General features: G+C 39.2%; 52 protein-coding genes. 20 read left to right on the forward strand and 32 right to left on the reverse strand.

What is annotated here, in order from left to right:
• From R7Q41_RS19695 to R7Q41_RS19740, 10 genes are all read right to left on the reverse strand, one after another.
• Positions 1-251, reverse strand: a 251-nt coding sequence (locus tag R7Q41_RS19695) for a transposase (RefSeq protein ID WP_206937370.1), incomplete at its 3' end; no start/stop codon positions are given.
• A 34-nt stretch (positions 252-285) separates the two neighbouring features.
• Complete coding sequence (locus R7Q41_RS19700) at positions 286-801, reverse strand: SMI1/KNR4 family protein (RefSeq protein ID WP_203347280.1); 516 nt, start codon at positions 799-801, stop codon at positions 286-288.
• Positions 802-1,152: 351 nt separating this feature from the next.
• A complete protein-coding gene (locus R7Q41_RS19705) occupies positions 1,153-1,560 on the reverse strand; it encodes a hypothetical protein (protein WP_025767067.1) in 408 nt (135 codons plus the stop codon).
• 75 nt (positions 1,561-1,635) lie between these two features.
• A complete protein-coding gene (locus R7Q41_RS19710) occupies positions 1,636-2,022 on the reverse strand; it encodes a hypothetical protein (RefSeq protein ID WP_025634012.1) in 387 nt (128 codons plus the stop codon).
• 2 nt (positions 2,023-2,024) lie between these two features.
• Positions 2,025-2,432, reverse strand: a complete 408-nt coding sequence (locus tag R7Q41_RS19715; RefSeq protein ID WP_025634011.1) for a hypothetical protein — start codon at positions 2,430-2,432, stop codon at positions 2,025-2,027.
• Positions 2,429-3,784, reverse strand: a complete 1,356-nt coding sequence (locus R7Q41_RS19720; protein ID WP_025767068.1) for a hypothetical protein — start codon at positions 3,782-3,784, stop codon at positions 2,429-2,431. The genes R7Q41_RS19715 and R7Q41_RS19720 overlap by 4 nt, the downstream gene beginning before the upstream one ends.
• A 52-nt stretch (positions 3,785-3,836) precedes the next feature.
• Positions 3,837-5,477 carry a DotG/IcmE/VirB10 family protein gene (locus tag R7Q41_RS19725; protein WP_203347292.1) on the reverse strand — a complete coding sequence of 547 codons (1,641 nt, stop codon included), beginning with the start codon at positions 5,475-5,477 and terminating at the stop codon, positions 3,837-3,839.
• Between the two features lie 12 nt (positions 5,478-5,489).
• Positions 5,490-6,566 (reverse strand): DotH/IcmK family type IV secretion protein, encoded by a 1,077-nt coding sequence (locus tag R7Q41_RS19730; RefSeq protein WP_025634007.1) that lies wholly within the window; start codon positions 6,564-6,566, stop codon positions 5,490-5,492.
• A gap of 59 nt (positions 6,567-6,625) precedes the next feature.
• Positions 6,626-9,340, reverse strand: coding sequence for a type IV secretion system DNA-binding domain-containing protein (locus R7Q41_RS19735; protein WP_025634006.1), 2,715 nt, complete (start codon positions 9,338-9,340; stop codon positions 6,626-6,628).
• A gap of 1 nt (position 9,341) precedes the next feature.
• The gene (locus R7Q41_RS19740) at positions 9,342-10,964 is read right to left on the reverse strand and encodes a hypothetical protein (protein WP_025634005.1); all 1,623 of its coding nucleotides are present in this window, start codon (positions 10,962-10,964) and stop codon (positions 9,342-9,344) included.
• Positions 10,965-11,672: 708 nt separating this feature from the next.
• Between R7Q41_RS19740 and R7Q41_RS19745 the strand changes: the two genes are divergently transcribed.
• The 6 genes from R7Q41_RS19745 to R7Q41_RS19770 are packed head-to-tail and all read left to right on the forward strand — an operon-like array spanning position 11,673 to position 15,392.
• Positions 11,673-12,035 (forward strand): hypothetical protein, encoded by a 363-nt coding sequence (locus R7Q41_RS19745; protein WP_025634000.1) that lies wholly within the window; start codon positions 11,673-11,675, stop codon positions 12,033-12,035.
• A 5-nt stretch (positions 12,036-12,040) separates the two neighbouring features.
• On the forward strand, positions 12,041-12,418 hold the full coding sequence (locus R7Q41_RS19750; RefSeq protein ID WP_025633999.1) for a hypothetical protein: 378 nt from the start codon (positions 12,041-12,043) through the stop codon (positions 12,416-12,418).
• A 9-nt stretch (positions 12,419-12,427) separates the two neighbouring features.
• The gene (locus R7Q41_RS19755) at positions 12,428-13,117 is read left to right on the forward strand and encodes a DotI/IcmL family type IV secretion protein (RefSeq protein WP_025633997.1); all 690 of its coding nucleotides are present in this window, start codon (positions 12,428-12,430) and stop codon (positions 13,115-13,117) included.
• Positions 13,114-13,734 carry a DotI/IcmL/TraM family protein gene (locus R7Q41_RS19760; RefSeq protein ID WP_025633995.1) on the forward strand — a complete coding sequence of 207 codons (621 nt, stop codon included), beginning with the start codon at positions 13,114-13,116 and terminating at the stop codon, positions 13,732-13,734. The genes R7Q41_RS19755 and R7Q41_RS19760 overlap by 4 nt, the downstream gene beginning before the upstream one ends.
• Positions 13,731-14,609: a hypothetical protein gene (locus R7Q41_RS19765; RefSeq protein ID WP_025633994.1), complete on the forward strand. Its 879-nt coding sequence runs from the start codon at positions 13,731-13,733 to the stop codon at positions 14,607-14,609. The genes R7Q41_RS19760 and R7Q41_RS19765 overlap by 4 nt, the downstream gene beginning before the upstream one ends.
• Positions 14,610-14,615: 6 nt before the next feature.
• On the forward strand, positions 14,616-15,392 hold the full coding sequence (locus R7Q41_RS19770) for a TfoX/Sxy family DNA transformation protein (RefSeq protein WP_025633992.1): 777 nt from the start codon (positions 14,616-14,618) through the stop codon (positions 15,390-15,392).
• Between the two features lie 199 nt (positions 15,393-15,591).
• Here R7Q41_RS19770 and R7Q41_RS19775 read toward each other — a convergent pair whose 3' ends face one another.
• The gene (locus tag R7Q41_RS19775; RefSeq protein WP_025633991.1) at positions 15,592-17,835 is read right to left on the reverse strand and encodes an ATP-dependent helicase; all 2,244 of its coding nucleotides are present in this window, start codon (positions 17,833-17,835) and stop codon (positions 15,592-15,594) included.
• A 118-nt stretch (positions 17,836-17,953) separates the two neighbouring features.
• On the opposite strand from R7Q41_RS19775, the gene R7Q41_RS19780 reads away from it, so the two are divergent.
• The 4 genes from R7Q41_RS19780 (at position 17,954) to R7Q41_RS19795 (ending at position 22,100) form a co-directional block, all read left to right on the forward strand.
• Positions 17,954-18,559 carry a transglycosylase SLT domain-containing protein gene (locus R7Q41_RS19780; protein WP_025633990.1) on the forward strand — a complete coding sequence of 202 codons (606 nt, stop codon included), beginning with the start codon at positions 17,954-17,956 and terminating at the stop codon, positions 18,557-18,559.
• A gap of 2 nt (positions 18,560-18,561) precedes the next feature.
• Positions 18,562-21,177 (forward strand): DNA topoisomerase, encoded by a 2,616-nt coding sequence (locus tag R7Q41_RS19785; RefSeq protein ID WP_025633988.1) that lies wholly within the window; start codon positions 18,562-18,564, stop codon positions 21,175-21,177.
• 15 nt (positions 21,178-21,192) lie between these two features.
• Positions 21,193-21,714, forward strand: a complete 522-nt coding sequence (locus R7Q41_RS19790) for a hypothetical protein (RefSeq protein WP_025633985.1) — start codon at positions 21,193-21,195, stop codon at positions 21,712-21,714.
• A 74-nt stretch (positions 21,715-21,788) separates the two neighbouring features.
• Positions 21,789-22,100, forward strand: a complete 312-nt coding sequence (locus R7Q41_RS19795) for a hypothetical protein (protein WP_025633984.1) — start codon at positions 21,789-21,791, stop codon at positions 22,098-22,100.
• A 635-nt stretch (positions 22,101-22,735) separates the two neighbouring features.
• Here R7Q41_RS19795 and R7Q41_RS19800 read toward each other — a convergent pair.
• From R7Q41_RS19800 to R7Q41_RS19810, 3 genes are all read right to left on the reverse strand, one after another.
• A complete protein-coding gene (locus tag R7Q41_RS19800) occupies positions 22,736-23,620 on the reverse strand; it encodes a hypothetical protein (RefSeq protein ID WP_025633983.1) in 885 nt (294 codons plus the stop codon).
• Positions 23,621-23,855: 235 nt separating this feature from the next.
• Complete coding sequence (locus tag R7Q41_RS19805) at positions 23,856-24,287, reverse strand: hypothetical protein (RefSeq protein WP_025633982.1); 432 nt, start codon at positions 24,285-24,287, stop codon at positions 23,856-23,858.
• The gene (locus R7Q41_RS19810; protein ID WP_025633980.1) at positions 24,277-25,209 is read right to left on the reverse strand and encodes a hypothetical protein; all 933 of its coding nucleotides are present in this window, start codon (positions 25,207-25,209) and stop codon (positions 24,277-24,279) included. Before R7Q41_RS19810 ends, R7Q41_RS19805 begins: the two co-directional genes overlap by 11 nt.
• Positions 25,210-25,878: 669 nt before the next feature.
• Here R7Q41_RS19810 and R7Q41_RS19815 point away from each other — a divergent pair.
• Both R7Q41_RS19815 and R7Q41_RS19820 read left to right on the forward strand, forming a co-directional pair.
• A complete protein-coding gene (locus R7Q41_RS19815) occupies positions 25,879-26,583 on the forward strand; it encodes a S24 family peptidase (protein ID WP_054574980.1) in 705 nt (234 codons plus the stop codon).
• Entirely contained in the window at positions 26,573-27,862 is a 1,290-nt protein-coding gene (locus R7Q41_RS19820; RefSeq protein ID WP_025633977.1) for a hypothetical protein, read from the forward strand. The genes R7Q41_RS19815 and R7Q41_RS19820 overlap by 11 nt, the downstream gene beginning before the upstream one ends.
• 107 nt (positions 27,863-27,969) lie before the next feature.
• Here the strand turns inward: R7Q41_RS19820 and R7Q41_RS19825 are convergent, their stop codons facing one another.
• On the reverse strand, positions 27,970-29,220 hold the full coding sequence (locus R7Q41_RS19825; RefSeq protein WP_025633975.1) for a hypothetical protein: 1,251 nt from the start codon (positions 29,218-29,220) through the stop codon (positions 27,970-27,972).
• A gap of 474 nt (positions 29,221-29,694) precedes the next feature.
• Between R7Q41_RS19825 and R7Q41_RS19830 the strand changes: the two genes are divergently transcribed.
• On the forward strand, positions 29,695-29,949 hold the full coding sequence (locus R7Q41_RS19830; RefSeq protein ID WP_203347291.1) for a hypothetical protein: 255 nt from the start codon (positions 29,695-29,697) through the stop codon (positions 29,947-29,949).
• 214 nt (positions 29,950-30,163) lie between these two features.
• On the opposite strand, the gene R7Q41_RS19835 is transcribed toward R7Q41_RS19830, so the two are convergent.
• The 10 genes from R7Q41_RS19835 to R7Q41_RS19880 all read right to left on the reverse strand — a co-directional run bounded on the left by R7Q41_RS19835 (position 30,164) and on the right by R7Q41_RS19880 (position 41,597).
• The gene (locus tag R7Q41_RS19835) at positions 30,164-30,961 is read right to left on the reverse strand and encodes a hypothetical protein (RefSeq protein WP_025633971.1); all 798 of its coding nucleotides are present in this window, start codon (positions 30,959-30,961) and stop codon (positions 30,164-30,166) included.
• Positions 30,962-30,997: 36 nt separating this feature from the next.
• Positions 30,998-32,503 carry a 3'-5' exonuclease gene (locus tag R7Q41_RS19840; protein ID WP_025633969.1) on the reverse strand — a complete coding sequence of 502 codons (1,506 nt, stop codon included), beginning with the start codon at positions 32,501-32,503 and terminating at the stop codon, positions 30,998-31,000.
• Between the two features lie 121 nt (positions 32,504-32,624).
• Complete coding sequence (locus tag R7Q41_RS19845; protein WP_077202322.1) at positions 32,625-34,097, reverse strand: S8 family peptidase; 1,473 nt, start codon at positions 34,095-34,097, stop codon at positions 32,625-32,627.
• Positions 34,098-34,108: 11 nt separating this feature from the next.
• Positions 34,109-35,011, reverse strand: coding sequence for a hypothetical protein (locus tag R7Q41_RS19850; protein ID WP_025633967.1), 903 nt, complete (start codon positions 35,009-35,011; stop codon positions 34,109-34,111).
• 136 nt (positions 35,012-35,147) lie between these two features.
• On the reverse strand, positions 35,148-35,699 hold the full coding sequence (locus R7Q41_RS19855; protein WP_025633965.1) for a hypothetical protein: 552 nt from the start codon (positions 35,697-35,699) through the stop codon (positions 35,148-35,150).
• Between the two features lie 40 nt (positions 35,700-35,739).
• Entirely contained in the window at positions 35,740-36,738 is a 999-nt protein-coding gene (recA, locus tag R7Q41_RS19860; protein ID WP_044129452.1) for a recombinase RecA, read from the reverse strand.
• Positions 36,739-37,104: 366 nt separating this feature from the next.
• A complete protein-coding gene (locus R7Q41_RS19865; protein ID WP_138058891.1) occupies positions 37,105-37,980 on the reverse strand; it encodes a hypothetical protein in 876 nt (291 codons plus the stop codon).
• Positions 37,929-38,381, reverse strand: a complete 453-nt coding sequence (locus tag R7Q41_RS19870) for a hypothetical protein (RefSeq protein WP_138058892.1) — start codon at positions 38,379-38,381, stop codon at positions 37,929-37,931. The genes R7Q41_RS19865 and R7Q41_RS19870 overlap by 52 nt, the downstream gene beginning before the upstream one ends.
• Positions 38,371-38,691 (reverse strand): hypothetical protein, encoded by a 321-nt coding sequence (locus R7Q41_RS19875; RefSeq protein WP_025633960.1) that lies wholly within the window; start codon positions 38,689-38,691, stop codon positions 38,371-38,373. The genes R7Q41_RS19870 and R7Q41_RS19875 overlap by 11 nt, the downstream gene beginning before the upstream one ends.
• A gap of 44 nt (positions 38,692-38,735) precedes the next feature.
• The gene (locus tag R7Q41_RS19880; RefSeq protein WP_203347290.1) at positions 38,736-41,597 is read right to left on the reverse strand and encodes a hypothetical protein; all 2,862 of its coding nucleotides are present in this window, start codon (positions 41,595-41,597) and stop codon (positions 38,736-38,738) included.
• 189 nt (positions 41,598-41,786) lie between these two features.
• Here R7Q41_RS19880 and R7Q41_RS19885 point away from each other — a divergent pair, with 189 nt between their 5' ends.
• The gene (locus R7Q41_RS19885) at positions 41,787-42,467 is read left to right on the forward strand and encodes a hypothetical protein (RefSeq protein WP_025633958.1); all 681 of its coding nucleotides are present in this window, start codon (positions 41,787-41,789) and stop codon (positions 42,465-42,467) included.
• Between the two features lie 281 nt (positions 42,468-42,748).
• On the opposite strand, the gene R7Q41_RS19890 is transcribed toward R7Q41_RS19885, so the two are convergent.
• Both R7Q41_RS19890 and R7Q41_RS19895 read right to left on the reverse strand, forming a co-directional pair.
• On the reverse strand, positions 42,749-43,000 hold the full coding sequence (locus R7Q41_RS19890) for a hypothetical protein (RefSeq protein WP_025633956.1): 252 nt from the start codon (positions 42,998-43,000) through the stop codon (positions 42,749-42,751).
• 296 nt (positions 43,001-43,296) lie between these two features.
• A complete protein-coding gene (locus R7Q41_RS19895; protein ID WP_025633953.1) occupies positions 43,297-43,590 on the reverse strand; it encodes a hypothetical protein in 294 nt (97 codons plus the stop codon).
• 254 nt (positions 43,591-43,844) lie between these two features.
• Between R7Q41_RS19895 and R7Q41_RS19900 the strand changes: the two genes are divergently transcribed.
• The 3 genes from R7Q41_RS19900 to R7Q41_RS19910 all read left to right on the forward strand — a co-directional run bounded on the left by R7Q41_RS19900 (position 43,845) and on the right by R7Q41_RS19910 (position 47,770).
• Positions 43,845-45,089, forward strand: a complete 1,245-nt coding sequence (locus tag R7Q41_RS19900) for a ParA family protein (RefSeq protein WP_025633952.1) — start codon at positions 43,845-43,847, stop codon at positions 45,087-45,089.
• 10 nt (positions 45,090-45,099) lie between these two features.
• Positions 45,100-46,146, forward strand: coding sequence for a ParB N-terminal domain-containing protein (locus tag R7Q41_RS19905; protein ID WP_025633951.1), 1,047 nt, complete (start codon positions 45,100-45,102; stop codon positions 46,144-46,146).
• A gap of 352 nt (positions 46,147-46,498) precedes the next feature.
• Positions 46,499-47,770, forward strand: a complete 1,272-nt coding sequence (locus R7Q41_RS19910; protein WP_025633950.1) for a phospholipase D family protein — start codon at positions 46,499-46,501, stop codon at positions 47,768-47,770.
• 62 nt (positions 47,771-47,832) lie between these two features.
• Here the strand turns inward: R7Q41_RS19910 and R7Q41_RS19915 are convergent, their stop codons facing one another.
• From R7Q41_RS19915 to R7Q41_RS19925, 3 genes are all read right to left on the reverse strand, one after another.
• Positions 47,833-48,726 carry a DUF4435 domain-containing protein gene (locus R7Q41_RS19915; RefSeq protein WP_025633948.1) on the reverse strand — a complete coding sequence of 298 codons (894 nt, stop codon included), beginning with the start codon at positions 48,724-48,726 and terminating at the stop codon, positions 47,833-47,835.
• A 2-nt stretch (positions 48,727-48,728) separates the two neighbouring features.
• Complete coding sequence (locus R7Q41_RS19920) at positions 48,729-49,847, reverse strand: AAA family ATPase (protein WP_025633946.1); 1,119 nt, start codon at positions 49,845-49,847, stop codon at positions 48,729-48,731.
• A 155-nt stretch (positions 49,848-50,002) separates the two neighbouring features.
• Positions 50,003-50,638, reverse strand: a complete 636-nt coding sequence (locus R7Q41_RS19925) for a hypothetical protein (RefSeq protein ID WP_025633944.1) — start codon at positions 50,636-50,638, stop codon at positions 50,003-50,005.
• A 210-nt stretch (positions 50,639-50,848) separates the two neighbouring features.
• On the opposite strand from R7Q41_RS19925, the gene R7Q41_RS19930 reads away from it, so the two are divergent.
• Positions 50,849-51,544: a hypothetical protein gene (locus R7Q41_RS19930; protein WP_025633943.1), complete on the forward strand. Its 696-nt coding sequence runs from the start codon at positions 50,849-50,851 to the stop codon at positions 51,542-51,544.
• A gap of 243 nt (positions 51,545-51,787) precedes the next feature.
• Here the strand turns inward: R7Q41_RS19930 and R7Q41_RS19935 are convergent, their stop codons facing one another.
• Together R7Q41_RS19935 and R7Q41_RS19940 are read right to left on the reverse strand one after the other, a co-directional pair.
• Positions 51,788-52,258 (reverse strand): hypothetical protein, encoded by a 471-nt coding sequence (locus R7Q41_RS19935; protein ID WP_025633942.1) that lies wholly within the window; start codon positions 52,256-52,258, stop codon positions 51,788-51,790.
• Positions 52,259-52,265: 7 nt separating this feature from the next.
• On the reverse strand, positions 52,266-55,973 hold the full coding sequence (locus R7Q41_RS19940) for a hypothetical protein (RefSeq protein ID WP_139351517.1): 3,708 nt from the start codon (positions 55,971-55,973) through the stop codon (positions 52,266-52,268).
• Positions 55,974-56,120: 147 nt separating this feature from the next.
• Between R7Q41_RS19940 and R7Q41_RS19945 the strand changes: the two genes are divergently transcribed.
• On the forward strand, positions 56,121-57,272 hold the full coding sequence (locus tag R7Q41_RS19945) for a DGQHR domain-containing protein (protein ID WP_077202323.1): 1,152 nt from the start codon (positions 56,121-56,123) through the stop codon (positions 57,270-57,272).
• Positions 57,269-57,610, forward strand: a complete 342-nt coding sequence (locus R7Q41_RS19950) for a hypothetical protein (RefSeq protein WP_042776211.1) — start codon at positions 57,269-57,271, stop codon at positions 57,608-57,610. Before R7Q41_RS19945 ends, R7Q41_RS19950 begins: the two co-directional genes overlap by 4 nt.
• Positions 57,611-57,671 lie beyond the last annotated feature (61 nt).

A 57,671-nucleotide genomic window follows, 5' to 3' on the forward strand; every position in this document is an offset into this window, starting at 1 on the left:
CGTTCAAATACGCCAGCATCCCGCCACTCCTGAAATCGGCGATGAGCAGAGCTTGACGAGCATATACCGGTGGCATTCAGCGCATTCCACTGGCAACCCGTCCTGAGTACGAAGAAGATGGCGTTCATTGCAGCGCGATTATCAACCCGCTTGCGGTGCGTACCCAGAGGATGGTGAGTTTTATGCTCCGGGATGAGAGGAGCCATTTTCTCCCAGAGTTCATCACTGATTTGCCACTTGTTGCCTGCCATACGTTGCCCTCAGAAATTATCGTTATTCATTATATTATACGATAATTCCTTTTGGGATAGGCTCTAAATCCTTCTTGAAGTTAGAAATTAATTCAGCTAGAGAATCGGCAAGCTTTAAAGCGACCTTGTAGTCATAATCTATGAGAATTACCTGTCCGAAACTACCTTCCTCTGTTGGACTTAAATCAACGCAAATTAAACAAGATGAACAGTCATCCGCAATTGGGATTCTACTTTTGCCGAAGGTATACTCTTTATCTATACCTTTATCGGTATAACTGAGTACGTTTCCATCACCATCATGGCTATAGTTTTCTACAAGGCTTGAGGTCTGTCCGATAGAGAGTAAAGCGACGCCATAAGCAAAATTTGCTTGCTTCTCGGGGTCCTGCCCTTTAGATGTTTTGTACAGTTCAACTAAATCTTGTGGTAGCTCTCTACCCACATTACAGCGAAGCAAATTTATTTCTTCTTCCGACGCTGGCTCTAAGAACGCATCAGCAACTAGTGGTGCTTTATTAAGTATTTCTTTTCTTACTTGCTCGAACATTAATTTTCCCTCGTTTTCATTGTAATCTTCGGGTTTGAAAGAATAAGCTTCAAAATCGAAGCGATGGTATTAATCTATTTCTTCTGCACTGCTCCAACTCAAATACCAGAAGTCTTAGTTAGAATGAGTACTAGTTATGCGGAACATAGGAAACTCGTATTACCCCTATTAATTAGAGGTAATGCGAAATGCGGTTAACTTGAGCGAGTATGAGCAAAGAAAGAGCCGTTTCCTAACTTCTAAATTTCTCTGTTTCATGGGCATATTTGGGTCGGAGAGTTTTGACTGCTCATCACCGTGTTGCGCGCATTAGTGTAAAACTGGTAGATTAGAATTTTAATAAAATAAATGTTACATCTCTAGATTTTGAACGAATAACCCTTCACGATTCTTATACTTGTTAACGGCTCTTATATCAGTAGAAACGTAATCACCACCTTTATTATCAACTTGTCTAATCTCGTATCCTCCGCAATGAACAGAAATATTCGCTTCTATTGAATGCTCATTTTTTGTTTCACCATTTACTTTCTTTGCTGACGAAACCCATTGGAAGCAAAACCTATCTTGATTATCTAAATATTCCGTAAGAGCAACTGATGTCCCTTTATCCACTTCGAAATAATCAATTGATAATATCTTGGATATGCCAGGATATTGGTAAGATGGGTTCTCTACTGTTGGTTCACTTAGTTCGGTTTGATTAGCACAGCCAGCAATAACTGATAATGTCGATGCCATAAGTAGTATTTTCTTCATTTTTGTTCCTTGTAGATGATAAAATTAGCCCCACGATCTATTAACGCTTTCGATAGTGGGGTTGTGTATGTTTATCTAATTGTTTACGTTTTGAAGGTCACGATAATCAACAGACTCATCAGCACTTGAGATGCTTGCTGCCTCACCGAACATTGCTATGTAAGCACTTGGGAAAGTCAAAGCGGCCCCTGCTATACCACAGATTAGAACGAATTTTCCTACGCCCTTACTTTGTGGTGAGCTTTCTCGGCTATTCCATGCCCAGGTTGCAAGGCTAATGACAATCATTGCAATACCAATCCATAAGCCTATGGTATATGTAGCACTACCACCTGCAGCTGAAATTGCATCCACGTTTTTTGCAGCTTGCTCTAGCTTTGTTTCATTGGCTGCCATCGTAGTTACAGAGGTTAGTGCTAGAGCGATACCCAGGGCACCGGACCATTTCGTTAGTTTATTCATAGTTACTCCGTGCTATCTCCTTCATCGAAGATATAAGTTGTGTTAGAAGAGAGGTTTGCCCGACCAGATGAGTCGAGTGTTATTGGGTCCACTGTGTCACTAAAGGTAAATACCTCACCCACTAGATCTAAACCACCGTGGAAAGTTAATAATGCGCCAGCTATTGAGAAGGATATTGGCCATAGAACAGAAACATCATTATCCGCTTTGTTTGCTTTGTACCAACCGATGAAACCAAACACGACAAGACCGAGGCCAAGTACTGCTCTCAAATTCCAGAGAACTGCAATCCAAAGTCGAACATGTTTAATTACATTTATTCCGCCATCTGCAATGGTGGAGTTATGCGTTTCTGAAGCGAATGAACTACTGGATAATGTGTAAACAAACATCCAATACCACTTTTTCATCGAAGCGCTCCAATACAGTAAGTATCTGAACAGATTGTTCCGTCAGCCGAGATTTCTCTAACAGTTCCAATGAAGTCGTAGTATTTTCCTTTTTCTACGGAAATAGTTCTTTCGCCAGAGGTCTTGGTAAGATTTACGACTAGCGCACTGTTTAGGTCCTGCGACTTAGTGATCATTGCGTAGTCAGGAAGAAGAATTCGCCCATCCTTGTATGTTACTCCCGTACTTGGAACTACCATTTTTGGCGCTTCTATTGGCTGTACTACAGTCGAGCTAGATGCTATTGCCATCGTTGGCTGTACTACTTTGCTATTTACTTCTGTATTTTTACCAATATGTTGGGTGGTAGTCTTAGCAACCTGTACTGCCGTTGGCTTTGTAATCGATTCTTTAGCAGGTTTTACAACTTTCTTTTTAGACTGCTGAGAGCGTCGAAGGTTGGCTAGTTCAGTCGGCGTGTACTCCTGGCGTTCTTTATCAATAAAGTATTTGCTGCCAATAAGTAAAACTCCGTCTTCTCCCTCACCTTTAATGTTGGTGACTTTATGGTTGCCAATTTTTGATTTGAACGGCTCACTTTTGTAAAGAGTGATGTAATGTGGAGAGTTATCGGATCTATCTGGTGCACGTACAGCAAAAACCCCCTCAGCAATCTCATCCACAACGTTGAATTCTTTTAAGCGTTTACGCTCACTACTTCGCGCTGCTTTCGTATGTCCGTTTGAAAGGCTATTGTTTAATTTAGCAAACTCGCCTTCAAATGAATTTACATCGCTTTCCAATTTATCCAATCTATTGGTTAAACTAACGTTAAAAGTTTCTTGAGCAGAATTAAATTGATGATATGGCTTCAATCTCATTGTAATTGAGTCATCAATTTGTTGCTGTAAGGTCGAACTGATCGTCTGTGTAATATTCTGTGACGCAGCTTTCGAGGTTGACTTCACAATCTCACTTTTTTGCTTACCAAATTCATCCTTTACTTTGCTAGGAATGTCTATTTTAGTAATGATTGATTGAGCGATTTCTTGTCTTTGTAATTCAGTGATAGCACCAAACTCTTCAGACTTAGTAATCACATCTATTTCAGTCTTAATGAGTTCAGGCAATGATTGCCTGAGAGCGGTGATCTCACGCTCAAGATTTCTCTCTAGCTTTTGTATTTCTTCTACTTTGGAAGGGCCTCCAAAATCTGGTATCAAACCCATTTTATGTGCAGCTAAACTAGCACCACCAACAAGCAAAGTAGCTCCTACGACATAAACGAGTAACTTTACTTTTGGCTTTGCTGAGCTGCTTTGGCTTTTATTCGCTTTGCCAGCATTTGCGTCTTGAGCTTCGTTATCGCTCATGATGATCGCTCCTTGTTTTTAATTGAATAATGTATTATATAAAAGATCTAAATTAATTCCATAAACGAGTTTTGTTGTCACTCGGGATTGATACATTTTGCCCAATATTCGATTTGCGAATTTCAGAGCTTAGGTCAGTTTCTTCGGAATTAACTTCTGTTAGTCTATTTTGCTCCGCCATCATCTTGAGAAGATCGCTCTGATTCGGAGTTTGAATTTCATCCGTTTCTTGTACTTGATTCTCAAACAATAAGTACATAGTTTGACCTTTCGGTATCTCTACCTGAACAGGTCTTCTCGCATTATCGTATAGGATAGGTAAAAAGCCTTGTGCAGCTTTGGCGATACTATAAACAATTCTGTCTCTCGTATTATCAATCGCACCTGTCGAAGTTGTTGTTTCCCCATTTGATGTTGTCACTGTCGTATCAATGAGTGAATCCAAAAAACCTGTCATAAACAAACCAGCAAACATGCCACCAAACCTCTGGATGTAATGGTGGTCTACTTCACCTTCTATAAGCGCCTTTTCAGTTTCAGCAGATAATACCCAAGCTTTTACAGGGATTTGTTTCCCATCTCTAATAACAGACGTTACAGTTAAGGCAACACCTGGAGCTTGTTCTATAAGCTCCATTTCACCGAACGCAATACTACCTTCTGCTTTTCCGGTTAATAAACGAATTCTGATTGGGCCAGGAATGTCTGAGTCGATAGGCAAGGTGGTACGGGCATAAACCAACTCACCTGCATCAAATACTATAGACTCTTGGTCTACTTCAACTGGTGGCTGTCTATATTTTTCATTAGAGGTTTCTTTTTCATTGTCCGTATACCCAACTGTGTTTTCTTTCTTATAATAATTAGGATGAATCCCCATTTGAGTCTGACCTCCATCAGAACGATACAATGCTGAGGCCACTTCTTGTTCTGCATCACTCGGGTCAAAAACGAACTGTGATGTTTTACTATAAATGTCAGCCTTCTTACTATAAGTGATTTTGTACTTTTCGCCTGTATCTGGTGCGTAAGGGAGACCTGAAAATAATGCTTGTGCACCTTCTGATATCTTTTTTTGTCGCTCAGCTTCTAATTGTATCAACCGCTGTCGCTCAGCATCGGCTTTGTCGTTTCGATTCTTTATTTCTTGAGCCTTTAAACTCATTTTAGTCGTTGCTAGTTCGTTTCGGAGATCTTCTAGCTGGCTTGAAGTTTCTATATCTTGTTTAGGCAACGGTAATTTTACGTCTCTACCTGCACTATTCTCTTCTGTATCTGAATTTGTCTTTTTAGACTCAGCATCTTTGCCAGACTTAACTTCTTGCCCCAGGGGATCAACCTCCTGCGACTTAGGCTTGTCAACTTCGGTTTTTGTATCTGGTCCCGTTGCTGATTCTTGTACGCGAGTTTTACTGATATGGCTCTCGCCATTAGTAGCAGCCTGTTTACGCGCGTTCTTCTCCCTTTCTTCGGTTTCTTTAGCGATAGGTGAATTTTCAGGAACACTGATTGTCCCATCAGTTGAGTTCTTAATCACATCGTCAGTTTTAACGACAGGTCTACCCGCTGTTTTATCACCTTTGCCCGAAAGGTCTTCTGTAACTTGATTGGAAGCCATATAGATTGCGTATCCAATCCCTCCGGCGGCTACTACAAACAAACCTACAACGATTGCTATTTTTTTTAATTTCATCGGTGAGAAGCCTTATAGTTCACTTGTATCCACAAACGCTTTTACTTTCTGTCGACCATCGCTAAACCAATAGAATGAACGGGGGTAAAGCTTGTAAAGGTTGTAATCACCGACACTTCCCTCTCTTACCAAAGAGCTACCTTTGCTTCTTAAAATGGCTGTTGTTCTGATATAAACAAATTCATTATATAAATAGGCTTGGCCATTGATTCCTTGCAATTTAGTTTCTTTGGCACCAGGCACACCTGTTGTCGTACCTGAAAGAAAAGAAAAGAATTCTGGACCAGCTTTATCAAGATCTACACTTGAAGTAGAACGGTATTGTATTGGCTTGGCGTTCGGGCCAATTAGTGGAATGATCACTTGTCTTCGAGAATTGTAGTAATCTGTTTTTTCAGAACTAATCATGAAAGGAATAGTTGTATCTAAACCCTTCAGCTGAAACCAGCCCGAATGAGTTACTCCAGGTAAACGAGCTTCCAAGCTATATGCGTTACCGGGTGTTTTTCCAGCCTCGAAGGCTCCCTGAGCTCCTAGCTTAACATATACAATAGGCCAAGGAGCTCCTGTCTGGTCGAAAAATGAAATAGACCCAGGGAAGCCAGGGTACACCTGCAAAATTAACTCCTGAGGTAGTGAAGGATCGAATTTAATCGTATCAATTAGACTTTCCGGGGGCCTTACTAAAAGTTTATTTTCTGCAATTAGCCTCTGCCTTTCTATTTTACGCATCCTTTCAATAAAAGCAGGGTCGGAGTTCATTTTCTCACTTTTAATGATGTCATTCTTTTTATTCTCAGCCCTCAGTATCTCAAGTCTGTCTCTATTTTGGTAATTACTCTGGAGTTTCGAGTATTCTAGATCTGTTATGTACGTCTGAATTGCATTTTGTTCATACACCTCAAGTTCACGCATGTTAATCAATATATTTTCTATACTTCCATATTTCTTTAACAATGCATCCGCAATTGCAGCATGACTAACTTGGTTAGTTTGATTAGCTTGAGAAAACGCCGACAATGACAACACCACCGCACTTACTGTTAAGCGGAAATAGGCTTTCAGAGAGGAGATGTTTCTTGAGTGCATTGGTAATCCTTGAAGTTTAACAAGCGTAAATATATTTCATTTGTGTATTAAAAACAACCCTACTCAGACAAACCTAACGATTGTAGTGTTTTCTCTACAATATCACTGACTTCTTCGTCGCCGAGAGGCTCTGATTGGAGTTCTTCTTTAGGATATTCCAATATGTCCTTGACTTGATTGATCGCCGCCTCTGTGGCTCTTTCAGCATTAGGCTCATCTAAACCAGCTAACAAATTTATATCTATAGTAGTACCAGAGATAGTGCCTTTATTGTTCTCCTGAGCGCTTTCAAGAAATGGATCTGATAGGTTAGATGAAACATATCTACTGTTATAAGCGATATCCAACTCGCCGTATGCATCATTGTCAAAATTAGCAAGGTCTACTTCGGAGGTCTCTTCGTTCGTACCTAAATCTTGAGTGGATAAATATGCTGGTGGCGAAACAACTTCTTCGCTAGTACTGTGCTCAAAGGGACCTTCGGCATAGAAGTTGTTGTACTGCATAATTGAATCAAAATCGTGTTCTTCTTCTGGCCAATCCTCATCACTATAGGTGTTTTCAAAGTCATTAAAATCGAGCTCATCATTAAAGGCTGAAACTTCTTCATTATAAGCCTCCATAGAGCCCATAATCTGTACTTCAGCATCTGTTTGTGCAAGACCAACAAGCTCTTCATCGAATACATCTACTGATGATTCTTCAGGTCGTATTTCTTCGACTTCTTCAATGGCGCTCTCCGTTATCAACGTTGCGTCTTCTTTAATTATCCCTAAACCAATAGCCATCATCATTTGTTTAGAGATGTTTTCAGTGAGGTTTAATGCTCTTACTTCAGTTAGATTATTTTTTAGCTCTAAGAACTCCAACATTTCGACATTGCTATCGATATAATCGTTGGCCTGTTGAACATATTCATTGGATTTTACTAACTGCTGCCTCTTAGCCGTTTCTACCTCATCGTCAGAAGGCTCAAGCACCTGAGCAAAATAGTTCAAACGAGAAGTTTCTACATCTGGGAAGTCGAGTTTTAATGCTCGGAATGGGTATACATCACCACCAAAAATGTATAAGCCTTCTCCAGGTTCAGCACTAGCAAGCATCTTAGCGTTTACAGTATCTTTTTCTTCTACTCGGACATCATCGTTATCATGGACCGCCCCAGCCAAATTATTCTCTATTCTATCCTGACGGGAACCAAATACCTTGCCAGTTCGACCAAGCGCCAACTGTAACGATTCACCATGGTCTTCATTTTTAAGAATGAATTTATTGTTTAAGTTGCCCATTAGTGCTTCATATTCATCCCGGCCGCAAACCTTCTGGAACATTCCGGCTGTCTGAGCTCCAAAAAGAACGTGAAAACCATATGAACGAACCAAGGCAACAATCATGTAAAAACCTTTAACCGCATACATTCCGTACTCATCAAAGAAAAGTCGTACAGGATATCTAGCACTGGAAGGTCTATTGTCTACTGTAGTAATTCGAGAACCTTGTAGCTTATAGCCAGCAGCTCTCATTAAAATAGGCCGTAATCCCTGCAATAGAAGCCTACCCAATGCTGCAACGGAATCTGGGTTTTTGGCAATGGAAGGAAGCAGAACTAATAATACTCGCCCCCCTAAGCATACATCCGTCATATTTACTTCCGAAAGTTTTGTCACGAATATATGCCCCATGGTTTCACTCAAGTCAGCCATGGTTTCACTAATCATCATCACACAATATGTGTGCTGTTCATCTGCTTTACTATTAAGATCAAGGTTGTCTATCTGTTCCTCAGTCATATCAAATATGGCATCACTAATAGAAGGCAAGGTTTTTAAATACTGCTGGAGTGGTTGTCGGTACTTTAAAGGCACATCTTTTCGCGCTGCCTTTTTGAGCATAGTTTTAATGACAAGAAAGTTTCGAACCACTTCGATGTTTAAATCTAAGCCTTCCACATCCCTTTCGTAAGCAAGATACTGATATGCTCCCCCAATCATAGTAGAACTACGACCTTCCCAAAAAGAGCTATCCCCTCCATCCGTTTCACGCCCTAACCCCATGGTTATAGTCTTCATCTGGTCAGGGGTTCCCGCATTTAGAATATTCATGTTATTCGAAATGCGATCGTCGTCGTGCATGTTAGTAGTATCTAAGGAGTCCATGGGAGTCAGAAAATTGAGAACCAACAAATCGTGGAGTCTATCTAATCGTTTCAAGATAGCGAAAATTGTCCAAAACAATTTTATATCCGCCTTACCATCAACTATGACTGCTGATGTTCCTCCTGGCTGGAGAAGTGCTTGAAATAGCAATGTCAGTATAAGTACAGTTTTACCCGAGCCCGTACTGCCCATGACGAGTGTATGTCTTGTTTCCATATCCGGGTTGGATACGAGTAACCTACGTAGAAAAAATTCAAACCCGAATATTAATGTACCGTTTCCTCTTTTACGCTGGGGAATAAGATGGCCAGCTTTAACTGCGTCTTTTAACGACTCCTTTTTTGAAATAAACTGCTCCCACTCCGGCGCGTCAAAAGGATATTCATGCTTCTCTCTTGAGTTTGTAAGCTTCAGACAAATTGCAAATGCAAAAATAAAGTCCCCATTTTGAGGGAACATAAACAAAGCAATCCCGCATGCAGCAATTAATAAAGGAAATGACACATTTACTGCTGACTGTATTCGCATCCACATAGTGCGAGAATCACGATGAAAGAGCTCTGGGTTATTCAGTTCAGGGTTTGTGTTTAGAACCGACTGCTTCTTAAAACTGGCCATACTAATCAACTTCCTTGTACTGCTTCATTAACTCAGGAATATCCTCATAAGGGTCATTGAAGACTTTCTCATCCTTTTCTATATCGACACCTAGTGACTTTAGAATCTGTTTTGCCTCATTCTCTCGGCCATCAGCCTTTTTCTCTATCTCGCTGAGATCAAATAATCTACTAAATTCATCCTCATCCATGTTCAGGAGGTCTTCTCCTTTCTTACCTGCTGTTAATATTCTCTCTGCATTAATGTGAAGGTCTTGCACTGCTCCTAGGACACTTGGAATTGTCATTCGAAATCCGGCTTTTCTTTCCATAAGAAAATGCGAGCGAGTACCACTTGCTTCTAAGAAAGGTGTTTCTCTGCCGATAGACTGCAATACCATTCCTAAATTTCGGTCATGCTTAGTTACCCAAGTAAACTCGTTTCCTGCAATACGGTTTACATCTTTAAAGAGAAGCATCAACGCCCAGATTACAGTAGTAGAATAAGCATGCTTCTTTGTTACCATTGCATAGAGGATTTCTTCGAATGTACGGGTTGTCTTTCCATCCATTTTTTCCTTAAGCTGTGTAAGAACCTTTCTTTCAATACCGTTAAATAAAAGTATTGTGTCTTCGATACTGCCAGCGTAAGGGACGCCATCATTCAATAAAGTTGTTGGACGAAAGCCACCTATTATCGCTCCTCCTCTCTTAAACTTATCCGCTTCATTACCCTGTTTATCTACATATTCAATTGGAATGGTTTTCCCATTATCATCAAACAACCGTGCTAGTTTATCTTCCGAATGTAGTTGTTGCGGTAAAGGACAGAGGAGAAGCCTCTCTAAGCTGATAGTCGCTGTTCGAGAGCAAAACTCTATTGTTGAGTCTTTCGGGTTCTCGCAGTAATAGAAGTAACAAATAGGCCTAAAATTGCTAACAAACCCCGTTTCTTTTTGCATTTCTTTGTCACGTTCTATTTCATCTAATGTGACACCCAAAGGAGGATTTGCTGTGAGCATTTCGTAAGGAGATACACCCATAGCGTATCGGTTTTCATAGTCAGAGCGATTTTCGAAATTGTAATCATGTGAATAGTCACAAGGGTTTTCACCCTCTAAACGTTCTTTATATTTAGGAAACATCCAGCCAATGGAATATCCCATCAATTTATCGTAGAAGTTGGGCGGTACTATACGTTTTAAATGAGGATGAACCTTGGAAGCAGCCCGTATCATTGATTCAACGTTGTGTTCTTTTCTGGTTTTAGAGCGTATTGAATATTCTTTACAACCTAAGTAGATCAGAGCTAAAGCGAAGGGCCATTTAAGTATATTTCCGAAAATAGAGTCGTAAGCTCCAATATACTCGGGTGTAATCATCGTATAATGCAATTCTAATATTTGATATAGCCCCTCCTTAAACCCCCATCCTTGAAATCCTGTTAGCCAAGAGGTAGTTACAACCACGAGGTTCTCAAAAGCAAAAAATGTAAACATCTGAGCTATCTTTAGCATTCTCCACACAAAAGCAAGTATGTGGAAAAAGTGCGCGTAAACCCCGTAACCCATACCTATTGCTAATGCTAGAGCTAGGGCGACTGAAGCATTCAACTCTGATTCTTTTTCTGGCGTACGCTGACTCATAACTTAGGAATCCTTAAAAATTATGTTTGTGTCATCAATACGTCGCTCTTTAAGAATCATTTTTAGAGAATCATACTTTCCTTTGGTCAATGGAATGGGTAACACAAGCCGTGCCCTTAGACCTTTTCGATGAAGTATAAAGTTTACGGTTATGACGAAGTAGTAATAGAGGAAGACAACACATCCGAAAGTCGTTAAAACTTTTGCCGAAAAGTTCTTGTCGGAAGCTGTTAACGATTGCATAGCTTGAGTTATTTCGAAGGTTAAGACGATACTGATCACACAAAATATGACCGAAGCTCCGACAATCGCTTGCCCTACTAAATGTGACTTAAGTACTGGATGTATCGTTCTGAACTGTTTCCACATTCCGATATATGTGACGAATAAACTAAGTACCGGAGCAAGAAGAGAAACTCCACCTGAAACAGGCATTAAGAGTAATGAAAGATACTGTAGAAATATTAAAGTTAACATTTTTGCACCGTTGCTTTTAATCCATTTAAGGCATATATTTTTCACATCATAGCAAATTTATCAACGGATGGAATGGTTTTAGCTAAACGAAAACAACCAAATCTAACATCTCGGTCAACCCTCAAAATCAAATCAACCAAACAACCAAACAACCAAAAATATGGCATTGCTTTTCATCCGTAAAAGACATATATTTTTGTGATTATAAAATATGTCATAGGTAGTAGTAGTTTGGAGTCACTGTTAGGAAGCAACGTCATTTTGTTTTCTCAAAAAGAAAAAGAAACTTTATGCATTATCTCGAATGTCGAATATGGACGCCGTGTTGCTGAGTTACAACTATCTTCGGCTGATAGCTACAAACCTGTTTTGAGTATTCTTGTCTCTATTGTCGATAGTAACCATCCAGAGTTGGACACCCTCGATCGCTGCTTCCTTGTTAACTCATCAATCTCTACAGATTCCATTGAATTAACAGAGCTTTTAGAAAAGTTTAAAAGCTCAACCCAGTCATACCAACAAACGATAGAGATTGATGGTGTTGAATTTTCCTATCTGCGCAAGGAAATAGAAAGGTTACAACTAATAGGATAAATGTAATGGAAAACGAAGAGTCTGTTGGCTTTAAATCAGTTACCCAATCTGCCGAGTTAATTATCCATGCAGGGTCTTCTCCCATCCCAGGAGAAGTCAGAAGCCGCCTAGAAAAGATACCAAGTATAAAGCCAAGACCAGCGCGCAGAATAATGGGTGTGAAATTGGCTGAATTGGGTGTCAATAGAAACCCTTATGTTGCAAATAGAGCAACTAAGGCTTTACTTGCACTGACTTCAATTACGTGGGGCCTCACCCTGCTTTTATTGACTGGTTCGCTGGTTAATTTTTACCTGCTTGAAAGAATAAATATCAGCGCTACCTCCCATGACGCAAGGATTGAGCCTACTGGCAAGCCTGTACGCATCGGTAACTTGGATTAGAGGAAGGATATGTTTCGCTCATCCGTAATTAAGAATCATCGAGGGCTCCTATCTGGTTTCGTAGTGCTGGTGGTCATTATCTATTTCTTAGAGTTTGCACTAAACACTCTTACAACAAATAAATCTGGTTACTACAAGATCCCCACTTACAACGATAAGGGCATTACCCGAATAGTTCCTCAGGTCCCATTAAGTGACCGTCTTTTTTCTGACTCTGAAGTTATGGATTTTGTAACTGAAGCTATGTACAACACACTCTCTCTATCTTTCGATAGTTATGAATTGTCTATGACAGAATCAGCATTACTATTCTTTACTACTTCTGGCTGGAAGTCATTCTCAAGCGCAGTTCAAGAAGCAGAAATTTTATCAACCATTTTCTCTAATAAAGAAATTATTGAGTTTTACCCTACCCGAGCGCCTTTTATGGAATACAGTGGCACAGTTGACGGGAAAATTGATGGAAGATTCACAAAAGATGCCTACTGGGTATGGCGAGTTAAAGTTCAGGGCAAGATTATGAAAAAATCTTTGAAGGTTAAAGACGCAACTGAAACTGAGCTCGAGGCTATTCAGAATCAAAGGCACCAGGCCGCTAATGTAACTTTCTGGCTTGATTTACAACGTGTGCCAAAGGGTAAGGGGGCAAGTGCAGTTAAGATCATAAGTTCTTCTAATTGGGATGTTGATTGGTTATGAATATTCCACGACTTATTCGCATACTTAAATTCGACTGGCCATTTGTGCTTGCTATCGTTTTATCTGTTTTAGCTATTTTTAAACTTTCCGAATTCAATGAAGAACTATTAGGGAACCCGGATAGAGTTTTTCTTTATTCTGATGGTAATGGTGGTTACACAAGGGCCTTTGTATCACGTGACCCACGCTATACAGACGAGAAGGTTGTCAGGTTTCTTCGTCGTATGGTGAGCTCATGCTATACCGTCGATTATAAAACCGCTCAACACCTAATGAACGGTGAACGCGATAACGATTATGCCAACTGTATTGAAAAGCACTTTGCGCCAATAGCCGCCACATCACTGTTCAATGTTTATCCTACTGACCCTATGATTGAGGCGATTCTTATGTCAGAAGGTAAGGCTAACGTTGTTGTTCCTTACGATCCTATCGTTACCTTAAAGAACAAACCTGGTAAGCCTTTAGTTTGGGTAGTTGAGGTTCCGATAATGGTAACAGTCCAATCGGTATCAGGAGACCAAACAACCTCATTCATTGCTCACTACACAGTTCTACCTGAACCTAGAGCGGATAACGCAAGTTCATTACTCATCGACAGGGTGGTTTTTAGATGAACGTTAAAGACCTATTCAATTTTATTAGTACAGCTTTGGGGAAGACTCCGTTAACAGGAAGACAAAGTTCGAAGTCTACTGAGGATAGCTTTGTTAAAGGGGATACCTTTAGTTGCCAATCAATACCCTCCAGCGAGGTTAACCGTAACCACGATGCCGTGTTTGAAACAGATAAACGTCATAATTTAATCTATGACAATTTTAAGTCTGTCCAGCGATCTCCATACTACGCTCTGGTTTTATTTTTCTTAGCTATTGTTGCATTTTTATACGCCTTGAACCTGTTCATAGATACCACAAAGATTACTTCAACAAACTACTTTATTGCATCAACGACAAGTGATACTGCTGTATACCCAATACCCACAGATAAGCATATCTTGCCGACTAAGGACCAAGAAAGAAACCCTGGCGAAACTTACTCTGAAGAAGAGTCAGAAGTATTAGTTCGTGAATATCTAGTTGATAGCCTTAAAGACTGTTTTTCAATGAACTACTTAAATGCAGCAACAGTACTGTCTAGGTGCAAGTCCAACCATTTGGACTCTGAAACAGACACCCAAGACATATTTATTGAGCTTCTAAGAGCAAGTAACTATATAAATATAATGAAGAAATACCAGACTTCTGCATTACTCCACGTAGACACAAGCTCTATTAAACTTTTGAACAAAGCAATAGCTCAGCGTGAAGCCGTACCTGGCAGCGGCGTTATGCGTAGCCGCGCTGTCTGGATTTACCAACTTAAGATGCATTATACGATGGAGAAAGTTTCTGTCTCTTCTCCCACCTTGTGGCAAGTTGAGATGATCAGAGAATCTGCTTTCAACAAAGAGTTCCCTGTTTCTATCTTCAAAATACGCGATATCGAGTGAGTGAACATGAAAAGTCAAAATAAAGAGCTTCAAGTTAACCCGAGAAACTTTCAACCGTCTTTGTTGCAAAAAAATTTACATAAATCACGCAAAGGAAAGTCAAAAACTAAAAAAGCGTTGGCAAAAGCTCCAAACTACTATAGAGACCTTTTTCAGCCAATTGAAGGGGTCTTTAGCCGACCTTCATTTGGCGAGTTTCAATTCACTTACTGTGGATACATGATAGCTAACCAGCGTGAGGGTGTTCTCAATATCTATGTACCACAAGAAACAGACTCCCCATTACTAGAGTCACTCGAATCATACGGGTTTTATCTATGTAAAAAGTACCCTATTTCTGTACCCAATAGCTCTAGATCCTCAAGACTTCTTATGAAGCGCTATCTTTCAGAAAAAGTATCAGATCAGCAAGCTGTGGAGACAATAATGCAGTTAAAGATCATGCTAAATGCAGCAATAAAAAAACAACAACAAAGTGAGGATTTAGATATATCGGCAATGCCTAGCCTCAGTCCTACAATATTTAAGTCACTAAAAGATATCGGTATAAATAAGCAATCAGAGTTAAGGAAGGCAGACTTAAATGTTTTGTTCCATAAGATCAAAAGTGGAAACTCGAAGAGCTATAAAGGGGTACGCTTGTTATTTCAGCTACATTGCTTAAGAGAGGATACTCAAGTTCCTTACTTATCTAACGATACCAAACAACGCTTAGTTGATTCTTATAATTTTTTCGCCAAAATTAGAGGATACGCCCCTCTGACTTATATGTTTTACAGCTAGAAAATAACCTTGCATTAGTTTCTTTCGACATGCAATTAAACCATCAGTTACAAGGTAACCAGTCGCTCATTAGGCCTCTATTTATTAGTTAGTTTCAAACAGCAATAGATGTTGAATGTATGTAATTCTCCACAAAACATATGGTGACGTTAGCTAGGTATCGTTCACCATACTACAAGTGCTGATTCCCTCATTAACCCTATATTTTAAATCCTTCGATTCTAGTTTCCTTTACCTCTACTGTTAGCTTGGGGTGTGGTAACTGTCCTCTAGCCAGCATTTGAATAGGATTTCCTGTTCGTTTTGTAGTGGTTTCTTTATTACTTTTTTCATACGCTACTTTGGGTGATATTGAAGACTCCCAGTAAAGAAGGTCTACTGGAAGAGCGCATAGAAATTGTAGAGGTTTCCGTGTCTTGAACTCACCGTGAACTAAGCGCCTTTGTGCATATGAGTAAATTAGATCCTTTTCTGCACGAGTGGTGGCCACATAGAATAGCCTAAGCTCTTCATGAACATTGTCTTTCTCATTACCTTTGAAGTGTGCTTCTTCTTCGCAGCCAATGACATATACACGCTTAAACTCTAAGCCCTTACTAGCGTGTTCTGTCATTAACTGAACCGCACTAGCCCCTTGCTCACCAGAATCCACCAGCATGTTAAGTTCTTTGATACAATCATGTAAGTGTCCATGAACCTCAGTGAAAGCAAAAAGGCGCTTTGTTAAGGTAATGACGTTTTGCTCTCTTTTATTAACTTCTGAGATTACTTCTGCTGTCATCTCTTGAGTTTTATACTTCTTCTTAGCGTTATCTATAATTTTGGGTTTGAACAGCTCGACCCAGATTTGATGCAAACCTTCCTCTAAGCCAGAAAGTACTTCTCCCCACTTATTTCTCAGTTCAGAATCACTAAGTTCATAGTTATTTATTTTTGCTAAGTCAGTGATTGAACCGCATTCGAACAATGCTTCTTTGATAATTGAGTGGCACTCCAACAAAGAGGCAAATCCAAGCTTTCTATCTTGAGATTTTACAGTTCCATACGTGGTCATGTACTTACAGTATTCAATAACTGTTAGGTTTTTATCAATGAGCTTTTGGCGCATAGTTACGCCCTTAGTTTTAAGGCTTGCTGCATCAATGACACGTGAAGCAGCCATAACATCCTTCTCATTAGCACAGAAACGTAGGAATGCACTCCAGTCCTTTACTTCTTTACTATCAAAGAAATCCTTGTCGCCAACAACTCGGTATTCTACCCCATGCTCAATAAGTTGAGCTTCAATTGGGTCTTTGATTACTTTTGAACGATACAGAATGGCAATTTCTTCTGGTTTTAATTCACCAGATTCGATAGCCTGTTTAATCTCATTGGCTGTCGTAATTGCCTCATCCTTGTCATTGGCAAATTGTCGGGCAATTGGCTTATCACCCTGAATATTTGCCATTGCTATCATATGTCCGTCTGTAACCTTTTGGTCTTCATGCATTAAGTCAGCAATAGCATTGGCCACATTTACAACTTGTTCAGTTGATCGAAAGTTCTCTCCCATCTGAACAATCTTCATGTCTCCGAATTCTTTTTGAGCATTTAGTAACTGACCGACATCTGCAGCCCTGAAAGCATAAATACTTTGTTTTTCATCACCAACCATAGTTAGGTTATTGCCTTGACCAACAATAAGTTTTAACAATAAGCCTTGGACTGGGTTAGCATCCTGATGCTCATCGGCAAGTACTGCTTTAAACTGGTTTTGCAACCAGGTTCTAAAACCTACATCATGTGTGAGAATTTTTACCGCATGGACGAGAATGTGGTCGTAATCAATAGCATTCAGCTCAATCATTCGTCTGTAGTAGACCTTCCAGATACAAACGCAATGGCTTAACAAGGCTTTCTCATCAAAAGTCAGATTTGGGTTGGTTTTGGACTGGTGCTCGAACTCAGACTTAGGACCACGACCATAGGACAAGGATAGCCCCATGAAGTTTTGAACATACTTTGCACCACCGTGCTCTTTTAAGAACTCATAGTCTGAGTTCGATAATGTTTTCTTAGCTGACTCATTTATTAGTGTAAGGGACTCAGTTTCATCCAAGATAACTAAGTCACTCGATGTATAACCGCACTTTACAAAATATGGGTGTTGCTTTTTGATGGCAGGTTTTATGACTTGGTTTAGTGCAAAGGAGTGCCAGTTACAGATAACAGCTTGATAAGCTTTGATACCTATACGTAAGTAAAGACGCTCTAACATTTCCGCAGCAGCTTTCTTGGTAAAGGTTATGGCACAAAGTCGACAGGGTTCCAAGCCTGACTCAATGAATGTCGCGGCCTTCTCCACAATAACGCGAGTCTTACCACTACCTGCCCCCGCATTAATCATGCAAGGTACTCCAGTCGTGTTGACTCCTTCATACTGACTCGCGGTTAATTTCATTCTCATCCCTCCCATTTAAGTGTTTATATATGGTATTTTAATTCAACCTCAAAGTCAACTTTAGTCTATTGTTTTTTGTTGCTAAATGATATATTTCATTTAACGGAGGATTGCGTCTATGTTTGAATTTTTGGGTGTAACAGCAGCTGACGGTCTTGAGCAACTTAAAGAACCGGAAAGGTCTTATTACGAATATGTAATAGAGCATGGCGACACGGGGCTGTACAAAGCCATGCCGTGGAAAAGTAAACGAGATTTACTTCTTACTTACAAAGGTGAGATTGAAGAGTGTACTTTAATCTCTAGCAAGCTAAACAATATACATCCTAAATACATACGTACAATCATGAGAAGCGAGAATGGTTGGCCAGGAGCTGACCAGAAAGCCAAGAACGGTTCTGGTGATTTAGGAATAATACAAGTTAACCCTAAGGTTTGGGATCAAGAGTTTCGTAAGCTTGGTGTGACTATAAACTGGGAAGACGTCAGAGATGATGTATGTGCAAATCTATTTATTGGTGGTGTCATTCTGGCCAGAAGATTAAACGCAACGAATGACATTTTTAAAGGCCTCGCTAACTACCATCGATATGCAACTTCAGACAATAAATATTTTCATTACTCGTACCGCCTGAAAGCAATGAAGCACTTTGCTGATATTGAATCTGAGTATGGTCGTTGGATTTCTCACCGAATACACGCAGTCAATAAACTAGGAGAATAGCCATGTGGGTCGCTATTGCAGAGAAGTCTTCTCAAGCTGAAAAGATCGCATCAGCTTTGAATCTTAGAAAGCAAGGTGGATTATATTCAGGCTTCTACAAAGGGCAAGAACTGATCCTTTGGTATGCCGCAGGTCACTTCCTCGAACTGTCTCCCCCTACAGAGCAAATACAGAACTTCAGTTGGAACGATCCACGTACTCACGAACGCATCCCTCGCAAGGTTCCTTATAAAGTTTGTCCGGACATACCAGCTCGTGACGGATACCCGGCAAGAAAACCAGGAGAGCGAATCCAATTACTTAAACAGTATGTCGACAAAGCGACTTTAGTCATTGGTGCTACAGACCCAGACCGAGAAGGTGAAGTCATATACCGTAGCATTTTAGATTTCCTTAAATACGATGGCCCATTAAAACGAGTTTGGTTAACAAAGGGGTTATCCAAGGATGCAATACAAACCTCTTTCGATGAAATGGTCGATGCATCTCAATACTACGGCGAATATTTAGCTGGGTCTAGTCGTCGTATGGCAGATTACGCAGCCATGGTTCTAACTGCCACCTACACTTATTACTCAAGAAGGGGAATGCTTGGAAAGTACCTAGGCTCAGGGGATAAGAAAAGCTCAACGACATCTGTTGGTCGAGTTCAGTCGACTGTTGTAGGTTTTACTTACCATCGTCATCAAGAAAGAGCAAACTTTAAATCTGTAACTCACTTTCGTCCGGTACCGCTGATCAGGTGTAACGGCGCTGTAAGTTTTGAAGGCCGATACCTTCCAGAGATAAAAGACTCCGACTATGACTCCCCTATCCCTGGCGTAAAGTGGGATGAAAAAAATCTAGCATCCAAAATATCGCCTGATATGTCTGAGGAAGAAGTCGAGGAGTTAACCATAAACAATAGACCTAAACCTCTTTATATCGACAAATCTATTATGATGGATTTTACGGAAAGGCTTAAGCAAGCGTGCATATTGGATTTAGATATAAATGAAAGTATGGCGACTTCTGCCCCACCAAAGCCTTTATCACTGACCAAACTACAGAGTCTGATTAGCAACGCTAGTGCCACTGATGTCCTCAATGCAGCACAACGCCTATACGATTCTGGTTTTATCACTTACCCAAGAGGTGAAGAACAAGAGATTTCTGACAAAGATTACAACCCTAGGGATATTGCGGACAAATGTACTCAACTAGCAAAATGGGACCAATTTGGCCAAGCCGCCCTTAAAATCGCTGCCATTCAAACGGGACAAGACGATACCTGCGCAAGTTTCAAACCAAGCTGCTATACGCCAGGAGATAAAATACACGATGCTCTAGCTCCTGTTGTTATACCTAAACCAGGAGAGCTACAGGGGCTAGATCTTCAGGTCTTTGAAGAAATTACGTCGCATTACTTGCAAGCACATTTACCTCCATCAAAATATTTAGTTCAAGAAGGGGTTTTAAAATTCGATACCCATGGGCTTTTTGGAGAACCGGTATCTAGTTTCAAGATCACAAAGCGATCTTGTATAGAAACTGGGTGGGAACATTACTTTAAAGGTAAAGAGACCGTCCAAACTATCAGCTTAAACGATTTAGACAAAAGCAATGTTTCAATTCCAGATGTTGAGCTAAAGGAGTCTACTACAACTAAGCCCCCTCTCTTCACTGAGGCCTCACTACTTTTTGCGATGTACCATGCGGCAAAATTCGAGCCTAATCCTATTCTTAGGAATTCACTCAAAGAATCAAAAGGCATTGGGACACCAGCTACTAGGCCAACTCAAATCGCAACTATCTTAATGCGTGAGTTCGTAGCGTATACTAGCAAGGGTAAAAACCCTTCGATTGATATCACCCCAAAAGGGATTGAATTGTATAAGGCACTACCTGATTCATATAAAAGCCCTGGTACTACTGCCAAATGGGAACTCAAACTTTCTGACATGAGTAAACTCCCTCAACGAGAAGCAGAAGCAGCGTCTCTGGAATTTATAAACACTCAAATTGAAAATACTGAAAAGCTAATAGGTTTCCTGAATAAAAACCTGTTTGATAAAACACCAAGAGACGGTGTGAATCCTAACATGCCACTTTCAAACCAAACCAAAGATAAACTTCAGAAGCGTTGTAAAGGGCTCGGACTACCAATGCCCAGACAGGCCTTAGCAAGTGAGGCTAAAGCGAGGCAATGGCTACGAGAGCACCCTTGGTTGGTAACTGACGCTATGCGAAGAAAGATTTCACAAATATGCTCTTTCAAAAAGATCCAGCCGCCAGCGCTTAAAATGACTGACTTTGGTAAAGCTCTAGAATTTATAAAAGTTCACGAAGATGATGTCCCAAGTACTCCATCTAAAAAGTTTCTTGATTACGCAAAACAGTTGGAATCGAAGACTGGCCTGAAAATTCCTTCTCAAGCGATTAGTAACGCCAAATTACTATCTAAATATGTAGAAGAGGCAAAACGTATTAAGAAACCAAGTAAAAAGACTATTGCTGCTATTAACGAGCTGGCTAAAAAGCTAAACGTTAGGGTTCCTGCTAGTGAATTAGAAAATGACGAAAGAGCAAAAAACATACTTAGCCGTATGAAAGCAATGATTGCTACAGCATCAAAATAAGGGGTTCAAGTAGATATGATGAATGATATTCTCAAAAGGTATAATATTCTCGAAAAGTATAAACAGGCGTTCCTAACTTCTGACTTTTATAATGACCAAAAAGTTTTAGCACCGGATGATTTAGTCCCGATGATAAGAGGGTTTCTCCATGCTAATGGGGAAGATTTATTAGTGGACAATCACACTAATATCTCTGCGTTCGCCAAGTCAGTCTTTGCGGAGACCAACCAGGAAAAGTTCGAAAGCTTCTTAACCGAACTAAAGTTACTTGTAGACGAGCTTAATTTAGACTTTAGAGGTTCTGCCGACATACCTAACTATGACAATCTCTCTATTACGCTTAGCTTCGACACAGCAAGCGAAGACCAGATTGATAGATTGATCCGTTTCGTCAGAAATAACCTCACGAATAATTTCCGAGCATCAGGCCAATACCCTTTAGCTGTATGGAAAGCTTTCATTATCTCCTCAGATTGCTGGTCGGTAGAGTTCCGATTCTCACCGAGATGGGAATTTAAAGAAGATATCCAAGGATAGAAGATTTAGAGTTAATGGTGTTAAATGCTGGAGGACATTATCAGTATTGGCAAATCAACTAACTAGGAAGATCTATGCACAAGGTGACTACGATATTAAAAACAAACATTGGGAACGTGGAAGGTTACTTAGATGAGAGCGGTAGCCTGTTTATTCTGAACCCGCCTAAGATTGAAAATCGCAAGCTTGCTCACTTCCTCCCAACACCTTCACAACGTTCAAAAGATGATGTGGAACAAAACCCGAATAACTACCTAAAGGTCGAGGAACCGAGTGAGTTCGAAGGGGTTTGGGAAGTGAGTGGACCAAATGTAGGAAAAGGGGATGCGTTCACACCTTATCCTTTTATGTTTAAGAGAGTAAGCCCCCCATCTGAAGGTAGTTAATACGGCACAACTATATTTTGGGTGGTTTCTTAATTGTCAAGATAAATATTTTTAGGTGCGGTTATTTCTAAATCGAATTAACAAACCGTAATTTGGACTTATAGACAGGGTCTTATTCAGTTAGTTAGTGTTCACTGACTGATATTTTGAATTTTGCTATTTATCCACAAATGATCCTCGAACTGCACCTTGATAAACTTTTTTTATCGCACTATCTTGATACCCGTGAGCTCAAGTAGTTCAGTGCATGGAAGCAAATAGTAGCTGTGCTTAGTTTCTTTCGTGATATTAAACTGGAGCTCAAAATCACTTAAACCCCACCATAGGCAGGGTTTAAGAGAGAAGCCAAATCGAGTAGCTGCAACTACTCATTATGGCTGCTGGGTATCATTCTCGACACCTGACACACGAGACTATAGATCACCAGTAGCCTATTTGGCAATTTTCTTGTTCAATAGTTAATGGTGATTAATATGTACCCACAAAGGTTTATCTATCTGATTATGAGAGTATGGAAAGCAATGGTCTCGGTATTCAAACTCAATCCACACATATGTATCAAAGGGTTAATGTATCTAGTCGAGTTTTTTAGAGACTAATCCATTTGTATGTACACACTTCTTAAGGTGTGTACATTATTTAGACAAAAATGTTAAGTCCGTGTGCTCTAACTTCTTATACACATTTGGGTATTGGGCTCGAGAAATCTTTAAGTTTAAAAGACCTTGGGCTATTTCATCACTTTTAAATTCGGAGAGGTCAAGTTTACTTTGCAAATATCTACCATAATCAAACATTCTATTTACCTTAGCTTGTAATACTCCCAGCTCAACTAGTTGATATTCCGCATCTTCTCTCCAACTAGGCCTACGGCTCGACTGCTTATTCTCATATTCATTTTCTACTCTAGCGGATAAGTACTGAGTCTTACTTAGTATTTTTGCCATTACCAGAACAACATCTATGTCTGCGTTTTCCATGCATTTTGTGAATATGGCTGTTGTATTGGCCAAATCTAGTTTCGGTGGTACAGGCTTCTTACCTGTTCTTTTCGGCATACCTTTCCAAAATTCAATTGATTCGGTGTAGAAGCTAGCCATCTCAGTTGTGTATTTAGTTAAGTCAGACAGAGTTTGAGGTAACAATGCTCTTGCTGCTAAAAGTTGGCTCTCTCGATTCTGTTCTTCGTGATATTTAGCTGCATAAACCGCCAATAAGCTTGCTGTAAAAGCAATCATTGCTGCATTCAGAGTTTGCCAATGAGACCAAACTTCTTGGACATATGACCAATTTCCACCACCATCAAACCATGGCTTTAATATCATCATCACGAAATACACCCCGATCAAAATACAACCAAAGGTAGAAAAGTATACTCTTACAAAAGTATCCAAGAGAGTTTTGGGAGACCCCATTCTTTTCTGTATTGAGCTAAGAAATTCAGTACTGATACCGATAACTTTGCGAAGATAATTGGCCCCATCACGAAGCTTCTCTACCCCAGATAGTTCTTTATCCATGTTGTACCACTCCTAGTAAACAATTTTTTAAAGCTTAAGGTTACCAAATTGTACTCGTTTCTATGCATAATGAGCGCGATACTCAACCACAGTCAACTAAGAGGTTCATAGTTTCGTGTCTATGCTCTAGATAGCCGATTAGGTTGAGGAGCTCTCGGAAGGAATTAGACCAAGCGTAAGTAGTAAGCTTACGCTTGTTAGAAGAGTTCTTAGTGAGGATTAGAGACGTTCTTGGTCAATGAGTTGCTCTAACGTATTTCAAATGTATTCCCGTAGGAGTGATATTGGTTAAATCTCGACTGTATACATACCCATACTTTTGTAAGAGGTCAATTGAGTGATACGTCCAGCCAGCGGCAAAGGCTACACCAGCCAAGGCAAAATAAACACAGATTTTATTAGCTAGCTGCATTGCGCTTTGAGAGTAAACTTCATTAATTTTTTTTCCGCACAACATAGCTTTTGGGGCCATAAAAAAAATACAACCTAACGCCCCTAATAATCCAATCGGCACCCACAGAGTTAGAACGGATAGCTGAACAGTGTCAGCTTTATTCAATAGTTCAAGATAGTCTCTATAGACTACATAAGATGGATAGCCCCAACAAATTATCCCAAACAAAAGAACAAAGATACCAGCCAAACGTAATCTTGTTTTATGTGACATTCTCAAGCATCCTTACGACTTGATTAGAAACTTTGTATTCACCCCAAACAACCTCAATTAAGACATATGTTGCTGTAACAAATAGCGCACCAACCATTACGGGAGCTCCCAGAGCTGCCGTAGCAAATAACAGAACTTCACCAGCTGCTGTTTGCAACATGAATTTGAACATATCGGCACCTACATTGCCAAACCAATCCACTAAGTGATAGTCGTCTTTAAAAACTAAGTCGCTGGTGGCTAGACTAGCGGACACCACAAAGGTTAAGGCACCCGCACCCTTGAAGTTTGCAGTTCTAGATTGAGGACTAAAGCCTGCTTGCACCGACTTAAATGAATTTAGAGGGTACTTCTTACCATTCATATTAAGCCGAGTACCATTGACAAACGCATGCCGTAGCACTTTGCCATTCTCGTTTGTCCCTGAAAATGCGACAAATAATTTACCTCGACTTTCTACCAAATCAGCTTTAACGCCTAGATCGCCAAACTGTTTAGCAATTGATATCGCATTAAACATAGGCTCTGTGTGATTGAACCAAGACTTAGCGGTGTTAATGCTCAAGGCGATAGCAGCGACATCCTTACCAGACTCCAGCCAAACGTTATGTAATATTTTATGTGCATCCTCTAAATCTGTAATTAACACATGCTGGTGGTTTTTAGCCATTTCATCCCCAAGTGAACACTGTAATCCTATTGAGTCACTGAGAAGCTGAGGAGCATTCAATCCTAGAGAAGTAGGTCCTAACCCTGCTTTTTCTCTATCTCTAAGAACCCTCTCACGATTTTCTGCCCATCTTTTTTCATCGCTTGCTGAAGGAGTTAATTCAGCTCTACGCTCTCGTTGCTGACGAGCGAAGAGCTCTTTTGTGGTTTCTCGTCTTTCTTCTGGGGTAACAGGGGCAGATTCATATCTCATAGGATCATACTTACACTATAAAAATATGATTATATCAATATTTTCAATACGTTATCATTATCAACAATGCCGATTTACGCTTTAACTGCCAGAAAAGCCATTATGGCTAGTTAAATGTTCACATTGAAACCTAAATCACATCAACTTGAACTCAAGTAGAAAGCTTTTAAAGAATAGTTCCCAAATTGGTATGTAATTTATGATATCGATACTATTCATCTCAGACCACTGAGTTGCTTTAATGTGTATGGTAACCGATCGCTGATGGATAGTAGTCCTTCCATAATGGCACATTCTCGTGTTGAACAACTTTCCTATAGTGGAATACCTTACCCTGCTCGTTGCACCAATTTTTTAGATACATCTCAGGTAAAAAGTGATTGTCTTTTTTTACGCTCAATGAAGCCTCCATTTTCTCTTTTAACGCTGCATTATGGTGCTACAAAACCTTACCATACCACCGGGCTTATACCTTACTACTCGAATCTATAGTGCAATTACAGTGTCTCTCCTTGCTCATGAATCGTATACTCAAAAACCTATGGTTCACAGATGTGCACCAGGCCATCTAACCATCCCAATAGCTCATGCTCTTCCTTACATTGCACCAGTACATAGCTGGATATATAATTACTGTATATACATACAGCAGTCAGACGTGTTTTTAAAATGGGTGTTTTACAAATATTTGATCAGTCAATAAATTGCGGCATAACAGGCTTTGAAGACCCAACAAGCGGGAGTGTCCGTAAATCCCTGTCATTGTCAAAACAGCTAGTTCATCATCCTAGCGCAACCAAATTAACTGTTGCTCATCAAGATGTACCTTACTTCGGTATTTCAGATGGCGATTACCTGCTTGTTGACTCAAGCCTACAACCTGAAGCAAACGACTGTATTTTGGTTGAATACCTTGGCGAAAACGCTCTTGTGTCATTTCAAGAGATACAAAAGCAAGAAGATATTGTAGTTCAAGGCGTTGTATCTGCTCGTTTTCATTGGTACAGAAAAGGCCATTCGATACCTATACATAACTCATTGAAAGAGTTCGACCTTCATGAGTTATTAATACCTCCTGAGCAACAACATACATGTGTATTGATGCGTGCAAACGGTAAGTCTATGTTACCAATCATTGATAACGGAGATTTGCTACTCCTTAACCGCAGCCTCTCATTTAAAGAAGATCATCCCGTTATCATGGCTTTAAATGGTGAATTGGTATGTAAGAGGTTGAACAAAAGACTGAAAAAAGCATACAGCGACAACCCAAAGTTCAGATCTGTTTATCTATCATCAAGTGACGAAATTCGCATTTACGGCTGTGTCTCTATGGCTATCCGAATTTACCGGAGAGAACTTCGTGGCCGTTAAATCATTCGCACTAATAGACGGAACGGGATTTTATGCGCACAGTAGTGCTCAATTTCATCCTGGTTTAAAAGGGAAACCAGTACTCGTGTCAGCAGGCCAAGGTATTAGTATTGCCGGAGCAAATATAAAGGAATTTGGGATACCCAAGTTCTCTCCTATTTGGGAAATCGACTCTAAAGTTGCCATGCATCATGGCGCAATATTTAAGTGTAATTTTAATACCTTAGGGCAGATATCTAGGAACTTTAAGCAATCACTTATAGATGTTTCCGAGGGGCTACCCATTTTTCATTACAGCGTCGATGAATCTTGGGTGGAGACTACGGAGCTACTGAAGAATGGCATTGACCTGGAAAGCGAAGCTTGGCGTTGGCGTGAACACATTTGGAAAACAACGGGGGTTCCTACAGGAGTCGGGATTGGTCCTAGTTTAACTCTTTCAAAACTGGCTTCGTTTGCAGCCAAAAAACTTCAGGGTAGTAACGGTGTATTTGTCATTAGTAAAGACAATTTGATTCAGACATTAGAAAAGGTACCTGTTTCAGAGGTTTGGAACGTAGGCAGGAAGCTATCTAAACACTTTTCTCATATGGGCATTTATAGCGCGTTAGATTTAGCTCGCCAAGATCCTAAAAAAATGCAAAAAGCCTTTTCGATTTCCGTCGCCAACACGGTCCATGAGTTAAATGGCACACCTGTCTACAATTGGAACGACACACGACCTAAGAAGCAACAAATTTGGTCCACCAGCTCATACCGGGACCGCTTACAATCAAGGGAGTCCATAATGTCGGAATTATCTCTTCACCTTGCAGAAGCATTTTTTAAGTTACGAGCGCAAAAATCAGAAGCCCTGGCTATAACAGCATTTGTGTCCACATCCATACATGACGATCCTCAGGAGCAGTTTAAGGCTAGCCGGAGCATACACTTAAGTTACGGTGTATGCGATACCTCTGTAGGTCTAAAGACGTTGAGAGCTATTCAGGGTGACCTTATTCCTACTCAACCGACAAAAACGCGCATTTATAAAGTTGGAGTTGGCCTTACTAGTTTAATCGACGCAGAGCACAAGCAAGCAGATCTATTTGAACATGATGTTAATAACCATAAATTAAGCAAAGCAATCGACTGCATTAATACGCGCTTTGGGAAAGGAACAATAGAATTTGGAGCACGTACAAAGCGGTACTCAGAGCGACCAGGGAATGTAAAGTTGCTAGAGCTGGAGAATTATTTCAGCGATTTTAATGAGCTACTTGAGGTTAAGTGTATCTGAATGTATTGGGTTGTGTGAATTAGTGAGAATGCAATCTGTCAGTTTGGTCTCCTGAGGGTGATAAAATCTGACAGGTTGTTCTATATTGCTTCTGCCCTATTACGAGTTTAAGCATTAAGGTAACGCTTTTTCTGCTTTTCAATCATTTCTTTATACAGTTTAAATCCGCGACGAATGCTCTCATCGGAAAAGCCAATGCCATACCCTAGGTCAGAAAGTTCAGCAGCGAGGTTTTGTTCCAACTCCGTGTAGGTTAGTTTTTTAGGGTTGATTGAACGGTCTTGGTGTAAAATCATTCCACAAAGGTAGTTTTTAATCTTACTGCGTGGAGGAGAATTAAGGTTGTTGGACTGATACAAACTTATTGTTTCATCTATTTTCCTGCCCCCGATAGATTCTAGCAGCTTGTTTAGATTAATAATCTCTTCTATTGAAGTAGCGCATTGTATTTCAGCTCGGATATTATTTGCTTGAGAGGCATATAGGGATTGTTTAAACCATGCCGTTACCCACTTTATCTCATTGTCGGAAAGAGGCCTAGAAACATCAACACTCATATTGACCCAATCAATAAGTTCCACTTTGTCTGATGAACCGCAAAACTCAAGAGCCATCCAAGCAGAGAGGTGCTCTTCTTCAACTGTAAATTGTCTTTCCTCATTTGCTAACGTCCGAGATAAAGCTTCCTTTGGAACCAGTTTTTTTCTGGTAGAGTTATCCAAACCAAAAGACTCACGATAGAACTGATGAAGCGTATATGGCGCACTGTAAAAACAAAGCCCTTCACTCTTTTTCTCAAAAGGGAGGTGGAAGTAGTGCAAGGCTTCTCTATAATCATAAATACTAAAGAAAAGTGTTGGCGAATACCTGTGATAAAAGGTGTTTTTATATTCTCGAATAGGAGACAATGCGGTGACAAATTGCTCATCAATCATCTGAGCAATGCTAACCAAATCAGGTGATATTGTTTGCAGCTCTTGCTCTAAATTCTCACCCTCCCAATTCTCAGCCTCTAATGCCCTTTCTACTTCATGCTGTAAACACAGAGTGATATCTTTAACCCAAAATCGATCGGAATGGTTTAGATCAAAATAATAGTCGCTAAACACAAATGCATGAAAAGGACCATCGATGATCTTGTCTGGTTCTATGTCACTTACTGAGAATGCAGTTTCAAGCTCAACCCTTTCTAAACATGTTTTAGATGCATCCAGAAGAAGACCGTATGCTTGTTTATAAATTGCTACATCTTCAGGATAAAGCTCGCATATTGCTTCTCTGTAAGCCTCTTGGCAAATAAAGTCACAACAACTGCTTTCTGAACTTCTTTTAAATCCGGCAATTAGCTCTCTAGACACAACCTACACTTCCAACAAAAAAACAAGTTCAAACCTAATCTAATTTACCTTTTTTTTCAATGACTCCTATCGAGTTACTGATCCGTTAGGTTATGACTTTTCTAACACCAAACTGGAAATTAATTCTTTATATTCAATATGTTCTGTTTAATGGAATCTATGTATATCACAGACACATTTCACACCCATAATCTCAACGAATTGTCAAGGTCAAGAATTAATGCGTTTGTGCTACTGTCCACGGCTTTTCCATAAGATAAATTGGTTTCATTCATTCAAGGTAAATCATTGCAATTTAAGGAGAACTAATGAAATCAAATGTGCTCCCCTTTAAGGGAAAGCGAACGTCTAAACTTGAGACAGGTCAAGAACCACAAGTTACTGTACAAGAGCTCGCGCCCAGAGAGTTGTTTGATATGGCTTTTGGCGATGAGCAAGGGCGAACAAGGCTAAGAGAAATGAAGCGGAGGGAATATGGGTTTAGTAAATAATCAAAGTACTGAGTATGAGAAGTACATCGACGAACAAGAAAAGCTAGTCGGTTTAATCAGAGTGACTGGGGCAAGGATGTACGGCTATGGGTATGACGATGCTGTAGAAGACTGCCAAGACAGAATCAACATGCTTGAAAATGAACGTGAGTTGTTGGAAATCACGGTACATGAACAAGAGGAAAAGTTAAGACAAGTAGGCTCTCATTTAGGTGCCGGGCTCAGTAAGCTTAGGTAATCAGGTCTAACGCTGAACGCACCCCAAAAGCTATGCCATCCAGTCCATATTATTTTTTAGTCAGTTGGTCATTAAGTGAGAAGACCAACTGACTAATTTGGAAAAGTTCGAATTACACTTTGCGAGTCTACTTAACTAATTGAGGGAATTTCAATCATTATGCTCTTGTTATAGCAATCACCTAAGATAAAAAAACCAAGTAATAAATCAGCACTTACTGCCTACCAGTGCTCTCTTTATAGTCTGGGAACCTTTCCTGATATTGTTTTGCAATAGAATGATAGCTATCTTTTTCTGTGACAGCCCGGCCCCCTTCTAAAAACAAAATATGCCTCACAGGTATACGTTCACTGAGTAATTCTTCTAGTTTACTAACATCGAAACTTTTGCCCAATTTGCATTTGCAAACCGTATTTACTAGGCCCCCCATTGTGGATACCTTTTGCCACTCACGAGCAAGGGTATCAATATCATTATCAGTCCAAACTTTCGGATTAGGAGGTGTACCATTATGGTAGAATGCAAGATGATGGAGAATACAGGTAGACCCCTTAGGATTTCGGTCACCTATAGGTGTACCATTTGGTTTGCTGGAATAAAACTGCTCCCATACAACAAATCCTTGTTTGTTAGGTGCTACCTGACGGGCTATCTGAGATGAAAAGTGAGAGATAGGTGGTTGATAATTAGGTTTCAGATAGTCCCAATTTGGCCGATCACTTTTTGCTTCAAACAAACATAGTTTCCCGACTCCCTTGTCATAATCAATCAATAAAACACAAGCATCAACGCCCCATGCTTGCTCTTCATTTGATTTCAACTTCTGTGAAAATGCAGCTGATTTTAACGGTAGCCTAGCATTAATCCTATTACGAATTTCTGCAGTTAGGACAGATGTATATTCATTTTCACTAGAAATGATACCTATACTAAAATCGGTTCGAAGATCAACATCAACCTGATTGATCAACTTTTCTATCAACTCTCTCGTTTCTCTGTCAAATAGTGCCATTTACTTACTTCTCCTAATTTACTCATCTCGATAGAATTATGATTGGCGTCTCTTTTTAAAACGGCCTGAGCTACTTCTTTTGTTCTTTTGAAACTCTCTTGCCAGTTCAAAAATGTTTTGTGAGCAACGTTGTACAGAATGAAACGGATGGGATTCTACGAATCGTAACTTGGCTCTTGTGATGGCGACATACATTAGATTCAACTCATCTCGAATTTCGTCTTCTGTACGCTCGATTAATTTCAATTGGTCACAAAAATCATCCCCTAGCACCACCTGGTCAAACTCTAGGCCTTTCGTTCTGTGGCAAGTTCCTACGACAACTTCAGCAGCCTCAATATTATCCACTTTAGAACGCTTCAAGTTCTCATAAATATCAAACAAACCAGTATCATATTTAGAGACAAGTCTGAGGATTCTAGCCATATCGATGTTTTTCGTTTTTTTTGCAACTTCTACGAAATCTTCGAATGTAGTAAAATCACGCTTAAAGTCACGTGAGCGTATTTTATCGTACTGCTCTAGCTTCAAGTAGAGTAAATCAAAGAGCTCGTTAAATGGATAGTTATTAAAACCTCCAGTCCAGTAAATGCTCTTGCCACGTTCGTCAGCTTCTATCGCGACTTCAATCGTTAATACGATCGTACGGTTGATATAGGCTATCTGGAGATTTTCATCTAAATCGTTTTCTGAAGTTAAAACAGACTCGATAATGCCATTATCGGTCCCCTTAAGCCGTTCATGAACACCAAGTTGGTTCAGAAAGGCATTGGCATATGTAGCAACCTGTTCATTGAAGCGAAATGACTGGGTTAATGAGAAAACTTCGGCTCCACTATTTTCTTGAACTTTCAGTGCATCTTCGGCACCGCGATAACGATAAATTTGTTGCGACTCATCGCCACATACATAGACTCTCATATTAGTTTGAGCTTTCATAAAAGCTCTCACTGCAGGGTTAAGGTCTTGCCCCTCATCTACAAGTAGCACATCAAAATGCTCGCTCAAATCTACTTGGGCAATAGAGAAACCTTTTAGGTAACCATCGTGCGTCATGGGAACCGGACTTTCCAATAACTGCATTTCATTCCAGATTTGCTTGGCACTAGAAACTAGCTGCTCTTGAATATCCAATGATTTTTTATTTTTGGGGTTGTATGGAGCGTGTTTTTTTTCTATTTCTTGGTCTTCACTACAAAAATAGTTTTCTAAAGTAACCATAGTCCCGTTTGCGATGGACCAGTCGCACCTGAGGTGCTTTCTAATCAGCCCCATGCTGAGGTTTTCTGCAAACTTGTGGCGGTAGTATTTTCCTACGAATTGATATGCTAACTGATGGCCAGTGAGTGATAGACAATTGGGAGGTAAATTAGCGGCATCTGCGATCGGACGATTATAAGTAATATAGAGCATTCTTAGCTCTGGATATGCATTCGCGAACAATCTAAATAATGTAGTTTTACCAGTTCCTGCAAGCGCTTTGATCACAGCAAGCCTAACAGGTTTGTATATGACGTTTTGTTGTTCTAACGTTGGTTTCATTCTGCCCCCAAAGCCGTTTTAATATGGTATATTGTGACAGCAAAACAAAAAGCAGTCAACTATCATATATAATAAACCCCGGAAAATATCCAGGGTTTATCAATTAGTTAGATTTCAGTTTCTAGAGATTACATTGGTGAGGTTTTTCGAGATTAGAAACCGTTAGTGGCGTTAATTCATCGCTAAAGCAATGGTACTCATCAACGAAGTTCTTTTCACACATACGGTAGGCAAAGAGCTCATTACCCACATTTGGAAGCATAAGTTTTCCATTTGTAGTGTCTGTAACTAATTCAGCACCTGCCACATCTAATGAATCAAGGCTTGAAACTTTATAAACTTCTATTTTGGTGTTATCGCTAGTGACATGATCATTTAACTTAAACTCCCCCATTGAACAAACATCAATAGAACCACCGAGAGTATCTAAGTAAAACTCTACATCACACTCACCAGCTAGTGGACTTTTTAACGCTACCCCTTCCTCTGACAACTTTCTCATTTGAAGCATTGCCTCATATGCATTCAAAACACCATAGCCGCAATATCCATTGTCACAAGAATAATTAAGAAAACCACTTCCCGCTTCACCGACCATTGGTTTGCCTGTCGATTGTTTAAGAATGGTAATGATTTCTGTAGGAGTTAAATCGGGACTTTCGTTGAGCATTAGTGCAATTGTGCCCGTTACTAGAGGTGTCGAAAGACTCGTTCCAGCCGTTTCGGTGTAGTCCAAAGCTCCATCATTATTCGAATCAACGATTGTCGGCAATGAGAGGCGGTCACCATAAGCAACAATGTCTACGTTAACATCAAAGTTAGAAAACCCAGACTTATATCCATCTAATTGGTTTGAGCCTACTCCGATCACACCGGGACAATCTTTTGGTAACCCTGTTTCATAATTAACGCCTCGATTCCCTTGCGCTGCCACAAAAGTAATCCCCTTATCTTGCGCTACTCGAATCGCGTCTTGAACGTCACCACCACACATTGTGTTCCGCAACGTTAACGACATATTTATAACATCAACTGGCTCTGAAATTAGCGGTACACCAGGAACCTCTTGTCCACTCAGCCACTTGATTGCAGCAGTTAAGTCTTCAACTTTTGCTTCACTACATTTCAGTGCTCGAGCTGCAACCAATTCAACATCAGCTACACCTTTTACGCCATCCCCTTGAGGGTTGGCACCAATTAGTGATGCAACCATATTGCCATGACCTATATCGCAGTGTTCACCACGGTCAGATATCGGTGTGTCAAAATTTGCTGTGTAACCTTCAGTTCCGATAAAACTATATCCATCAACAAAAGGAAGCTCTGGAGTATTTAAAAAGCCTCCATCTATAACACCCACACGTGTCACGTTATTGGTTTTTGCAGTATCTCTGGCCTTAGAAATACTATTCGCCCCTTTAAGTAAGTCTTGGTCTGCCCAATAGGTATTTAACTGTGACTGGTGGTAACCAGTTGAGTCTGACATCGCTAAAGGATCGACTCCTTTAAATAAGATAGGTTCTGCAATGTTCGCATGAGCATAACCGTTAAAAACTGCAGCGCTAATTAGTAGAGATAGGGTGATTTTGTTCATTCTATTTGTCCTTAAATGCTGCAATTGCCGTAAGTAGGGTCAGTTAAATTTTCAACAAACTGAAATTCAGGGTTGAACTTGAAAACTGACAGTTCAGTAAACTGACCGTAGTTCACATTACCTTTAAAGAATGAATAGCCTGTCGAAGAGGCATTGAAATCCACTGCTGGGAGTACACTCAGGCTATTCTCTTTTGCGGCAATCTTGTTCAGATGATCTATGTATTGTTTAGCGCTTGCGTTTAGTTCAGATTCAAAACTTGATAATGGATTAACAAGTAGAGTCTCTATACCACCATTATGCACCTTGCTTACTGCCAACTTGATGTCGTTTAGTTTGTCCAGGTATACCTGCTCATCAAATTCGGGTGTAAATGGGAGCTGACCATGACCCATCAATAAAAAAACCTTTTCATAAGCATGTTGGAGTGATTGTAGCTCCGAAAACTGCTTAATCTCTTCACTGTTATCGATGTACGTTGAAGCGACTTCAAGACGCTCATTAAGACTTGTGTTAACAATATCAAGGCTAAAGTTCGTAGATATTTGCTCGCTGCCATCTTCAAGTGTCAGTGTGAGGCTCAAATCACCTGAAGACTTAAGTAATTCATCTGCTGAAAGAATTAAATTCGATTTATTTACAGACCAATGAATATTTTTTTCATATTCACTTAGAGGAATTTGATTGAGAACCGACTGTGGATCTCTTACAGTAAGAGTGTAGTTATCTGATTTTGAGTTTGTTTCTAATTGGACGGTTATTGACTCCCCATTCTCCACTAGTGATTGAGTTGGATCTGTTACAGTAAGTACAAGTGACTTATCGCCACTACTGCTATTGGTGCCACCACCTTCTCCGCCACCACCACAGCCAGATAGGACTACTAAAATCGAGAGTGCTAAGTAGTTTTTCACTTCAAATCCTTTTTTTTATACGTAAATGACATAGATTAGTTTTCTAAATAAACCAGCGATTTCGCTAGTTTATTGATTGCTCTCAGATTATCCTTATCCAGATTCACGTTTTGAGCTTGCAGTTCAACTTTTGTCGTTAAGTTGAGGACTTAGAATGCTTTTTCATAAGCTTTTCTTTCAAAGCGGGCAATTTTCGCTCAGATGTCTCGTATTCGACAGCTAGTTCCAAGAGCTCATCATTACTAAATCGACTCGTTAACCCAACGATCGCTGCCAAGCCTTTTGACATGGCGCCTTTTTTTCGTGCGTTATCCACAACGCTATTACGAGTACCCAATAATGAATACACCCCTAACTTCGACATACCCAGCTTCAGGAGACGACTCTCCAGAGCATCATAATGCTTCACTTTACAGCGCTGTGACTCTGTAACGCTTAAGATAGGATTGTTTACACTCTGAGATAGAATGTGGATCTGTTGCTCTTTTGGCATTTTCAAAAGAAAATCAACGCATCGAATATGCGATTCCTTTACAGGTTCGTCGGGATTATTTTTGTACTTTTGAATCGCGACTTCATTTGAGCCAAGAAAATAAGCTAATGAGCGTACAGACTGCCCCTTTCTCCGTGATTGCAATTCATCAAAAGGTAATTTGTCTAGATTTTTCTGAAAGTCACTAAATAACATTATGCCTTTATGTTGCGGTTTTCCCGCAACATACCTTAATCTAATTAATCCGAGATAATATCTCTTCAAGAAGGACTTTGTCGTTTTCTAAGGCCTCTGTCGCTGACAATCTGCCCTGCCCAAGCTTAAGGTTTTTGTAAAGGTACCAAGTACCACGTTTGTCTATAATTCGAGCATCTAAGCCTAAATCAAGAACTTCACCGTAGTAATCGAAACCCTTACCAAACAATATTTTGGTTTCAGCTTGTTTAAATGGAGGGGCAAGTTTGTTTTTGACAACCTTAATCCTGGTTTCATTACCCATTGTACAATCGGTGACTTTATAGCTCCCCGTTCTGCGAATATCAATTCGCGTTGTAGCGTAGAACTTTAAAGCATTTCCACCTGTTGTTGTCTCAGGGTTTCCAAAACCACCAATTTTAAAACGAATTTGGTTTATGAAAATAGCCATGGTATTCGTTTTCTTTAGAATACCTGTTAGCTTCCGGCATGCTTGCGACATTAACCTCGAATGAAGGCCCATACTAGCTGCCCCCATCTCTCCTTCTAACTCCATTTTAGGACACATTGCTGCGACACTATCGATAACAATAATGTCTACTGCTCCCGATAGAGCAAGAGTTTCTGCAATAGACAGAGCTTCCTCCGCACTATTGGGCTGCGAAACATACAATTCTTCGCTATTAACGCCAATTAATTTGGCATATCCAGGATCAAGCGCATGCTCAACATCAATGAAGGCACAAATACTTTCTTTCTTTTGTGCTTCAGCAATGACTTCCAATGCCAATGTCGACTTTCCGGAGCTCTCCGGGCCAAAAATTTCATGAATACGACCTCGCGCTAACCCGCCCACTCCTAAAGCTTTATCAAGCTTAGGTGAGCCTGTAGATACGATGTCAAGATTGTTAGTTGTTGCTTCGCCCCCAAGGCTTTGCACAGCACCCTTGCCAAATTGTTTTTCAATTTGCCCTAAAGCAGCAGCAAGAGCCACGCTTTTAGGTGAAGGATTGCTGTTATTGCTAGCTATTGTAACCATAACTACCTCGCTCTGTTTTGTTATATATTATAGTTGAGCAAAGTGTTTGTCAATGGTATTTAATACCATATTAAATCATTTTATAGCTACTGTTTATTTCTGGAATGAGGTACTTCGGTAGGCATATAGGTAAGAATTGTATCCAGATTGATCAGGCTGTCATCTGGCTCCAGATTTCCGGCTTTTGACTCTATCTGACTTGCACTTGCATTATCAATTGGGCTAGGTAATAGCTGAATCCCAAGTACAATGCTAGAACACAGAAACCAAACAATGAGTATCGTCTTTTGCAAATTATCTCTACGCTTGTGCATCTCTAACCCTCCAATTTAATATCATATATTATAGATTGGTTTGTAAATTTTTCTATCTATATTCGGGCTTATATCGATATAGACGCAAAGTTGAGATATAGGGTTGCTCTTCAAACTTACTACGAGCTTTACTAGACCCCAGTCTTTTAGACTTTGGGGTAGACTCAATCGAAACCATAGAACCAATGAGTACCGTTCTCGCTGAATCCATATCGGTAGTTACAACAAATATTGGTAACGAAGCAACTCTTGAATGACTTTTCTCTCCCACTCCTGGTACATATCTAGTGATGTTCGCTTTAATACTTGTTGGACTTGGCGTCCGGTGCACAAGAAACTCCGAATCAGAAATCTCTGCAATTTTCTTAGAAACGATGTCAAAGCTATCAGAACCGTTATCAATGATTTCTTTAGCTAACTCAAGCGCTTCTTCTTTTGAGTATTTCTTTTGGTTACCCCACCCTTTTGATTCGTTATAAAAAACTATTTTTTTAGGTAGCGCCTCTTCTACCACCAGCAAGCGTTCACATTGTTTAAAGTGAACCCTTTGCATGCCTATCTCTGTTAATAATTTTCTTACATAATTCAATGCGGCAGTATTGCTTTTGCATTTACTCGAGGCCTTAGCTTCTTTTACAGCGTCTGAAAATGCCTTTTTGGCATGATTTACTTCTAGTAATTTGGGAACTACATCTTCAGGAATGAAGACCACTCCAGGTAACTGGTTTAACTCTCGTCCTGATTGGTATTCATCGTAAGTGATCGCCGTTATAGCTCTAATGACCGCTTTAATTGGTTTGATGTCAGAGGGATTGTTTAACTGAACGTTAAAGTACGTTTGCTCTAAGGAGTGAGCAAACGCATGAAGTGAGGATTCTAATGACTGAAGTTTTCGTATGACTGGCACACTGTGTAGTGACTTGGACACTCTTCTTCTCTCTCTATCATTTTGGATTGATTTGTTTCAACCCGCTTAGAGCCCCTTTGAGAATAGGTTGCCACCTTATCAAGGAAACCTCTATCGTTAAAAACAAAGTCAACATACTCTTCATACATCGGCAACCCAATTTTATTTTCCCAATATCTATAAGTAACTACTCTACCCCATGGGAAACTTTGGGTTAGTTGGGGCTCACCGAATATCTTAAATAGTTCAGTTTCAGTAGTTAACCCAGGATCAACTAAGTATGCTGGATTATTAGGGATTCTTGTACCACCAGCACCATATTCACCAGTAAAACCAAATACTGGATCAAGACTATCATTTTGAGCACAACCGAAAAGGGAGGCGCTCAACATTACAGCTAACATTAATTTCTTATTCATCATCTTTTCGTTTCGTCATGATATTGAGGGTTTGTTTTACAAAACTAAAATCAGGTACAACTGGCATAAATGCCGCTCTCATATACTGTCGAACTGTTCGATGTATTGAGAACAAGAACCGCCCAATAAAACTATCTATTTCCGATTCATTTAGTTCTTTGTATGTCACCTTAATTTGGAATATTGAGGCGACTACCACGACGCACACTACTGGAATTAACCAGTTAGGAACGAGTGTGTAGTACATATTCAACCCCCAAAAAATAGCCGCTATAACACCAAGTAATGGAAGAAGAGCAATTGCAGCAACCATAGGAAGCCTCCTGTTGTTTTATAATAGGTTACAGCATATACAATTTAAAATCCAATTCCTAAATTCATATCAGTGTCAACCTCTTGTTTAACTTTTTCGTCTACTTGTTTGCACTTGTCTTTTACTGGTCCAGAAAGCTTATTGAGAATTTCATTATTCACAGATGTATCTATAGTGAACTCATTAACTATATTACCAAGCTTGGCTTTAACAACTGCTGGTGGAGTTGCTTCAGCCCTGTCAACAGCTTCTATTTCAGTACTTATGTTAGAATGCAAAGATGGTTTACCTGTCCACGAACTTACCTCAACCTGCCTTAATATCTCAAGAAGGTCCTTGGGGTTTGCAGAGTACGGTAGGCTTAACTGACTACCTTCAAGTTTGGGTTCATTATTATTATCGAAAGTGATATTTAAGAGTTTAATGTGCCCATTGTTCGAGTACTTATGGATAAAGTCTTGTTTAGCTGCAATCTGCACCTCTGTAGATAAATTTCTACCAGCGTCTAAATTCGCTTTATAACCACGATACAGGTCAAACGACTGATGCTCATGTTCAACATAACCTGTTTTTCTAACGACCAAACCTTGATCAATTACTTTACCATCAATGAACTGGTTGAACTCTCCAGCCTTTTTAATCGCGTTTACCAGGAGCTCATCCACATTTAAAGAGGTCTCGGTAACCTTGCCTAATTTCTTGAGAACAGAATCCCTAAACCCTTGGAGCTTGTTAACCAATGAAACCTTAATAACTGGCTGTATACGATCAATATCTCTTAGATCAATACTTTCAGCCTTCATAGCTAACCATTCTTCCGCAAGGCTACGTCTATCTAGAGGCTTGTTTTCATCAAGGTGCCCATAGTTTTGTTTTATTGTAGCCTTGTCTTCAGTGGAAATGTTTTGCCAAACAGTCTCCATAAGGTCCACATACTCGGAGTTTGTGAACATCTTCTTAAATCCCAAGTGTACCGCTTCATGTGCAATAGTCTTTCGAAGTCCTGACTCATATGCGTTATGTTCACTTTGTAGATTCACATGCATTTCACCATTGTGGGCAACCCCAGCGAGTGTAGAGCTGTAACTTTTCAGATCATTACTAAGAAAGTTCATTGAATCTATCGTTTCATGTACACGAATCTTTAAGTAAGGGTGATTAGCCTGAATCTCTTCAAGAATCTTTATTGATTTGGGGATATCCAGCTCAGGATCTACTTGGGAAGTGGGAGCAGCACCTATTGTTCTTAACGTGTCAGGATTATGTTTTATAAAAGAATGTACAGCTTGAGCTTTACCATCACGCTCGAGCTCACTGTAAAGAATAGTTTTACCTTTAAAGCCTTCCTCCCTCAGCTTCTCTATTGCCAACATTTGATCGATAATTTCAGGCTCAGTTACTGCTTCAGGTAAAATGATTGCTCGAACATCTTTTATGGTCAGTTTTTGAATGGGGTCAGCTTTCTCAGAACCTATTGGCGAAAACCTTGTAGCCTCAGCTAGCTGGTATAATTCATTCGATAAACTATCGCTCAAAGCTTCTTGCGAAACAGGTTTGTTTAGCGATAAAGATTCCACTATTCTACTGAATACATCTTCCTTTGCTTTTGATACATCAATACCTTGGTCCACCGATAACTGGGATACTATCCCTTCAAATTTTTTAATAAGGTCCGCATAATACTCAGATGTATGGTTAGTTGGCCCAACAAGCTCACCATCCAGGGTCGCTTGTATTTTACTAAGGTCTTGGTTAGATAAATGTACTAATGCTGCCATCATCTGCGGAATAGTGACATTATTGGAGTTTTCAAGGAAGGCCATAGCTTCATGTTTACTTTTTAGTTCTACACTCGGCTCTAACTTGCATTCTAAGATGTTGTTTAATAACCAAGTATTGAAAGCATCCCTCTCACTGTACTCATCCAACTGCAAATTTAATTGTAATGATAGAGCTTCATGGTCTACTTCTGATTCTTTTGTATATACGTCTAGTAATTTTTCAAGGTGGTACCTTAAGCCCATTAATTCGTTTCGCGGATCTAATTGTTTGTATAGTGTTGTTGCAGTTTCGTCTAGTAACTCAATACTTTCTTTGGAGTCATCGAGCTGCATCTCATTCATAAACGATAAAACTTGTGATTTAACGGCGCTATCAATTTTGTCATTTAATGATTCCCCTTGCTCTAACAAAAACTGTTTAAAGTCTGGTTCAACGCCCTCAAGCTTTTGAGCAGTAGTGAACTTCAAGTACTCTTCAGCAATTTCTACTAAATCTAAATTCTGAATAAATCTTGCACCGGGTAGATTCTTCTTTGGCAAGTCTGCAAATCTTCCCTGGCTATATTGATAAGCTAAAAGTACTTCTGGTCTTTTACAAAGCTCCAGAGCAGACTCTAAACCAATTTCACTAATAGCGTTTTCTAAATTTGTTGAATCAATACCTAGATTATTTAGTGCTTCGAGCATGCCGGGCCACTCTGAAAGACGCTCCATATCCACAGTGAAGTTCGATATTAATGGGTTGTTTAATTTTCCTTGGGGTGTCCAACAATCAGACTGAGTGATCGTATTTTGAAAATCTACGATTAAATCGATACCTTGATTCGATTCAATGAACTCCTGGAAGGTATTCGTTTCTACCTTAAACCCCTCTCCACTTTTGACTTTATCTAAAAGTGAACTTAGGTTTCCATTTAAACTAAAGCTCGCAATGAGAGAGTTCTCATAACCATTTTCATGAGTCACATCCCAATCTTGCTGTTTCAAATGGTGAAGGGTGTAATAGGTATTGGCCATGCCTTGAGGCACTAGTTTTAAGGTATCTACCATCTCATTTGCTAATGGATGATCAAGGCTTAACTCTTTACCTTTAATTGAACCATTAGAAAACTCACCGTGTTCCATTAGGTTGTCTACAATACGCTCTCTATCTCGGGTAATGATATAGCTATAAACCATAATTTTAGACCTTGTTATTTATCCTCAAATGACATATTTACTATATTCCATAATCTTTATAAATTCGATTTATTTCAACTCGCGCGTGTGTTAATGTGGTATTTATACTGTGTAATTATCCTTCAGGTACAGCTCATGAAAATCTCAAATTGGCCATCACTCATTAAATGGATTATCTCTGTTGGACCAAAATCAGCCTCTACAAGTCAGCAATATATTACTTCACTGCAAAGTCGTGACCGAGACGCTTGGCGAAAACGAGTATCAAAGTTTAGCCCCAAATGTACTTTTGCTGGTGTTATTAGTGATGCAATGCACGAAAAAAGAGGCGGACTTGTAATTGGTATCGAGACTAAATGTGAAGGCAAGATAAATTTGTTGATCCCTAAAAACAAATGCAACGAAATGGATTTAGCGAAGTCGATACTATCTAATGCATCTATAGTTTCTATCACTTTCACTCCATACATTCATTTTGAGTACGGTCTAATTGGGCTAGTAGAAAGCATAAGTTCTTTATGCCACAACACAGAGAACCAAATATCAATTAAACCTAAACAATTGCCGAAAAATGCAACCTCGACCAACACTACTATCACTCAAAGTGTTCCTCGTTCCACCAATAGCTGGAACAGTTCGAGTGACGAGCAATTGATGAATTACTTGAGTCAAGATATTGGTTTGAGGCAGATAGCTTTACAGATGAACGTAACACCAAAATTCATTACAAATAGAATGCTGCAACTAAGCATAATTGACATTGACCAGTTCGCTGAAATAAAAAGGCAACTGTTAGATTTAGGGTGCTTTCAATAAATGGCTAATGCCACTTGATACCGAAGAGGATTAAACAAGTGGTAGTTTTGTAGAAATATCTATCGTAGAAGCAGCGATCAAGAAGTGCTTTGCTTGGTCAAAAACCTCAGGCAAAAACACTATCAAATGAACCAAACAAAGAGGAGCACCAACTTAGTAAATGGTCTCCGAACGGAGCACGGCTTTGAATGTCATATCACGTTTGACCTTGTTTTGACTCACAGCGTTCCGGCGACGGAACGCGATTCAATTCTTGTATAGCGCCAAATGAAAAATTTATATTAGTATCCCCGATGATGATCGTTCAGGCCTTGATATATAGCACTAGCGATTAAATAACCTGTCAATCCAAATACAGACAGAGCATTAGTATGTAGTGCACCATTGAAGTAAGTAGTGATTAGAGATGAAATAAACACCACTACAAAAATTAAAAGCGCTATCTTGAAGCCCCAGTCAACAAAGAAGTCTATTGCAGGACCAAAGCTCAAAGCTAGGTTGTTATTCTCCATTACATTCTCAAGCCTTTTCACAAGCTTCTCCTAGTTTTCTTTATAGGGTTTTCGAATAGATTTTGGCGCTTTGGGTAGCCCGTTAAGCATATCTATATGAGCTTGTTTCTTACTATGCCCTAGCTCAACTTCCTCTGCAATTTGGTAGACTCTTACCTTGCTAAACCCCCACCGATTGGCTAGGTGTGCTGTAGTCCAACCTTTTCGTTTATAGCACTCAATGTATTCGTCTTTAGTCACGGTAACAAGAAACCTATCTTTGTAAAGTATGCTTAACTATATACGTTAAGCATACTTTACTCAACAACTCAAGATTTTTAGTCTTCGCGTTTCACTAATAACATACTAGAATCTGAGTATTCGTTTAGTTTGCACATAGGCCAGCTCTTAATAATTTCGTAATTTTTTCTGTTGATTTCTAAAGGTACTTCTATCATCACATCAATGAAATGTTTACTGTTATATGGAGTAGACTGCCGATGTAATACAATTTCTAACTTATCTTCGCGTGGGATTGCAGTACTTTTTACATAAACACTCGGAGACACAACAGCCTCTACCGCGGTCCGTTCTCTCAAAAATACTAGCAATTGCTCTTTAATGTCGCTCATTATTTTTTCTCTATTTATTAATAGCTTAGCTTATACATTGTGTTTCTGTACACTCAGATATCTGACCATATACAGCGACAAAATCAACCTATAGATTCTGTTCGCACTGTATTTGACTTTTTTCATTAGGATTCTGTGATGAAAGCCTCAAATAAAAATGATAGCCTCAACATATCATTGATACCCATTAATTATCATTGACAGTCATCACCTGTTAATTGACAATGTGACTGTCAATTTTATGGAGAGTCACAATGTCATCAGTCACTGAATCCGTTTTGCAGAATTTGGAAAAAGCAAACGAGAGCGTAAGTCGTACCGAGTCAGAACGTCGAGCAAACATCCTTCAGCAATCGAAGGTTGTACTCGATGAACAGTTTGAAGTCAGCAAGGTCATTCTTAATCACTCAGTTCCACAAACCAAAATGAGCAAAATGTGTGGCTGGGACTCTGTCAACACGTTTAAGAAAAAGGAAGAAGATTGGGTGGAGCAAGGCTATCAACCACCTGAAATGATCCGTGGTAAGTATGCGTATTCGCCAGACTATATTCATGAAATTCTCGATTTAGCTGGTAAGCCAAAATGGTCTGATTTTAATCGTGGTACTCATATTATCAATGTACAGAACCAGAAAGGTGGTACAGGTAAGTCCATGACGACTATTAACCTGGCTCAGGCATTAGGTTTACAGCACCTTGAACGTATCCGCATTCTAATCATTGATTTAGATCCACAGGGTTCACTTAAATTGTTCGCTCAATCTAAGGAATACAAACAAAATGATCTGGACCAACTCACTGCCGTTGACATTATGACAGCGGATCTTGAGGGTAAAGATTCTCTATATCAAAATTTCGTGAATTATGGTTTAAGTCATGAGGATATTATTGATGAAGCAATCCTTAATACCTTCTTACCTAATGTTCGAATCATGCCAGCGTTTCCTGAGGATGAGCGATTTTCGTCTTTACATTGGCTCGGAGAAGAAAACCTAATTCCAAGATTAAAAGAACGAGTTATCGACCCTATTCGTAACCAATACGACTTAATCTTTATTGATACAGGACCTCAAATCAACCCGCTTACTTGGAGTGCACTGTACGCTTGTAATGGTTTGTTGGTACCAGTATCTCCAAAGGCTCTCGACTGGAGCTCCACAACTCAATTCTTGGATAATTTACCTAACCAGGTTCGAGCTTTGCCAGAAGGTTCAGAAGGTATTCGTTGGATTAAAATTGCCCGTACCAACGTCGAAGAAGAGAAAGACCGAGATACTGAGCTATCAAATCGTATCAAAGATGAGTACCGTTCCATGGTATTCAATAACTACATCATTCGCTCAAATGCTTTTGATACCGCAGCCAAAAATTATCGAACAGTACTAGATGTCGCTTCTAGCGAAGGTATTTGTATCCCTCGACAGCTACGTGACTCTAAGGACTCAGTAATTGATTTAGCAAATGAGCTTAAAGATCACTTAAAAGATATCGATTTATAAAGAGGGCACCATGTCAAGTCATAGAAGAAATGTCCAAGCTTATACACCAGGTGGTAATCGTACCTCGAAGTTATCATCAGATAGTGTTGCAATCACAACGAAAGAGGAGCAACTCCTTAACGAGGCAGCTCAAGCAGGAGTATCCGAACTAGAAATTGCGGTTGATGGCCAAGAAGTCTTGTTTCAACTGGTCGAAATTCCTTTTGATAAAATTGAAGCCGAAACATTCGTATCAGAGGATAATGTTCGAGATCAATCAATTATGTCTCGGCTGTCAGTTATAGATATTACCAACAAGATCTCTGATAAGGGTCAACTCTATCCCGGTCTTGCTATAAAACACACTGATTCACAAGGGGGTGTCACTTATGAAGTTATTGATGGCTCTCAACGCAGAAGCGGTTGTTTCTACAGTAAGCGCGGTTTTAAGATCTATGCTACAAGTCAAAATATTACACGCGAAAGTAAGCAGTCTTTATCTGAAGTAAGTAATACACATAGACCCATGTCTCTCTATGAGTTAGGTAAGCAATGGCTGAACCTCAAGAAAGAACAAGGTTTGAACAATATTCAGATTGCCACCGAGAAAGGCTATGACAAAAACTTAGTCTCAGCTGGTATAAAAGCGGCAGAGCTACCAAAATGGCTAATAGATGTCATTCCTAGTGTTCCTGATCTAGGAAGACCTTCAATAATTGAATTAGACAAGAAAATAACTAGCCTTTCTGATAAAGAAAAATCAGGCTTTGAAAATTTTTGCTCATCTTTATTAGAAGAGACAGAAAACCTAAGGCTTACAGCATTAAGTGCTAAACACGCCAACGCTCAAATCGTAAAAAAGATTCTGTCATACAGCTATGCCGAGCATGATGAGGATCAAGGGCAAGATGCATTGACAAAGCCAAAGAAACTTAAGAAGAAACTTGATAACGGCTCTGAAGTTCACGTAAAACATGACTCCTTGAAAGGTGAGTTCAGTTTCACAGTTAAAAATATAAGCGATGAGCAAAAGCAGCAGCTTGATCAGCTTTTAGGAGATTGGGGATTATCCATATAGTGTGGCGTTTATCTATCATGCTGAAAAATTGGGCATTTAACTGTTTATAGTGTCATTTTCTTTGAACTAAGCTGTAAACCTGTATATAATTCGCTTCGGAGTTAAATTGCCCCCAAGCGTTTATCTCTGTCCCCCTCTTACGCTTTTGCGTAGGAGGGGGTTCTTTTTTTCAAACCAGAAAATATACAACTCCCCCTCCCCTAATATCTTTACTTGATCAACTCCAAACTTGCGAAAATAAGCTTGTAGCCACAGAATTCTTTAGGCCAGTGTATCCTTTTACTGATATAAGTTACTCTTTTATCAACCTCAATGGCTTGTACTATTTTAAGAGAGTGATGAGAGCAAACCAATGGACTTGTATACTAATCGAACTTCAAAAAATGATTTCATTAAACATGGCATCACAGATCATATAGAAGATGGAATGGACTTATTCATTGCTTCAGCTTTTTTCACAGAGTTTGATGTTATAGATGAGGTCCTTGGAAAAGGATGTAATTTAAAAATCATTGTGCGACTTGGTTTTCCAACCTCACCATCTGCACTAGATAGATTACTAAACAATAATAAGGTTGAAGCTAGGTTCTTCACGACCAACTCATTCCATCCTAAGCTTTACATTTTTGGTGATAAGTCCATCTTGTTGGGTTCAGCGAATCTAACTCGATCCGCCATATATTCTAATCAAGAAGTTATGATTGGCATCCACCCGGAAGATCATAGATTTATAGAACTGCAAGAGTTATTCAGTGAATACTGGCGTGACGCAAAAGTGCTCAATAGAGATGCAGTCAAATGCTATCGGAGTATCTATAACAAGTACTATCATGCAAATAAACTATTAAATGACATGGAACACGATGTCATCGACACCATGGGGGATGTGAACTTCTCGAACATCAATCGCGGTAAAAAGAAAGCATCACAGAAGTCTATTTTCCAAGATACATACCAGCGTTCATATCAAGAATCAGTTAGTGCTTTTAATCGAATAGTAGAAATCTACAAAACCTTCGATAGAAAAGTTAACGGTGACTTAATACCATTAAGATTAGAAATTGACTCATTCTTCAGCTTTGTTCGCGACTTCTATGCCACTCAAGACACTTGGAAGCACCAACCTCTTGGATGGGATGAACAACAACGGTCTAAAACGGCAAAACTTATTAATGAATGGATGAATACAAAATGGGAACATTTTGAGGATCGCATTGTTCCGCATAATTATCCCCTTATAAAAAAAGTCCTCGGTTCAAAGGAAGCAATCATATCAGCTTCAATGATTGATATAGTTGAGGCACTTTGCGTTCTGCACTCTTTCCATGACCGGTTTCGCTTCTACAAAGGTGGCCTCAATACATTAAAGGAGAGCTTTATGGGAAGTAATGAAGAACAGAGGGTAAAAAAGACTCTGATATACCTACTATACGGCACTGGAGACCCTGTAACACGTATGGCAAACTGCATATACGATAGTGAGTATAAGTTGAACCAATTCGGAAAATCTAATGTTCAGGAGCTAATTGGATGGATTAACAAAGAAGATTTGCCAGTCATCAACGGTAGGACAACTAAAGTACTAAGATACTTCGGCAACAAAGTTGTTCAAGTAAGTGAGTAACGAAAGTTATAGTTATTGACGCCTCACTTCTGTTGAAATGAGGCAATATGATATCCTAAAAACTACGCTACTTCTTCTACCTCTGCATCGGTCTCAATAAGTCTAATCATTTGCTCATATAAATTAGTCCGCTCAAAGTTCTCCTTTGTATATTTGCTTCGAAGATACTTCTCTACCCCTTTGACAGTTACATTTCTATCTGATGATAATGGTTGCTTAAACACTTGAGCCAGCAACTGGCAAAAGTCATGCCCATTCGCGGTCTGATATATACAATAACCAGCTTGATTTAACTCTACGTATTTATTGTATATGTCGATACAATGAGTTTGTTCTACTCTCGGACTTCTTCTGATTGCAGCTTCGATTAAGATTTGAATGTTTATTGACACATTAAAATCGTTAACCGTCACAGCTTCGCTAGTAAAGTAGTTCATACCTTTGAATCTCACATTCAAATTCAGCAACCTACAAGCGAGTTTTACAAGACCGATTTCATTACAGACGCTCATCAGATTACTCATTAATCTCTGACCAACTTCATCGATCTGCATCGGACCCAGAATATGATTTTGTGTATGTTCAGTTATAAAATCTGTGATAAATTCATCATGAAGCATCATAATTTCTGCATCATGCACGTCCGTCATAAATGTATCGTTGTAAGTCTTTTCTAGTACGTGGTCGAAGTCTGCATCGACTATACCGTAAACTTGATTAGAAATACGAGTCCTCAGCCTATCAACAGCTTCTATGACATCCGCCTTTCCACTTGCTGGAGTGCAGTAAAAGAACTCTGTATTTCTCAACACCATGTTAAACAGAGTAATATCGGAGTCGCCTTCAACAACAAATATAATCCTATTGCCTACGTGGTCAGTTTGGACCTGTAAAAGCAGAGCGCTAAATTTAGTTTCATCGCTACGTTCTCTGGTAGCATCTCTTAAACTCGACATAACTAGTTACTCTTTGCAATCACATGCTTGTCAAAGAGGTCAATTGAACTTTCCCATTCATCACCAATCACATCCGGTGAATGCGTTGTTACTATAAGCTGTGAGTAGTGATTAAACTTTGATATTTGAGAGAACTCATTAAGGAGGTCTTTCTGCCATGAAATGTGTAGAGATACCTCAGGTTCGTCTATCAAAATGATTGCACCATTTTCTGCTTTGAAAATTAGATCAAAGAAAATAGATACTTGGTTCTTCTCGCCTGAAGACAACTTTTCTAAAGGTATATTAGCACCAACATGATTGAAGAATGCGAAGCCGTATTCCGGGTTAACTGCTATAGTTTTAAATGAAAACTTTTTCTTCTCAATTAGCTTCGAGAACTCGCTCAAACGTCCTACAAAGTCTTCATGCAAAGATTCTTCATAGAATATTTCATCCAATTTATCACTCAAGTTAATGGTGTAGTCTGATACAAGGTTTAAGTCATTCAATTCGAGATACTTACTCGACTTTGGTAGCAATCCGAAACGAGTGTAAGGTGCTAACAGGTCTTGTAGGCCAACTATCCTCTCTTTCTGCATGTACGGTAATGCGTTATTTTGAACTTCGTGTGATTCTATTGAAATGCATGAAAATAAGTCATAAACCAACTGGTCAAGCTTGTGCAATTTACTTAGCGCAAACTTCATTTTATCTTCTAGAAACGCTCTTTGCTTTGTAATGATGCTATATGCTTCAGTTTCGTCATTCAGATGTACAGAATGGATAAGAATAGAAAAAGCTTTTCTGTAATCAAATACCTTTTCTTCAGACAAGTTTTGGGTTGAAGGAATGATGATCTTTTTTGCGTCATTAAGAAATGACTCGATCTGCATACCAGATTCTGAGTTGAAGTAACGGACAAGACCAAGATTGGTTTTCAGTTCGAATGTATCAAAACTTATTTTAGATAATTCTTTGTAGTTATTTGAGATAGCATTATGAATCAATTTGAGAAGCATAGTCTTACCATAGCCATTGGGGCCTGTAATAACCACATGATCGGACTCTGGAAGTTCAATGTCATAGTTTAAAAAACCAAACAGATTCTTAACTGTAATTTTTTCTATTCTTAGGAACATTTTGTAGTATTTTTATTGAAAATTATGTCGCATTGTACCATTAGAGGTAATGTCGTAAAGTGCATATTGATTCTGGGTATTTCTGTTTCTGTGGGTTATTCAGTGATTTATGGGTAATGACCAAAGACCAACGTAGCTTGAATAGTAAAGATTTATTAGTCTGAACTCTTTACTTTATCTAGACGATTTATATCCACATTCTTAACCAAAGCATCTGCATCAAATATCAATTGATTTTTTTCATTAACTTTTGGTCTGAATAAAACTAGTACTTTACCAAACTCCCCTTCTGCCTCAGCTGTTAAGGTCGTATTTCCTGAACTATCAACCAAGTAGTTTGTTGAGTCTGAATCCAACCTTCCAATTCGGCCATTCACGTGAATAATTCCAACGTCATAGTCTCTTGATGACAAACTCTCGGAAAAATACTTTTTTAACTCTTCAGGGTTATCCAATATAGATTCAGGGTCATCAACGTACGCACTTGCAACCTTAAGTTCTATATTCTGTTTATTATGAATTGATGTATAATCCGGCCCATTTGGAGTATTTGAAATGCCAGGGCTAACATATAAGCCCACAATTGCCCAAATTGCTGAACATGATGTAACTATTGCTCCTCCACCTTTTGATGAAACCTTGAGATTGTTCCATTCGATTAGTTGCTCCTCTTCCTTTAACGAGGCGCCTCTTTTGAAAATTTTATAACCAAAGTACGCAACGAAAGAACCAATAGAGAAACACAGAAGCATCCCTATACCGTTAAAGACAATAATACCCAATCCTTCCATGGATCTCCCTTATCTTAATTTTACTATTATTTTGTTAATTCATCTAAACAAGCTTAGATCATTCTTGTATCAACAGAGCTCAAACTTAGATTCTTTTTTCTTAGGCTCACCTTACATTCTGTTTACTTATGAACTATTAGTTATTCCGAAAGTATTTATCTGTATTCATTAATTCGTATCGGCAAGTGAGCTTTTTCTAAGGAGTATTTTGTGGCTACCATTCATTCAAACGCATTTGAATTTAATCTCGATGGCTTAACTAATATCAATTTCATAGAACAATCCCATTGTATCACCCATGGTCAACCTTATGATGGAGTCCGTTGCTACAACGCTTGTCACAAGGAGCCAGCAAAATTGGTTGTACTTGCTGGCAGGAAGGGGTCACATGAAGTTTCTAACTGGCTAGTGTCAAATGTAAATTGGCCCAAAGAAAACGGCCTAGGAGGTGCAATAGCAGATACCTATATGGATGACATTCCACGTAAACTCAATTTTGCCATTCGTGGTTGTATCATACTCACCATTTTCGGTATTGAGTACACAATCGAAGACATTGTCCTCGCACAAGGTAAGTCTGGTGCTTACAACAACTGGTGGCTTGGTTCGAGCTCAATGATAAAGATAAAGGCAGAAAACATGACAGATTCATATGCTCAGGAGCTGTCCGAAATGGCCAACAAGTTGATTATGGCAGGACTATCTAAGAGTTTCGCTAGAGCAATCAATGCTATCGGCATTGGAATATACAAATTAACAAAACCACATAAAGTGGGTCGTTGTCTAATTGGGTGCACGAATGACCAATTCGATAAAAGTAAGTCCGTGGTTTTCATAAGTATGAAAAACAGTTCGGCTGATGCAACTATGATGGGTACTTACGCGCTTGATTCTGAAAAATTGTAGTATTTAAAACACTTTAGATTAAGAATATACATTGTATATTCTAATACTTTTTTTTGAACAACCATGTTGATTAATAGTTAATCAAGAGTTCTGGAACACTATGCCAGATGGATATCTGAGTAATATACACTGTATACTATTTTAACAAATAGCTCCCTTTAAAATATACAGTGTATATTTACAATGTGACATCAATACTGGTCCCATTAGAATATACACTGTATATCACCCCAAAAATTCACATCACTTAAGCGTATTGATTAACTTAATTAAACTATCTGGGTCAGAGGTGTAGAGCGATACCAGCTCCTTTTTACTTAGGTTAGTTAGTATCTTGGCTATCAAATCCTGGTTAGTATTGGTTACTAGGTTCTGAACCTTAAACTCTGAATACCCCATAACCATCGCAACATACAAGTGCCTGTTTTCCTTAAACCACTTCCAATAGGCAGACTTAGAGAAGCCTTCATCTACAAGTCGATCTGGAGCACTAGGCAATCCTAGTTCGGCGTTAACCTCTTTTATGGTTTCCAATTCCACCAGCCTGTTGACAAATAGCTTTAGTTCATCGTAATCATTACAGTAGTTGAATGCATTATCCAACATGAAAGCCTGTTTCGGCTTTGATTTCTGCCACAGTTTTATTGTGCTTTCACTCTGTTTAAACGCTTCAGCTAAGAGAGATAAATCGTTTTTATAGTCATAAGTAAACATAATTGTTTTATAGATTTAATAGTGATTCGAGTAAGGGTTTTGGCGTTACATTTCTTGTAGAACGTTTAGTTACTTTTGTCGTATGCATATTACTATCGACTCGATCAGGAGAAATTGTAACATTCGTATTTACTGGCATTGTACATAAATCCGTTGATAGAGATAGACGCTGTTCGAGTGAAAACTTTGATATTGTTTCACGAAGAGAAAATCTCTTTATATCTTCAATTTGAGCTTTAAACCACTCGAGGGTGATAAGAGCCTCAGATAGGTTTGACTCATATTCTCCCAACCGAGTTAAGTAGTTTTCTACGCTTGGGTTAAATGAAGCTAGAAAATCTTGTTTGTCTAAGTTAATCACATTTGAGGCTGGTGTTTCGATATTACTTAGTCGCGTGTATAGAGCTGCATTCAGATTTCTCAATTCAGTTTTTAGACAAAGATATTCCTCTGAACTTTTATACTTAAAAACATCGTCAAATTTCAAGTTAGATAGGTCTTTAGATACCTTAGCGATTTTTGAAACTGTTTCACTATCAATACTATTAATGGCATTTGAATACACTCCTTTAAGTGCCCAGTTCATCGCAATAGATTGCTCTAGTACTGAAACAACTGAGTTTAGCTGTTCGATTGTAAAGTGTGTAATTTCCTTCTTAATAGATGGCTTAGCATTCAGTTCTGTTAGTTGGTTAGTAGAGAGAGAACTTTTGTAGAACTCTTCAATCGATTTGAACGAGTCTGAGCTTAATAAAGACCAGCACTTTAATGTTCGATGAATCTGAGGCTGATTATCGGTCAAGAATAGTGTGGGATTGTTTAGCTTGACAGTTGATTCACCAAATCGAGCCAGGTATTTCTTCAATCTATCACAGTGATTCCTTAATCTACTCTCACAGCCTTCCAACGGCCTAGACAGTTGCAGCTTTATTTTGTGTCTTATTGCGTTTCTACGCTCCCGAACATGAAGTAATAGCTTAGCTTTATCGATCCTATGCTTTTGCATAGAAACCATAAAAGGCAATTGTTTTAGTTCTGATGCATTCATGTCTTGGTAGTCGAAACAACCAAGTTCTGACAGTAACTCTGTTCTCTTGGCTATGTCGAGGAATGTCGGGTAGTACTTTAACGATATCCTAACGGCCCCTGTCTCTACCATAGAACGTGCCACAGCTCCTAATTGCGTGGACCGTACTGATTGTTTTCTATTAGAGAGAGACAATCTACGTCTTCTTATGTTCTGAATGAGTGCAAGATCATGTTCAGCTTTAATTCTTTCGTAAGGTTGGGTTAAGTGCCACTGACTGAGAGTTCTTTCATTAACTACAATATTTAACTTGTCGCCTAGAGCGGCATTAGGGTCAATATAATGTGCTGGTGTAAAAACATCTTTAACTTCTTCGCCCAAGAGATCGATGTCAGGGTGAAGCACTCTATGATTATCTGCATGCGCATAGTGAAGTCTTGGATTTGTTTCAAGATTATAGAAAGAGAGTCTTGTTGTTCCCTTAGTAAGTTTACCTGATCTAATTTTTGCTACACGTTTTGTGAAATCTAATGAAGGTTTAACTTTTCGAGCCTTTTCCTGGTATTGGATATCAGTAACATGCGATAGATAGGGTATAGAAAGCTTGGTGTTTATCTTTCCACCGCCAAACATAGAACTAAAGGATGCATAAATCACTTTCGTAGCTTCTTGGATAGAACTAAATTCAATGCTACTAATTTGCTCATCAATTTCGTTATACCAATTTAGTGCTTTTTTGTTTGCATAACCCTTAAGTAGACTAGTTTTAAAGTACTCTGAAAATGCACTAGAAGCTTTACGTCCATTACACTCCAACTTGATTACCTTATCAGAGTTACTTGAAATCAAATCAAAGAGTTCAACTCTCTCAGCATTGACCATCACTGAAATCCTTCCTAAGAGATCACAATGTTTAGATCGAGAAGTGTCCTGGCTGATTGGTTCCAGCTTTAAATTATGAGCAATACTCACTTTTACAGGTAACTGTGTTTTAGGGAGGATCTTCGTGGTGCAGTTAAAATCGCTTTCATTCAAATCGCTCGCATCTATTGGACGCTCCCAGTAGCTAAGAAAGGACTTATGATTATCAATAAACCGCACTGGGTCATTGTCAACATTAAGAGTTTTCATTAATACGGCTTCAGGTAATTTCGATGAGTTAATGCTGATTTTTCCATGAATAGATTCGTACTCTGCATTACTTTTAGGATAAGGAATCCAGCCATTACCTCTCAAAAGTTCATTCCAGATAACCAAAGGTCTATAGGGAAGGGCATTTACTCCATCTAGACTCCATCTAAACGAAAGATAAGCAGCATGCTTTTCAGAAAAAATGTTTATTAAGGGTTTCTGGGCCTCTTGAATGTACATATCAAGAAATGCTCTTCTGGCTTTAGCGTTCAAGCTTCTATCATTTTTGATGTCTATAACGCCTTCATGTTGGTCGACGTACCCACTTTTATATAGTCGTTTGAACTCTTCAGCTTTTTTAGATGACTCAATTGAAATTTGAGCAAAATACCTAACCAACTTTTCTAAATACTTTACTTTTAGAACGTTCGGCTGAAATGCTACTCGTTGATATGCTGCAAAATCGATAGCTTTGGCATGCATCATTCTCGCATCCATATTGCAACTCAGCTGAAACATGAAATCTCTAATGCGCAGAACCTCTTCCTGTAAAAACACTTTCCATCGAGTATGTTTAGCTAGTGAGTTTTGGGTTTTATCGTGTTGAACCATTGTGCATAGTGTGCATCCAAATCGACTAGATCCATTGCAACCATTTGAATTCTTTTGTCCTACTGCAATCTCACAGACATCAGAAGAAGCATTCCCATAAATGGCCAAAAGCAGGGCGAAATCAGAAAGGAAGCCGGGAAGGGGAGGGAGCCCAGCTAAACTACGAGTAAGAGGCTTAGCTCCAGAAAGTTCTAAGGAAGTGAAAACCTCTTGGGTAGACCAGTCACGTATTGGAGCGTATAGAAACAGTGGGTAGCCTGTATTTAAGTCAGACTCTTTCATCTCTTTCAATAAATCACTTATAGACTTATCACTGGTTCCCTGAATAACCATATTACCTTTTCGCTTTGTACTCTCGTTGTTTCTTTGCCCTGTAGCGCAAATCACATCAAAACGGGTGTATTGCTGTAGTTCTTCGTCTGATTTAAAGCGGTCCAATAGGTTTTTTAAATATCTTTCGCTAGGAACAATTTTGAGAATAGAGCTGCAGTCACTATTACGTTGTGCATTTGGTATTAGCTTATTACTAGTCAGGTATTTGTTCGCGTACTCTTCATGAAATGACGGAGTGACAATATCGTAGTAAACGTTAATATCGTTATCTTTTGCATAGTCAATAAACTTAGATTTAACCCACCTGGTGTACATAACCATTGGAAGTGATTCCGAAAGAGTGTCAACCGTTGAAACAATTAAGGGGCGAGTTTTTTCGATCCAACCATTTTGAATACAAACTCGATAAGCTTCAGAAGCAGCATTCAAAACTGTGCTGGAGTCTTTACCCATACTGCAAGGAACAAACACTAGCGAATCACTAGATCGCAAAATCGTTATAAACTCTTCTACAACCGCATTGAACTTGAAGCTAACACTCTCGTGCAAAGCCACCAATTCGTTTTCTATTAGGTTTGTTGTTTCAAAAATATTAACCATTGGCTGAACCATTACTAAAGACCGACAACTATATAATACCATATTTAAACACACTTTATAGACTTAAATATACTTAGTGCACTTTTTTGTGCACATATATTGAAGGAGGTGTATTTATATGGTATTTTACTTCTATTCTTTTAGTCATCGGGTCAAGACATGTACACACCAATTTATTCTGAACAAGACCTTCAATTAGTACTCTTCAGAGCTAACGAGGGTATTTGCACGAATGGCATTTCTGTATTTGAGGGGGTAATAACAGGCAAAGAATTTGCTGAGAACTTCACTGAAGAAGAGAGCTCAGATAGTTTAAATGAGTATCAAAAAAGACAGAGAGACCTTGAGAAAGGTCGTGCACAAGGTTTGATTAAGTATTTCGACAATAGGGAGGATACAGTACTCCCTAGCATTACTGTCTTTGTTTCTTCATTAAAACTCCATGAGGAAATATCTATTGGTAACAAAGAAGTCGTCACAGCCACATTAGAAAGTTCATCTGACCGTCTTGTATGTGATGGTCAGAACCGTTTGAATTTGTTTAAGGACAGAGTTACGAATGCTAGTCCTACTCAGTACCATACGCTGGGAGTTAAATTCATTGTTACAAACACGGACACCTTAGAGCCAGTCACTCAAAAGATTAGACAGGTATTTTCTGACTACCACTTACACCTTCGTAAACCAACATCAGCACAAAACTTATTCTTTGACAGCTCGCAAAGCTTTTCCAGATTAATTAGGGACCAGATACTCGATAATGTATTAGTTGATGGTCATTCACTAAAGCGGTTTATAAGTACCACAGGAAAACCCAAGAAATCCCAGTTAATGGACTTGAAGCAGTTAGGCGATTTCATTTGTACCGCATTAGGTACAACTCCTGTAAAAATGAACAAATTGCTTGAAGGTTCAAGCGATACCGAAGCTGAAATAATTCGCTTAACAACTCCATTCCTCACCAAGTTTTTTTCTCTTATACCTATGAGGTTTCTTTCAGACTCAGGGCCAAATGTTATGTACACGAAAAGTATATTTTGGAAAGGGACTGCGATAGTAATTCGATCTATCTTTGAAGAGCATTTGTCTCGAATGCATAAAGCCCCCATTGATTGGTCAGTACTAGATGGGATAGTTCGATTGCCTGTGAAAGATATTACACATGACTTTTGGCTAGAGAATAATGTAGTACAGAAATCTATTTCAAGAAATGGAAGTATTAAATACAGAATGATCCGCAGCTCAGAGAGAAGCTGTGCTACTGCTATTTGTAAAGAACTAGAACTACCCTCAGTGGGAGAAGAAGTATGAAGTCACCAGAGAGTAATGACTTAGACCTGAAAGCACATCGATGCCCTAATGCGATGACAATGGCGAGAATGGGTCTATCTCGAGCAATTAAGGAAGGTGTTAATGAGTACAACATATACAGCATAGAACCACTGTTAGGAAAGCACATATCTGCTTACTTAAATGATGTCCAATGTAAATTTGAAATTCACATTGAATCGGTAAGGATACGTGACGAACATAAAAAGTTATGGTGTAACGAAAGCACAATCTTTGATGAAGATGATTTCGAGTTTGCAGAGCACTACTGTCGGTACCGTATCGCCTTCACCAACAAATCAAATTATGGTGAAAGTTGAGTACAACCCTTAAAAGAAACCGTGAACCAATTTCCTTAGTTCGAAAACTAAAGTTGATTGT

Source organism: Vibrio sp. 2096 (assembly GCF_033339595.1).
GTDB classification, from domain to species: Bacteria; Pseudomonadota; Gammaproteobacteria; order Enterobacterales; family Vibrionaceae; genus Vibrio; species Vibrio alginolyticus.

Coding starts and splice junctions, on each gene's coding strand:
- R7Q41_RS19730 (WP_025634007.1), bottom strand. CDS start 6,566: ATGCACTCAAGAAACATCTCCTCTCTGAAAGCCTATTTCCGCTTAACA.
- R7Q41_RS19805 (WP_025633982.1), bottom strand. CDS start 24,287: ATGTCACATAAAACAAGATTACGTTTGGCTGGTATCTTTGTTCTTTTG.
- R7Q41_RS19915 (WP_025633948.1), bottom strand. CDS start 48,726: ATGTCGAGTTTAAGAGATGCTACCAGAGAACGTAGCGATGAAACTAAA.
- R7Q41_RS19835 (WP_025633971.1), bottom strand. CDS start 30,961: ATGGCACTATTTGACAGAGAAACGAGAGAGTTGATAGAAAAGTTGATC.
- R7Q41_RS19795 (WP_025633984.1), top strand. CDS start 21,789: ATGCACAAGGTGACTACGATATTAAAAACAAACATTGGGAACGTGGAA.
- R7Q41_RS19815 (WP_054574980.1), top strand. CDS start 25,879: ATGGGTGTTTTACAAATATTTGATCAGTCAATAAATTGCGGCATAACA.
- R7Q41_RS19810 (WP_025633980.1), bottom strand. CDS start 25,209: ATGAGATATGAATCTGCCCCTGTTACCCCAGAAGAAAGACGAGAAACC.
- R7Q41_RS19715 (WP_025634011.1), bottom strand. CDS start 2,432: ATGAAAAAGTGGTATTGGATGTTTGTTTACACATTATCCAGTAGTTCA.
- R7Q41_RS19710 (WP_025634012.1), bottom strand. CDS start 2,022: ATGAATAAACTAACGAAATGGTCCGGTGCCCTGGGTATCGCTCTAGCA.
- R7Q41_RS19870 (WP_138058892.1), bottom strand. CDS start 38,381: ATGATGAATAAGAAATTAATGTTAGCTGTAATGTTGAGCGCCTCCCTT.
- R7Q41_RS19910 (WP_025633950.1), top strand. CDS start 46,499: ATGGACTTGTATACTAATCGAACTTCAAAAAATGATTTCATTAAACAT.
- R7Q41_RS19790 (WP_025633985.1), top strand. CDS start 21,193: ATGATGAATGATATTCTCAAAAGGTATAATATTCTCGAAAAGTATAAA.
- R7Q41_RS19720 (WP_025767068.1), bottom strand. CDS start 3,784: ATGAGCGATAACGAAGCTCAAGACGCAAATGCTGGCAAAGCGAATAAA.
- R7Q41_RS19755 (WP_025633997.1), top strand. CDS start 12,428: ATGTTTCGCTCATCCGTAATTAAGAATCATCGAGGGCTCCTATCTGGT.
- R7Q41_RS19770 (WP_025633992.1), top strand. CDS start 14,616: ATGAAAAGTCAAAATAAAGAGCTTCAAGTTAACCCGAGAAACTTTCAA.
- R7Q41_RS19945 (WP_077202323.1), top strand. CDS start 56,121: ATGTACACACCAATTTATTCTGAACAAGACCTTCAATTAGTACTCTTC.
- R7Q41_RS19775 (WP_025633991.1), bottom strand. CDS start 17,835: ATGAAATTAACCGCGAGTCAGTATGAAGGAGTCAACACGACTGGAGTA.
- R7Q41_RS19725 (WP_203347292.1), bottom strand. CDS start 5,477: ATGAAATTAAAAAAAATAGCAATCGTTGTAGGTTTGTTTGTAGTAGCC.
- R7Q41_RS19740 (WP_025634005.1), bottom strand. CDS start 10,964: ATGAGTCAGCGTACGCCAGAAAAAGAATCAGAGTTGAATGCTTCAGTC.
- R7Q41_RS19905 (WP_025633951.1), top strand. CDS start 45,100: ATGTCAAGTCATAGAAGAAATGTCCAAGCTTATACACCAGGTGGTAAT.
- R7Q41_RS19935 (WP_025633942.1), bottom strand. CDS start 52,258: ATGTTTACTTATGACTATAAAAACGATTTATCTCTCTTAGCTGAAGCG.
- R7Q41_RS19735 (WP_025634006.1), bottom strand. CDS start 9,340: ATGGCCAGTTTTAAGAAGCAGTCGGTTCTAAACACAAACCCTGAACTG.
- R7Q41_RS19830 (WP_203347291.1), top strand. CDS start 29,695: ATGGGTTTAGTAAATAATCAAAGTACTGAGTATGAGAAGTACATCGAC.
- R7Q41_RS19880 (WP_203347290.1), bottom strand. CDS start 41,597: ATGGAACACGGTGAGTTTTCTAATGGTTCAATTAAAGGTAAAGAGTTA.
- R7Q41_RS19840 (WP_025633969.1), bottom strand. CDS start 32,503: ATGAAACCAACGTTAGAACAACAAAACGTCATATACAAACCTGTTAGG.
- R7Q41_RS19845 (WP_077202322.1), bottom strand. CDS start 34,097: ATGAACAAAATCACCCTATCTCTACTAATTAGCGCTGCAGTTTTTAAC.
- R7Q41_RS19920 (WP_025633946.1), bottom strand. CDS start 49,847: ATGTTCCTAAGAATAGAAAAAATTACAGTTAAGAATCTGTTTGGTTTT.
- R7Q41_RS19950 (WP_042776211.1), top strand. CDS start 57,269: ATGAAGTCACCAGAGAGTAATGACTTAGACCTGAAAGCACATCGATGC.
- R7Q41_RS19760 (WP_025633995.1), top strand. CDS start 13,114: ATGAATATTCCACGACTTATTCGCATACTTAAATTCGACTGGCCATTT.
- R7Q41_RS19900 (WP_025633952.1), top strand. CDS start 43,845: ATGTCATCAGTCACTGAATCCGTTTTGCAGAATTTGGAAAAAGCAAAC.
- R7Q41_RS19895 (WP_025633953.1), bottom strand. CDS start 43,590: ATGAGCGACATTAAAGAGCAATTGCTAGTATTTTTGAGAGAACGGACC.
- R7Q41_RS19855 (WP_025633965.1), bottom strand. CDS start 35,699: ATGTTATTTAGTGACTTTCAGAAAAATCTAGACAAATTACCTTTTGAT.
- R7Q41_RS19750 (WP_025633999.1), top strand. CDS start 12,041: ATGGAAAACGAAGAGTCTGTTGGCTTTAAATCAGTTACCCAATCTGCC.
- R7Q41_RS19940 (WP_139351517.1), bottom strand. CDS start 55,973: ATGGTTCAGCCAATGGTTAATATTTTTGAAACAACAAACCTAATAGAA.
- R7Q41_RS19875 (WP_025633960.1), bottom strand. CDS start 38,691: ATGGTTGCTGCAATTGCTCTTCTTCCATTACTTGGTGTTATAGCGGCT.
- recA (WP_044129452.1), bottom strand. CDS start 36,738: ATGGTTACAATAGCTAGCAATAACAGCAATCCTTCACCTAAAAGCGTG.
- R7Q41_RS19705 (WP_025767067.1), bottom strand. CDS start 1,560: ATGAAGAAAATACTACTTATGGCATCGACATTATCAGTTATTGCTGGC.
- R7Q41_RS19785 (WP_025633988.1), top strand. CDS start 18,562: ATGTGGGTCGCTATTGCAGAGAAGTCTTCTCAAGCTGAAAAGATCGCA.
- R7Q41_RS19800 (WP_025633983.1), bottom strand. CDS start 23,620: ATGGATAAAGAACTATCTGGGGTAGAGAAGCTTCGTGATGGGGCCAAT.
- R7Q41_RS19780 (WP_025633990.1), top strand. CDS start 17,954: ATGTTTGAATTTTTGGGTGTAACAGCAGCTGACGGTCTTGAGCAACTT.
- R7Q41_RS19765 (WP_025633994.1), top strand. CDS start 13,731: ATGAACGTTAAAGACCTATTCAATTTTATTAGTACAGCTTTGGGGAAG.
- R7Q41_RS19700 (WP_203347280.1), bottom strand. CDS start 801: ATGTTCGAGCAAGTAAGAAAAGAAATACTTAATAAAGCACCACTAGTT.
- R7Q41_RS19925 (WP_025633944.1), bottom strand. CDS start 50,638: ATGGAAGGATTGGGTATTATTGTCTTTAACGGTATAGGGATGCTTCTG.
- R7Q41_RS19885 (WP_025633958.1), top strand. CDS start 41,787: ATGAAAATCTCAAATTGGCCATCACTCATTAAATGGATTATCTCTGTT.